This window comes from Rhizobium vallis, from assembly GCF_003985155.1.
GTDB lineage: Bacteria > Pseudomonadota > Alphaproteobacteria > Rhizobiales > Rhizobiaceae > Rhizobium > Rhizobium vallis.
In genome coordinates this window covers 1-49973 of the sequence record NZ_ML133706.1, presented here as the reverse complement: position 1 = coordinate 49973, position 49973 = coordinate 1, and the positions used below count along the sequence as shown (strand labels likewise).

45 protein-coding genes and 2 pseudogenes are annotated in these 49973 nt (G+C 61.0%); 26 read left to right on the top strand and 21 right to left on the bottom strand.

Annotated elements, in window-relative coordinates; all coding sequences use genetic code 11:
• Positions 1-321 precede the first annotated feature (321 nt).
• Both EFQ99_RS32510 and EFQ99_RS32505 read left to right on the top strand, forming a co-directional pair.
• Positions 322-1236: a phosphotriesterase family protein gene (locus EFQ99_RS32510; protein ID WP_126925088.1), complete on the top strand. Its 915-nt coding sequence runs from the start codon at positions 322-324 to the stop codon at positions 1234-1236.
• Between the two features lie 231 nt (positions 1237-1467).
• Positions 1468-1662, top strand: a complete 195-nt coding sequence (locus tag EFQ99_RS32505; protein ID WP_126925087.1) for a hypothetical protein — start codon at positions 1468-1470, stop codon at positions 1660-1662.
• Between the two features lie 23 nt (positions 1663-1685).
• On the opposite strand, the gene EFQ99_RS32500 is transcribed toward EFQ99_RS32505, so the two are convergent.
• A complete protein-coding gene (locus EFQ99_RS32500; protein WP_126925086.1) occupies positions 1686-2504 on the bottom strand; it encodes an alpha/beta fold hydrolase in 819 nt (272 codons plus the stop codon).
• A gap of 259 nt (positions 2505-2763) precedes the next feature.
• Between EFQ99_RS32500 and EFQ99_RS32495 the strand changes: the two genes are divergently transcribed.
• Together EFQ99_RS32495 and EFQ99_RS32490 are read left to right on the top strand one after the other, a co-directional pair.
• A complete protein-coding gene (locus EFQ99_RS32495; RefSeq protein ID WP_126925085.1) occupies positions 2764-3690 on the top strand; it encodes a LysR family transcriptional regulator in 927 nt (308 codons plus the stop codon).
• Positions 3691-3692: 2 nt separating this feature from the next.
• Positions 3693-3991, top strand: a pseudogene (locus EFQ99_RS32490) (response regulator); the annotation flags it as partial.
• A gap of 367 nt (positions 3992-4358) precedes the next feature.
• Here EFQ99_RS32490 and EFQ99_RS32480 read toward each other — a convergent pair.
• The gene (locus EFQ99_RS32480; RefSeq protein ID WP_126925084.1) at positions 4359-5780 is read right to left on the bottom strand and encodes an aminotransferase-like domain-containing protein; all 1422 of its coding nucleotides are present in this window, start codon (positions 5778-5780) and stop codon (positions 4359-4361) included.
• Positions 5781-5948: 168 nt separating this feature from the next.
• On the opposite strand from EFQ99_RS32480, the gene EFQ99_RS32475 reads away from it, so the two are divergent.
• Together EFQ99_RS32475 and EFQ99_RS32470 are read left to right on the top strand one after the other, a co-directional pair.
• Entirely contained in the window at positions 5949-6812 is an 864-nt protein-coding gene (locus tag EFQ99_RS32475; protein WP_126925083.1) for a DMT family transporter, read from the top strand.
• 151 nt (positions 6813-6963) lie between these two features.
• Positions 6964-7404, top strand: coding sequence for a DUF4168 domain-containing protein (locus EFQ99_RS32470; RefSeq protein WP_126925090.1), 441 nt, complete (start codon positions 6964-6966; stop codon positions 7402-7404).
• A gap of 127 nt (positions 7405-7531) precedes the next feature.
• Here EFQ99_RS32470 and EFQ99_RS32465 read toward each other — a convergent pair whose 3' ends face one another.
• Together EFQ99_RS32465 and EFQ99_RS32460 are read right to left on the bottom strand one after the other, a co-directional pair.
• Positions 7532-8146 carry a 3'-5' exonuclease gene (locus EFQ99_RS32465; protein ID WP_126925082.1) on the bottom strand — a complete coding sequence of 205 codons (615 nt, stop codon included), beginning with the start codon at positions 8144-8146 and terminating at the stop codon, positions 7532-7534.
• Positions 8147-8206: 60 nt separating this feature from the next.
• Positions 8207-9739: a hypothetical protein gene (locus tag EFQ99_RS32460; protein WP_126925081.1), complete on the bottom strand. Its 1533-nt coding sequence runs from the start codon at positions 9737-9739 to the stop codon at positions 8207-8209.
• A 154-nt stretch (positions 9740-9893) separates the two neighbouring features.
• Here EFQ99_RS32460 and EFQ99_RS32455 point away from each other — a divergent pair, with 154 nt between their 5' ends.
• Together EFQ99_RS32455 and EFQ99_RS32450 are read left to right on the top strand one after the other, a co-directional pair.
• Positions 9894-10499, top strand: a complete 606-nt coding sequence (locus EFQ99_RS32455; protein WP_126925080.1) for a hypothetical protein — start codon at positions 9894-9896, stop codon at positions 10497-10499.
• A gap of 354 nt (positions 10500-10853) precedes the next feature.
• Positions 10854-12518, top strand: a complete 1665-nt coding sequence (locus EFQ99_RS32450; RefSeq protein ID WP_126925079.1) for a globin-coupled sensor protein — start codon at positions 10854-10856, stop codon at positions 12516-12518.
• Between the two features lie 307 nt (positions 12519-12825).
• Here the strand turns inward: EFQ99_RS32450 and EFQ99_RS32440 are convergent, their stop codons facing one another.
• The 3 genes from EFQ99_RS32440 to EFQ99_RS32430 form a co-directional block, all read right to left on the bottom strand.
• Entirely contained in the window at positions 12826-13212 is a 387-nt protein-coding gene (locus EFQ99_RS32440; RefSeq protein WP_126925077.1) for a cupin domain-containing protein, read from the bottom strand.
• A 145-nt stretch (positions 13213-13357) separates the two neighbouring features.
• A complete protein-coding gene (locus tag EFQ99_RS32435; RefSeq protein WP_126925076.1) occupies positions 13358-13624 on the bottom strand; it encodes a DUF2277 domain-containing protein in 267 nt (88 codons plus the stop codon).
• 380 nt (positions 13625-14004) lie between these two features.
• Positions 14005-15216, bottom strand: coding sequence for an ROK family protein (locus EFQ99_RS32430; RefSeq protein WP_126925075.1), 1212 nt, complete (start codon positions 15214-15216; stop codon positions 14005-14007).
• A 196-nt stretch (positions 15217-15412) separates the two neighbouring features.
• On the opposite strand from EFQ99_RS32430, the gene EFQ99_RS32425 reads away from it, so the two are divergent.
• From EFQ99_RS32425 to EFQ99_RS32405, 5 genes are all read left to right on the top strand, one after another.
• Complete coding sequence (locus tag EFQ99_RS32425) at positions 15413-16699, top strand: ABC transporter substrate-binding protein (RefSeq protein WP_126925074.1); 1287 nt, start codon at positions 15413-15415, stop codon at positions 16697-16699.
• 193 nt (positions 16700-16892) lie between these two features.
• Complete coding sequence (locus EFQ99_RS32420; protein WP_126925073.1) at positions 16893-17777, top strand: carbohydrate ABC transporter permease; 885 nt, start codon at positions 16893-16895, stop codon at positions 17775-17777.
• Complete coding sequence (locus tag EFQ99_RS32415; RefSeq protein ID WP_126925072.1) at positions 17777-18628, top strand: carbohydrate ABC transporter permease; 852 nt, start codon at positions 17777-17779, stop codon at positions 18626-18628. Before EFQ99_RS32420 ends, EFQ99_RS32415 begins: the two co-directional genes overlap by 1 nt.
• A 37-nt stretch (positions 18629-18665) precedes the next feature.
• On the top strand, positions 18666-19811 hold the full coding sequence (locus tag EFQ99_RS32410; protein ID WP_126925071.1) for an ABC transporter ATP-binding protein: 1146 nt from the start codon (positions 18666-18668) through the stop codon (positions 19809-19811).
• Between the two features lie 13 nt (positions 19812-19824).
• Positions 19825-21957, top strand: a complete 2133-nt coding sequence (locus EFQ99_RS32405) for a beta-galactosidase (RefSeq protein ID WP_126925070.1) — start codon at positions 19825-19827, stop codon at positions 21955-21957.
• Positions 21958-22241: 284 nt separating this feature from the next.
• Here EFQ99_RS32405 and EFQ99_RS32400 read toward each other — a convergent pair whose 3' ends face one another.
• Both EFQ99_RS32400 and EFQ99_RS32395 read right to left on the bottom strand, forming a co-directional pair.
• The gene (locus EFQ99_RS32400) at positions 22242-22769 is read right to left on the bottom strand and encodes a hypothetical protein (protein WP_126925069.1); all 528 of its coding nucleotides are present in this window, start codon (positions 22767-22769) and stop codon (positions 22242-22244) included.
• Between the two features lie 9 nt (positions 22770-22778).
• Complete coding sequence (locus tag EFQ99_RS32395) at positions 22779-24755, bottom strand: HSP90 family protein (protein WP_126925068.1); 1977 nt, start codon at positions 24753-24755, stop codon at positions 22779-22781.
• A gap of 513 nt (positions 24756-25268) precedes the next feature.
• Here EFQ99_RS32395 and EFQ99_RS32390 point away from each other — a divergent pair.
• Positions 25269-25883 (top strand): hypothetical protein, encoded by a 615-nt coding sequence (locus EFQ99_RS32390; RefSeq protein WP_126925067.1) that lies wholly within the window; start codon positions 25269-25271, stop codon positions 25881-25883.
• A 330-nt stretch (positions 25884-26213) separates the two neighbouring features.
• Complete coding sequence (locus tag EFQ99_RS32385) at positions 26214-27125, top strand: hypothetical protein (RefSeq protein ID WP_126925066.1); 912 nt, start codon at positions 26214-26216, stop codon at positions 27123-27125.
• 98 nt (positions 27126-27223) lie between these two features.
• On the opposite strand, the gene EFQ99_RS32380 is transcribed toward EFQ99_RS32385, so the two are convergent.
• The gene (locus EFQ99_RS32380; RefSeq protein WP_126925065.1) at positions 27224-27826 is read right to left on the bottom strand and encodes a hypothetical protein; all 603 of its coding nucleotides are present in this window, start codon (positions 27824-27826) and stop codon (positions 27224-27226) included.
• A gap of 268 nt (positions 27827-28094) precedes the next feature.
• Between EFQ99_RS32380 and EFQ99_RS32375 the strand changes: the two genes are divergently transcribed.
• The gene (locus EFQ99_RS32375) at positions 28095-28625 is read left to right on the top strand and encodes a dihydrofolate reductase family protein (protein ID WP_126925064.1); all 531 of its coding nucleotides are present in this window, start codon (positions 28095-28097) and stop codon (positions 28623-28625) included.
• 428 nt (positions 28626-29053) lie between these two features.
• Here EFQ99_RS32375 and EFQ99_RS32370 read toward each other — a convergent pair whose 3' ends face one another.
• The gene (locus EFQ99_RS32370) at positions 29054-30844 is read right to left on the bottom strand and encodes an ABC transporter ATP-binding protein (protein ID WP_126925063.1); all 1791 of its coding nucleotides are present in this window, start codon (positions 30842-30844) and stop codon (positions 29054-29056) included.
• 433 nt (positions 30845-31277) lie between these two features.
• On the opposite strand from EFQ99_RS32370, the gene EFQ99_RS32365 reads away from it, so the two are divergent.
• Complete coding sequence (locus tag EFQ99_RS32365; RefSeq protein WP_126925062.1) at positions 31278-31592, top strand: EthD family reductase; 315 nt, start codon at positions 31278-31280, stop codon at positions 31590-31592.
• Between the two features lie 14 nt (positions 31593-31606).
• Here EFQ99_RS32365 and EFQ99_RS36075 read toward each other — a convergent pair whose 3' ends face one another.
• From EFQ99_RS36075 to EFQ99_RS32355, 3 genes are all read right to left on the bottom strand, one after another.
• Positions 31607-31732 carry a hypothetical protein gene (locus tag EFQ99_RS36075; RefSeq protein ID WP_281024304.1) on the bottom strand — a complete coding sequence of 42 codons (126 nt, stop codon included), beginning with the start codon at positions 31730-31732 and terminating at the stop codon, positions 31607-31609.
• A complete protein-coding gene (locus EFQ99_RS32360; RefSeq protein ID WP_126925061.1) occupies positions 31729-32148 on the bottom strand; it encodes a GNAT family N-acetyltransferase in 420 nt (139 codons plus the stop codon). The genes EFQ99_RS36075 and EFQ99_RS32360 overlap by 4 nt, the downstream gene beginning before the upstream one ends.
• 156 nt (positions 32149-32304) lie before the next feature.
• On the bottom strand, positions 32305-32814 hold the full coding sequence (locus tag EFQ99_RS32355; protein ID WP_245441627.1) for a nuclear transport factor 2 family protein: 510 nt from the start codon (positions 32812-32814) through the stop codon (positions 32305-32307).
• Between EFQ99_RS32355 and EFQ99_RS32350 the strand changes: the two genes are divergently transcribed.
• Positions 32813-33751, top strand: a complete 939-nt coding sequence (locus tag EFQ99_RS32350; RefSeq protein ID WP_126925060.1) for a LysR family transcriptional regulator — start codon at positions 32813-32815, stop codon at positions 33749-33751. The two genes, EFQ99_RS32355 and EFQ99_RS32350, sit on opposite strands and share 2 nt — an antisense overlap.
• Here the strand turns inward: EFQ99_RS32350 and EFQ99_RS32345 are convergent.
• Positions 33748-34380, bottom strand: a complete 633-nt coding sequence (locus EFQ99_RS32345) for a TetR/AcrR family transcriptional regulator (protein WP_126925059.1) — start codon at positions 34378-34380, stop codon at positions 33748-33750. The genes EFQ99_RS32350 and EFQ99_RS32345 overlap by 4 nt on opposite strands.
• 189 nt (positions 34381-34569) lie before the next feature.
• On the opposite strand from EFQ99_RS32345, the gene EFQ99_RS32340 reads away from it, so the two are divergent.
• Together EFQ99_RS32340 and EFQ99_RS32335 are read left to right on the top strand one after the other, a co-directional pair.
• Complete coding sequence (locus EFQ99_RS32340) at positions 34570-35496, top strand: zinc-binding dehydrogenase (protein WP_208722850.1); 927 nt, start codon at positions 34570-34572, stop codon at positions 35494-35496.
• 280 nt (positions 35497-35776) lie between these two features.
• Positions 35777-37168 (top strand): Shedu immune nuclease family protein, encoded by a 1392-nt coding sequence (locus EFQ99_RS32335; RefSeq protein ID WP_245441628.1) that lies wholly within the window; start codon positions 35777-35779, stop codon positions 37166-37168.
• Between the two features lie 313 nt (positions 37169-37481).
• Here EFQ99_RS32335 and EFQ99_RS36205 read toward each other — a convergent pair.
• Positions 37482-37580, bottom strand: a pseudogene (locus tag EFQ99_RS36205) (DUF3237 domain-containing protein); the annotation flags it as partial.
• A 98-nt stretch (positions 37581-37678) separates the two neighbouring features.
• Between EFQ99_RS36205 and EFQ99_RS32325 the strand changes: the two are divergent.
• Positions 37679-38413, top strand: a complete 735-nt coding sequence (locus EFQ99_RS32325) for a phosphotransferase (RefSeq protein WP_126925056.1) — start codon at positions 37679-37681, stop codon at positions 38411-38413.
• Between the two features lie 97 nt (positions 38414-38510).
• On the opposite strand, the gene EFQ99_RS32320 is transcribed toward EFQ99_RS32325, so the two are convergent.
• Positions 38511-39404, bottom strand: coding sequence for a LysR family transcriptional regulator (locus EFQ99_RS32320; RefSeq protein ID WP_126925055.1), 894 nt, complete (start codon positions 39402-39404; stop codon positions 38511-38513).
• A gap of 175 nt (positions 39405-39579) precedes the next feature.
• Between EFQ99_RS32320 and EFQ99_RS32315 the strand changes: the two genes are divergently transcribed.
• On the top strand, positions 39580-40233 hold the full coding sequence (locus EFQ99_RS32315; RefSeq protein WP_126925054.1) for a hydrolase: 654 nt from the start codon (positions 39580-39582) through the stop codon (positions 40231-40233).
• Between the two features lie 142 nt (positions 40234-40375).
• Here EFQ99_RS32315 and EFQ99_RS32310 read toward each other — a convergent pair whose 3' ends face one another.
• The 3 genes from EFQ99_RS32310 to EFQ99_RS32300 form a co-directional block, all read right to left on the bottom strand.
• Positions 40376-41437: a DMT family transporter gene (locus tag EFQ99_RS32310; protein WP_126925053.1), complete on the bottom strand. Its 1062-nt coding sequence runs from the start codon at positions 41435-41437 to the stop codon at positions 40376-40378.
• A gap of 287 nt (positions 41438-41724) precedes the next feature.
• A complete protein-coding gene (locus EFQ99_RS32305; RefSeq protein WP_126925052.1) occupies positions 41725-42519 on the bottom strand; it encodes a transglutaminase-like domain-containing protein in 795 nt (264 codons plus the stop codon).
• A 109-nt stretch (positions 42520-42628) separates the two neighbouring features.
• Positions 42629-43087, bottom strand: coding sequence for a DUF3237 domain-containing protein (locus tag EFQ99_RS32300; RefSeq protein WP_126925051.1), 459 nt, complete (start codon positions 43085-43087; stop codon positions 42629-42631).
• A 209-nt stretch (positions 43088-43296) separates the two neighbouring features.
• Here EFQ99_RS32300 and EFQ99_RS32295 point away from each other — a divergent pair, with 209 nt between their 5' ends.
• Positions 43297-44178: a LysR family transcriptional regulator gene (locus EFQ99_RS32295; protein ID WP_126925050.1), complete on the top strand. Its 882-nt coding sequence runs from the start codon at positions 43297-43299 to the stop codon at positions 44176-44178.
• Here EFQ99_RS32295 and EFQ99_RS32290 read toward each other — a convergent pair.
• On the bottom strand, positions 44150-44548 hold the full coding sequence (locus EFQ99_RS32290) for a RidA family protein (protein ID WP_126925049.1): 399 nt from the start codon (positions 44546-44548) through the stop codon (positions 44150-44152). The two genes, EFQ99_RS32295 and EFQ99_RS32290, sit on opposite strands and share 29 nt — an antisense overlap.
• 147 nt (positions 44549-44695) lie before the next feature.
• Here EFQ99_RS32290 and EFQ99_RS32285 point away from each other — a divergent pair, with 147 nt between their 5' ends.
• The 3 genes from EFQ99_RS32285 to EFQ99_RS32275 all read left to right on the top strand — a co-directional run bounded on the left by EFQ99_RS32285 (position 44696) and on the right by EFQ99_RS32275 (position 49821).
• Positions 44696-45289 carry a TetR/AcrR family transcriptional regulator gene (locus tag EFQ99_RS32285; RefSeq protein WP_126925048.1) on the top strand — a complete coding sequence of 198 codons (594 nt, stop codon included), beginning with the start codon at positions 44696-44698 and terminating at the stop codon, positions 45287-45289.
• Positions 45290-45488: 199 nt separating this feature from the next.
• Positions 45489-48272: a bifunctional diguanylate cyclase/phosphodiesterase gene (locus tag EFQ99_RS32280; RefSeq protein WP_126925047.1), complete on the top strand. Its 2784-nt coding sequence runs from the start codon at positions 45489-45491 to the stop codon at positions 48270-48272.
• A 502-nt stretch (positions 48273-48774) separates the two neighbouring features.
• Positions 48775-49821, top strand: coding sequence for an isopenicillin N synthase family dioxygenase (locus EFQ99_RS32275; RefSeq protein ID WP_126925046.1), 1047 nt, complete (start codon positions 48775-48777; stop codon positions 49819-49821).
• Positions 49822-49973: the final 152 nt, after the last annotated feature.

Sequence of the window (49973 nt, the reverse complement as noted above, 5' to 3'; positions counted from 1 at the left end):
GCTAAGAAGGTGACGATCCGACAACCAGCTGCCGGGCGGGCGGCCACCCGCCCGGCAAGCGTCAGTATCCTACATTTTTCTTATCCAAGAAGGTGCCGGCAGGCGGATGAGGGGGCCACGCGGCACGCCATTCGAGGCGATGCTGCGGATCGCACCTCAGCTGGTCGGAGTGCCTTGCGGCCAAAGATGATGATCGAAGGCCCGCCAAATGGAATCAGAACGCAATTACTCCGCCGCTATCTTCCGGCGAGCGATTGATTTCGCCACCCGACGATCTAGTTTCGCGGCAGTGTCGAGGCTGTGTCGGTGGGGGAGAAGACTTTGAAACATCTGCGCACGACGCTCGGGCTCAAGAGCAAATCCGAGCTTGGGATGATCCTGCCGCACGAGCACGTCTTCGTCGATCTCAGGACACCCGACCAGCCAGGTTATGCCGAAGCCAACACCGAAGACGTCGTTCGGCTGATGGCGCCGGAAATCGAGAAGATCAAGAAGCTTGGAGTGACCGCCCTGGTCGAATGCTCGACCGGCGGCGTCGGACGCCGTGCGGATATCGATCTTGCCGTGTCGCTTGCGACGGATTTTCCGATCGTCGTTCCGACAGGCAATTACCGCGAGCCCTGGATTCCCGAATGGGTCCGCCATGCTTCCGAAAAGCAGCTGGAGGCGTGGATGCTGCGCGAGCTGACGGATGAGATCGGCGAGACCGGGTTCCAGGCAGGCTGGATCAAGCTCAGCGCCGGCGACGATGACATGACGGCGCTCGAGACGAAAATCCTGCGGGCAGCCGCGCGCGCCGCGGCGCAGACGGGCGCGGTCATCGGCAGCCACACGATCAAGGGGCGGGTCGTCATGGATCAGCTCGATGTCATCGAGGCCGAGGGCTATCGGGCCGACAGGTTCATCTCGATCCACACGCAGGAAGAAAAGGACTTCGCCTTAAATGTCGCCGTTGCCGAGCGGGGCGCCTGGATCGAGTATGACCATGTCGGCCGCGCCGGGGATGACGAGGTAGCCGAGCTGGTGATCAAGGCGCTGGAGGCAGGCTGCGGCGACCGCCTATTGCTGAGCCATGATCGGGGCTGGTTCGATCCGGCGCTGCCGATGGGCGGGACACCCAAGCCGTACACGCACCTTTCGACGGTCTTATTGCCCGAGCTGAAACGGCGGGGCGTGGATGATGGGACGCTGATGCGCCTGACCCACGACAACCCGTTTGAGGCTTTCGCCCGGTAAGGGGAGTAGCCGCGCGGCTAAATGCGTGCGTGTGCTCATGCAATTATTGAACGTACAGGCGAATTTACTCCGAGCGCCGGCGGCCGAGAGAGCCTCATCCTGAGGGCGAGGGACGAGGGGGCGCTTCTGCGTTCAATGAATGGAAGGATGACCCTTCGGTAACCGGTGTTCCATCACCACGTTGTCCTTACCGTCCTAAAGGTTCCTGTCGGCCCTAAGGGGACTTTTTCGTTGTCGAAGGAGATGGCGGCTTTGCACCTTCATTTCAGCCGTTCAGACACTATGGTCAGTGTCCCAAAAGCTGCCATCGAGCTGAGCGCAATAAAACTCAAAGACGGCAGCAACGCCAGCCATGCTGGCCTGTCGATGGCGACAGGTGTCACCCGGCACTGCCGGGTGACAGATCGTGCGGCCGACGTTGGGTGAAGGCCGCGGTCCGGTCGATGTCGTCAAGACCTGATGAACGAGAGCAGGTCGGGGTTGAGGACATCTGCATGTGTGGTCAGCATGCCATGGGGGTAGCCCGGATAGGTCTTCAGCGACCCGTTCTTGAGCAGGTCGACCGCACGCGGCACGGAGCTTGCAAAGGGGACGACTTGATCGGCCTCGCCATGCATCACCAGCACCGGCACGGTGATCTTCTTGAGGTCTTCGGTATAATCTTCCAGCCAAGAGTCGACAGTCGCGTAGTGAGCCAGGGCACCACCGGCCATGCCCTGGCGCCACCAGTTCGCAATGATCGCCTCCGAAGGCTTCGCCCCATCGAGGTTGTAACCGTAGAACGGGTTCTCAGGGACGAACCGGAAGAACTGCGACCGGTTGCCCAGCACGCCCGCGCGGATCGCTTCGAACCACTCCGGCGGCTGACCGGACGGGTTTTCCTCGCTCCGGTACATGTTCGGCGTCAGGGAAGCGACCAGTACCGCCTTCGCGACGCGCTCTTGGTGGCGGGCGACATAGCGAGCCACCTCACCGCCACCCGTGGAGTGGCCGATGTGGATCGCGTCGCGCAGGTTTAGGTGCTCGGTCAGGGCCGCGAGGTCGGCAACCCAGTGGTCCATGTCGTTGCCGGTGCCGGGCTGGTCGGATCGGCCGTGGCCGCGCCGGTCGTGGGCGATCACCCGGTAGCCGTGGTGAAGGAAGAAGGTCATCTGGGCGTCCCAGTCGTCCGCCGACAGCGGCCAGCCGTGGCTGAAAACGATCGGCTGGCCTGAGCCCCAGTCCTTGTAGAAGATGTTTACGCCGTCCGTGGTGGTTATTGTAGGCATCGCGTCGCTCCATTTTCGCTGTTAAGCATTCATTTGAAGATCATAATTAATCAATTAGAGCCATTCATCCACGCGCTACTGCGATAGGCTTTTGGACATTTAGCGTCCCCTCTCCGATTGGACAGAGTTGTTTGCGAAATACTCCGGCGAGGCGCGTTCGACTATACCCCGAAATTGCGACGTTAATTAAATCCCTCTTTTATCGCAGACAAATACCTTGTACGTTCGAGCTATGCCTTGAAGGTATAGCGAGGGCCCGATGGAACTGAGGCATTTGCGCTATTTTGTTGCTGTTGCGGAGGAGGGAAGCTTACTGACCGCAGCAGAGCGGCGGCTTCACACGTCCCAGCCCTCACTCAGCAGGCAAATTCGCGATCTGGAAACCGAAGTCGGTGTAAAACTATTGGAACGGCAGTCGCGCGGCGTGACGCTCACCGCCGCCGGCAAAGTGTTTCTTGATCACGCGCGGCTGGCGTTATTGCAAGTCGAGGCGGCTGCGGAAGGGGCCCGGCGGGCAGAACGGCCGGAAAAGCAGTCGTTCACTATCGGTTTTCTCGCAGGGCAAGAGGTCGTGTGGCTACCCCATGCATTGCGCATTATTCGTGAGGAAGCGCCGGAGGTTGAGATCATATTGTCCAGTCAGTCTTCCCCGGACCTTGCTCTGGCACTGATGCGAGGCAAGCTGGACGTCGCTTTCCTTCGCCCCGAGACGCAGAGTGTTGGTGTGTCCTTCAAATTTTTAGCCAAGGAGCCACTGATCGCCGTGCTGCCGGCGGACCATCGCTTGACGTCGCGCAAAAAGATCCAGCCGCAGGACCTTGCCCGCGAAACTTACGTCAGTTCGGCTAGAATTTCTCCCGTACTGCAATCCGTGATCCAAGATTACGCCTCGAACGTTGGGATCACACTCAAGGCAGAGTACGAAGGCGAAGGCCTGCCATCAGCAATGTCGCTCGTCGTGTCTACAGGCGGAATAACGCTTATTCCGCTTTATGCGCAAAATATGCTGACGCCAAATGTCGTTGCCAGAGCACTTGAGGGTGTGCCTCCGACAATTGATCTCACCTTAGGATACAACGATTCAAATTCCTCACCTTTGCTCCGTCGATTTTTGTCTCGCTCTGATGAATTGGTCGCCAACGTCCAAAATCAGAGCATCATCCGCTATGCTGAAGTTCCACAGTAGACAGGACGCTCGAGGCTGCAAACGGCGCAGAGGGCTTAGAAATGATCCTGTCGAAATGGCCCGACATCGTCGTCAGCGACATCAACTGCTGGCGGAAATCCAGATGAACCACCCGCAATTCTCCAACGTCCCTTTCATCCTGCTGACCGCACTGACCGACCGCGAAAACACGCTCGCGGGTCTCCGAGGCGGCGCAGCGGACTATCTGACCAAGCCGCTCGACTTCGACCTGCTGCTCGCCAAGCTGGAAGGCTGCGTCACGCGGCTGGAGAACGACAGAGCGGTCAACCGGTCGTATTGATGGGGGGCGGAGCCCGAAAGATCTCGTCCTTAGATGCACACAGCGTACGAGGATGAGGGACGTTGGAGAATGCCGCGTTCGCAACAGGGGCGTTGGCTGATTCCCGTGCCGGCGTGCCGTGTGACACCCCCCTCTGGCCTGCCGGCCATCTCCCCCACAAGGGGAGAGATCGGCTGGGCGCACGGGTTTCCCCAAGTAATCAACGTTGCAGCACGGCGAAACGGTAGATGGGTAGGAAGCGTAAGCCACTTGTGATCTCCCCACCTGTGGGGGAGATGCCCGGCAGGGCAGAGGGGGGTGCCACTCGGCATGACCTTTCGGTCGTTCTGATGTCTTTGCGTCTTTGTAGAGATCCAGCGCGTAAGCTTTATCGTGCGGTCTTTCTCAACACATCCTCCAACACCTCGAACACTCTCGGATCCAGCGTCTGCGACACGTTGAACCGCATGAAATTCGTCGCCGATTGCGAGAGGCTGAAGGCATTGCCCGGGGCCAGCACGATCCGCTTTTCCAATGCCGCCCGCGCCACGTCAGTCGCATCGATGCCGTCAGGCAGGCGGCACCAGAGGAACATGCCGGCCTGGGGCTCCAGCCAGGGGGTGATGCCGAGGCCCTTCAGCCGGGCCGAGACCTCGCCCATTGTGCGGGCGAGCCGCTGCCGCAGTGTTTCCATGTGTTTGCGGTAGCTGCCGTCGCTTAAGGCATTCAGCACCAGCTCGGCCGTCATCCGGCCGCCGCCGAAGGAGGTGGCGATCTTGAGGTCGGTGAGGCCGTCGATCCATTCGGGTTTGGCGGCGACGAAGCCGCAGCGGGCCGAAGCCGAGAGCGTCTTGGAGAAGCTGCCGATGTGGATGACGCGCTCGAGCCCATCGAAGGCGGCAAGGCGCGGGGCCGGCGTCTGTTCGAAATCGGCGAAGATATCGTCCTCGATGATGGTCAAGTCGAACTGGTCGGCGAGTTTGAGGACGCGGTGGGCCGTGACCGGGGAGAGCGTGGCGCCTGTTGGATTGTGGATGGCCGAGTTGGTGATGTAGAGCCGTGGCCGATGCTCGGCGACGACCTCGGCGAAACGCTCGAGATCGGGGCCCGAAGGCGTATAGGGCACACCGACGATCTTTGCCCGGTGGGCGCGCAGGAGTGCATGGAAATTGAAATAGCAGGGATCGTCGACCAGCACGGTATCGCCGGGTTCGAGCAGGAAGCGGCAGAGTAGGTCGATCGCCTGGGTGCCGGAGTCGGCAAGCAGGATCTGATCCGGCGAGGCCTCGATGCCGCGTTCGCCCATGCGCCGCGAAATCAGCTGGCGCAAGGGCGGCAGGCCGAGCGGCGAGCCGTAATCGGCAAGTGCCGGGCCGTCGGCGCGGGCAAGCGTCCGGAGCGCCCGGCGCATGCTTTCCCCGGGCAGCCAGGAGGGCGGCAGCCAGCCGCAGCCGGGCTTCAGGTCTGATACATCGGCCTCCAGCGATTGCCGCGAGATCCAGAAGGGATCAACGGCGCGGTCGAGTTTCGGCCCAGCTTCGGCGAGCGCGAAGGGTGCCGCTTGATTGGCGACGTAGAAGCCCGAGCCCGGCCTTGAAAGGATCGCGCCCTCGGCGACCAGGCGCTCATAGGCATCGACGACGGTAGAGGTCGAGAGCTTCATGCTGGCTGCGAGGCTCCGCACCGAGGGCAGCCTTGCGCCCGGCGTCAGGCTGCGCCCGGCAATGCGCTGCCGGATCGTCGCCATCACCATCTCGACACGCGTGCGTGCTGCGCTCTCTTCGTTCATCTGTACTGCTTTCTGCATCATAACAGTTTTGCGAAATCGTATCAGACCGTCCCTGTCATGGCTATCGGCATTGGCGGATAAGGATGGATGGCGCGTTCCTCGGAATCTGATTCAGGTAACGCGCCTTAGGTTATTGTTTTTATGCATGCCGCTCACCCGGCATGCAGTTGGAAGGAAGTGCGGCGCATCATGGAACGTATGACGGCAGGATGGATCAATGGTTTGATCGGGGTGGTGATCTTCAGCGGCTCGCTGCCGGCGACCCGCGTGGCGGTGGCGCAGTTCGATCCCGTTTTCCTTACCGTGGCGCGCGCGGCGATCGCCGGGCTGCTGGCGCTCTGCCTGCTGCTCGTCTTCCGGCAGAGACGGCCGACCGGGCGCGAAATCCTCTCCCTTGCCGTCGTGGCACTCGGCGTCGTGGTTGGTTTTCCGCTGCTGACGGCACTGGCGCTGCAGCACGTCACATCGGCCCATTCGATCGTATTCGTCGGCCTGCTGCCGCTTGCCACGGCGAGCTTCGCAGTGATCCGCGGCGGCGAACGGCCGAAGCCGGCTTTCTGGATTTTCTCCATTCTCGGCAGCGCGCTGGTGGCGGGTTTCGCCCTGATGCAAGGGCTGACGGCCTCGCCGGTCGGCGACCTCTTGATGCTGGCGGCGATCCTCGTCTGCGGCCTCGGTTATGCCGAGGGCGGCAGGCTGTCGCGCACGCTCGGCGGCTGGCAGGTGATCTCCTGGGCGCTGGTGCTGTCGCTGCCTGTGATGATCGCGGTCGCGTTCCTTTACCGGCCGGCGAGTTTCGCCGGGATCGAGATGCCGGCGCTCGCGGGCCTTGCCTATGTCTCGCTGTTCTCCATGCTGATCGGCTTCATCTTCTGGTATCGCGGCCTCTCGCAGGGCGGCATCGCTGCCGTCGGCCAGCTGCAGCTGCTCCAGCCCTTCTTCGGCCTGGCGCTCGCCGCCACGCTGCTGCACGAGCCGGTGACGTGGGCGATGCTTGGCGTGACGGTCGCCGTCATTCTCTGCGTGGCCGGGGCAAGGAAATTTGCGCGCTGAATTCGGGGCGGCGGTCACAAAGCCGCCGCTCAATCGTCAGCAAATGGCCCCGCTATCGCCGCATCGCGCCCTTTTCAGGCTTCATCGTCGCGGCCTCGCCAGCCTTTCAAGGGCTGAGCGATCGACCGAAATCACCGGAAAAGGAATGAAAATGATCACTCGTTACACATCCCTCGCAACGATGACCGCCGCGGTGTTCAGCCTGCTTGCCTTCAGCCCGGCATCGGCCCAGCAGCAGCCGGCACAAGCGCAGCCGCCGGCACAGGGCCAGGCGCCGATGCAGGGACAGGGCGGCGGTGCGGCCGCGCCCGTCAGCGATCAGAAGCTCGAAGCCTTTGCCGTCGCCTATCTGCAGGTGGACAAGGTCCGGCAGGAATATTCGGCCAAGATCGACGCGACGAAGGACGATGCGACGAAGCAAAAGCTGCAGGAGGAAGCCAAGAAGCAGATGGTCGACACCGTCCAAGCCTCGAACAACATTTCCGTCGAGGAATATTCGTCGATCCTGACGGCCGCCCAGAGCGACCCGGCTCTCGCCAAGAAGGTCCTGGAAAAGATCGGCACCCCGCCGCCGGCGCAGCAGCAGAAGTAAGGCTGCCGCCCAGAGCATGTCGCGCAAAAGTGTGCGCGCTTTTGCGATAACCACATGCGCAAAACAAAGGCTTAAAGCGCAGTGCCCAGCGTTTGGCCGGGCACTGCTTCGCGCTCGGTGTTCGCCCTCAGAACCGGTCGAAGGCCTTGGGGTGCAGCTTCCCGATCCTCATCAGGTGCTGCAGCGTGTAGGATATCGACAGGGCGTCATCGAGCCCGTCATGGCCTCTCAACGGAGGGTGCTCGATGCCGTAGTAGTCGGCGAGCTTGCTGCTTGGCGTTTTTGCCAGATCCTCGATCGGCATGCCTGCGGCAAGGAGCAGCTTGACCGCATTGTCGAAACGTTGGGCCGGGATGGGCGGCTCTATGCCGGCGACATAGCAGCTGATCGCCACCATGTTCATCTCGTCCTTCCCCCAGGACCAGAAGCGGGCGCCGCCCGAGAAGCTGTCGACAGCGGAAAGCGCATCCTTCAAGGCCACGCCATGAGCCTCGATATCCTCCTCGGTAATGCCGGTGAGATCGGTGAAGTAGCGATCGAGCGGATACCGCCTGCCGAAGCGGTCGACCGCCTTGATATAGGATTTATGCGTATCGAGGATCGGGAATTCGCCTTCGAGACCGAGCCTGACGGCGCCGATCTGAGCAATGACGGGATCGGGATCATGCGCCGCGCACCAGAACCGGCGCTGCGAGCCTTCGAGGCAGAGAAATTCACAGTCGAATATGATGGCGGTTTTCATCGTCTGAGGCTCCTAAACGGACTGTCCAAATCGGCAATGATGCGCTGTCTTTATCGCCTCTTACTCTGTATCGAATTTGAAGATCGATTGACCGTCAAGCGTGCCAGCCTCGGTGGGATAGTAGAGGTAGGAGGCGCAGGCACGGTCAAGGCGGATGGCGAAGTCATTGGCGACGGAGATACGAGCTTCGCCGGTTGGGGCCCGGCGGACGAAGGCCCGCAGAGCCTCCTGGTCCGCTTTGGCGAATAGAAGTTCCGTCACGATGCCGAAGGTCGCGGGGTCGGCGGCAAGGATAGGCGAGGCGCCGCCGTTGCGGACCTTTCCGGCCATCTCCGTCCAGCGCGGCCAGTCGGCCCTCATCTTGTCGGAGACGTCGTCGGGTAGGGGCGGCACGGCATCGATCTTCCCCGTAACGTAAGGCTGCAAAGCCTCGACAGCAAGCATTCGGTCGATGACATCCTGGATGGTGAGGGCATCTGATGATCTGACGTAGCGTCTGCCGTAATAGGTTCGTTTCTGAAGAGCGGGCACGAGCTTTGATTGCCCGAAAACATCGATAGCTTCTCGATAGCCAAACAGCCACCCGGCGTCCATCGTGCCGTTTCTCCTGATCGCACCGCTTCGAATTTGCTGTGTCAGCTTTTGAGCGATGGGATCGATCGGTTCGGCATCAAGGTCGGTAAGGACGTACAAATGGCTCAGAAAACTCTCCTCAGGCTGGAGAGCCCTGGCCATCAGCATGTCATAGTGCGTGTCGCGCTCATTTGGTGCGCGGTCAAGCTTGGGATGGCCGACCACGGCCCGCACGAAGTTGGCGCGCATCCGCATCAGGCCTGGGCTTTCCGTTGACGTGCCTCGCGCCACAAAGGCGTCCCACGCCCGGGGATTGTTTTCGCTGGCGGCGACATAGCCGGCGATAACGGGCAAGCCGTGAGCGTCCGCCGCCTGGACGATTTTCTCCTTGAACTCGTCCGGCTGATCGATGATGGACGCGGTGACGACGCCGTGACCGTTGTTGAATGCGCTGTTCATCTCGATTGCCGTATGGAACGGCACAACGGCGAACCGCTTCATCAGAATGTCTGCGCCGCCTTCCTGCAGCAGCAGCGCGCGGATGCCGGATATGCCAAGGTATGATACCGTGCGATCAAATTCCTCGACGCCAAGTGCATCACGGAGCCTCTTATACCCCATGCTGTGGATGTACCACGCGGCCACGAGATCGTTCACCGCGACGGCTTTGAGATTCCGCTGGAGCAAGGTTGATAGCAAATCGCGGGTTTCCTGGTCCGCGAGCGGCGTATAGCGAATCTTGAGATAGGCAGCCTCGGCGCCATACTTGTCGGTAACCGCCGGCGGCAAACCTGCAGTATCGGCAAGCACGATGTCGCTGAAAGCGAGGATCGTTTCCCTTTGTGGGCAGAATTTATCCGCGGCAAGGGCCGGCGAGTCGAGGCAGGACAACAGAAGAAGGCTGAAAAATCCGGTCAATATGCGAAGCATCGTCATCCCTTGCGGTTCCCCAAAAGCAGCCCCTGACTTGGGGCGCGCGACCGCTATCCGGAGGATAGGTGGCAGCCGGGTGCGCGGCAAGGGGATGACACGGGGAGGTGGTGGTTTTCTCGTGGCTGGGGGAGCACTTCGGAATTAGATCGGGACCGGCAAGTTTCGCCGCAGCAAGAACATAAAGTCTTCTATGACTCCCAATTGTGCAATTAGAGATTTTATTGGGGGAGTAGAAATTATCATGCGCAGATTCATTCGTGGTTTTTTGATCCGGCCAATTGTTTCATTCCTGTTATTTACCGGTCTCGTTCTCTCATTTCCCGTAATCGCCACTGCGAGTGAAGAAAAACCGGCGGCTTGGGAAAACGAGATGGGGAGATTTTTGCGCCAGGATGATTGTGCGCAAGCCTGGAAAGCGGTCTGGAAAGAGGCGCGCAAAGGGAACGCTGCAGCACTCACCGCGCTTTATTATGCTATCAGCTCGACATCGATTATCCCGCCGTCCTACTTCCCGCCCAGTAGAGACCTCATGGTCGAGCAACTGGGCAACCATATTATCGCGCTGGCGATATATTCCCGAAAGGATGAAAAGCAGTTCGGGGAGGAGTTGCGCCAGCACGGGATTCCGGATGGTCTGTTCGGCGAGTACGTGGAGCCTGACGTTTCCGGCAAAATCCAATCCGTTAACGGATGCTTCAAGAGCAAACGCAATCTCGACGATTGCTATGCCACGGCCGTCAAGCTCAGGCTCATCCCATCCTTTGAGCAGTATGTGACCTGGATGGACAATGCTCCCAGGCCAGCGTTCTGTCTGCCACGCGGGAAGTCTCCCGGCCTGATAAAGTAGCTGGATCTTAGCAGGATGGTGGAGGTAGGTCGTCGACTGGCTCGACGCCTGCTGCGGCAATCCGCTCGCGGATGTCTGACAGGCCCATGTGCAGCCTCCTGTAGCATCCGGTCGGACGACCATCCCTTGTAGCGGAAGTCTTGCGCCGAGGCGATGTCCGAAATTCGCACCTCTATCCAGTCTGCGCCGAATAGGTGTGGCCTATCGAGACCATTTACCTTTCGGAAACCATGCGGCCCCCAATTCGATCTCAGCCGACGGGCGGGGACTGCATGACAGGTTGCAGAAACAAGGACTTCAGGGACAGGTTCCCGCCCGCATCGTTTGCCGAATTCTGTTTCCAAGGGGGCATCAATGCAGAACAATTCTCAGGCTCATACCGGTCAGCACTCTCATCAGCGCGCCGCTTCCGGGCAGGCCGATGCTGCCTCGCGAAGCCAGAATATCGACCGTCGCCTCGAATTCATGGGGCTCGACAATGAAGGGCGCGCCGGCATCCGGTCGCTGAAAGCCCTGATCGAGCGGGAATTGCCGCATGGGCTCGACAAGTTCTATGCGCAGCTGCGCGGCAGCCCGGAGGTCAAGCGCTTCTTTTCCTCCGATGAGCACATCGCCCGGGCCAAGGGCGCCCAGATGGGGCATTGGGCCAATATATCGGACGGCAATTTCAGCGAGGATTATGTCGGCAAGGTCCGCACCATCGGCACCGTGCACGCCCGCATCGGCCTGGAGCCGAGATGGTATATCGGCGGCTACGCCATCATCGTCGATCATCTGATCCGGAGTGCGGTCGAGGAGATGTTCCCGCAGGGGATGTTTTCCCGCAAGACCATGAAGCCGGCGGAGTTCGGCAAGGCGCTGGCAAGCCTCGTCAAGGCCGCGATGCTCGATATGGATCTCGCCATCTCGGTCTACATCGACGAGGCCGAAATCGCCAAGCAGAAGGCGCAGGCGGACGCGATCGCCAGCGAACAGAAGCTGGTGAGCGATTGCTTCGGCAAGGCGATGGCCGCCATCGCAGCCAAGGATATCAGCTACCGCATCACCGATGAGCTGCCCGAGGCCTACCATCGACTGCGCGACGATTTCAACCACGCGCTCGAGCAATTGACGGGCACGATCCGCGAGATCGATTCCGCCGCCGGGCAGATCAACGCCGGGGCGCAGGAGATCCGCTCGGCTGCCGACGATCTCGCCAGGCGCACCGAGCAGCAGGCCGCCTCGATCGAGGAGACGGCGGCCGCACTCGAAGAGATCACCACCACGGTCAAGGATTCCAGCCGGCGCGCGGAAGAGGCGGGCCAGCTGGTCGCAAAGGCGCGCACCGGCGCTGAACTGTCCGGCCGGATCGTCGAGCGGGCGGTCACCGCCATGGGCGCGATCGACAGTTCCTCGCGCGAAATATCCAGCATCATCGGCGTCATCGACGAGATCGCCTTCCAGACCAACCTGCTGGCGCTCAACGCCGGCGTCGAGGCCGCGCGCGCCGGCGAAGCCGGCAAGGGATTTGCCGTCGTCGCCCAGGAGGTGCGCGAGCTTGCCCAGCGCTCGGCCAAGGCGGCAAAGGAGATCAAGGCGCTGATCAACGCCTCGGGCGAGCATGTGAAGACCGGCGTTTCGTTGGTCGGCGAAACCGGCGAGGCGCTGACCGTCATCGCCGACGAGGTCAAGGAGATCGACCGCCATATCGGCTCGATCGTCGAAGCCGCACGCGAACAGGCGACCGCGCTCGCCGAGATCAACACGGCCGTCAACGCCATGGATCAGGGCACCCAGAAGAACGCCGCCATGGTGGAGGAATCCACCGCCGCAAGCCACGCGCTGGTGCGCGAGATTGCCCGGATCGCCGACATGCTGCAGGAATTCAACATCGAGAAGACGGCCGCAGTTCGCAGACCGGCGCAGGCGAGGCCTGCGGAGACCGGTTCTCCCGCGCGCGATCTGAGGGCCAAGGTCGGCAGGGCGTATCAGACGCAGGGCAATGCGGCGCTGGCGAGTGGGCAGTGGGATGAGTTTTGAGGGTGTTGTCTGGGCGGTTTAGTGAAGGTGAGGGTGTAATCAGTCTTACTGCCGGAGCATGAGGGAAGGACGTTAGCTAACGGCTTACCGTGCAGCCCCCTCATCCGGCTGCCGCCACCTTCTCCCCGCTGGGGAGAAGAGATTCGTGGCGGCGTCTCGCTTTCTATCTGCCGCCTTTGGTTGTGTTCATATTCGACGCTGCAGCTAGTCTCTTCTCCCCAGCGGGGAGAAGGTGCCGGCAGGCGGATGAGGGGGCGGCACGGCACACCAAACACTTGACGCGCCAGCAACGCCACCCCAAGCAACCCTACTTCGCCAGCACCACCAGGGGCTCACCCTTGCGCACGATATAGGTCGCCAGTTCCGAAGCCTTGCCGCTGCCGACGTTTTTGGCCGAGTGGACGGTGCCGGAGGGAATGAACAGGGACTGGCCGGCATGAAGCGTCACCGGCTCCCTGCCTTCGAGCTGATATTCCAGCGTGCCCTCGATGACGAAGGCGATCTCTTCGCCGGGATGCGAGTGGTTGGGCGCGAGAACGCCCGGCGCGAAATCGACGCGCACTTGAACGGCTTCGTGGCCGGGCACGTCGATATCGTTCTCCACGAGATCGGTGCGCTGCAGCGGCTGCTCTGCATGCGCTGCAGCGGCAGTGCCGAGAGCGAGGGCGAGCGCGATAACCTGGATCGTTTTCATAGTGTCATCTTTCCTGAATTGACCATCTGTCGGCTCATCGGCCGCATCGCCATTTCAGTCGATGATTGAACCAGGGATGTGTCTGGAAACCCGCTTTTTTGTAAGCAAGTGTAGCGAGAGACCTGAGTGAGATCTCTCATGAGACTTACGCGAACCGGATGGCGTTTCTCGCGCGCGCCTTCGCCGCTTCTTCCTCGCGATCGCGAGGCGGCTGAGAGGTCTCGAGTGAATCGAGCAGTTCGCGGGCGCAGGCAGCGATCGAACTGACCGCGCGTTCGAACGCGGCCTCATTGCGCTTCGCCGGCTTGGTCGTTCCGCTGAGTTTCCGCACGAACTGCAGCGCGGCATCATGAATCTCGTCGTCCGTCGCTGGCGGATCGAAATTGAACAGAGGTTTTATGTTTCGGCACATGGCTTGCTCACGGTCGTTTCTGTTTGCCGCTGAGGGGAGAGCGGCTTCGTATGAAAGGTAGTCGCGTGGGCGCGAAATGCAACCGGGCTACGGGGAGCGGTGCGCCGGGCTGAACTCTCCATCTATGCCGATGTTGAAATGCCGATACAGCATTCGACGGTAGCCGCAGCCCCCTCATCCGCCTGCCGGCACCTTCTCCCCGCCGGGGAGAAGAGACTCGCGGCGATGCCTCGCCTTACGTCTACCGTGGTTGGTTGAATGTATATTCGGCGGTGCCACAAGTCTCTTCTCCCCTCGGGGAGAAGGTGCCGGCAGGCGGATGAGGGGGCTGCACGGCAGGACCTGTCCAGGCAAGGGCGATCCCGCCGTTCTCCCACACCTCAAGCCGCCGAGGTCGAGCCTCTCACACCGAGCGTCGCGATATCCGTCACCCCGCCCGATGACTCGAAATCGAATATCTTCTGGGTGACCAGCGCAGCGGCCCCCCTTGCCCAGGAGTTGTCTTCCCAGTCGGGCAGGAGCGGTGGGGCGGTGCGGAAGGTGCGGGCGGAAAGGGCTTCGCGGAGCGGCGTGAGGAAAGCGTCGCCGAGGGAGACGGCTTCGCCGCCGGCGACGATGACTTCGGGGTCGGTGATGTTGACGAGGTTGGCGAGGGCGGTGCCGATGCCGCGGCCGGAATCGGCGACGAGGGCGGTGGCGGTAGTGTCGCCTGATGCGAGCGCTTCGCAGAGTTGGGGCAGGCCGAGTTCCTCACTGCTGCCGGTTGCCTCGCGCCAGCGGCGCAGCATCGAGAGCTCGGAGTGATAGGCCATCAGGCAGCCGCGCTTGCCGCATTCGCAGAGGCGGCCGTTTTCTTCGTAGAGCGTGTGGCCGAATTTGCCGGCGGCACCGTTTGCGCCGCGATAGAGCTTGCCGTCGATGACGAGGGCGCAGCTGATGCCGACACCGACGGCAAGCACGGCCATGTTGCGGTGCTGGCGGCCGAGGCCGAAGAGCTGCTGGGCGATGGCATAGGCGTTGGTATCGTCCTCCAGCCAGACCGGCACGTGGACGCGGCTTGCGACCAGCGCGGCGAGGGGGACGTTATCCCATTTAAAGCGGTGGCTGCGTACGCAGGCGGTCTGCTCGTGGTTGATGACGCCGGGCATGGAGATGCCGATGCCGGCGAGCCTGGCTTTCGGCCGGCCGGCGAGCTTCACCAGTTCGGGCACGGTGGCCGCCAAGAGGTCGGCGACCACATCCGGATCGTGGCCCGAGAGGCCGACGCGCATGGCGGCGACGGGATTGGTGGCGAGATCGGTCGCCACGCATTCCACCGAATCCACCATCAGCTTGAAACCGACGGCGAGCGAATGCTCGTAATTGATCTCGACGGGGATCGGCCGGCGGCCGGCCGGGCCGGGAACGGCCTTGCCCTCGGTGACGATGCCTTCCTCCAGCAGGTCTGAAACGACGAAGGTGACGGCGGCGGGGCTGAGGCCAATCACCGTCGCGATATCGGCGCGGCTCCTCGGCCCTTCGCGGCGGAGAAGGTTGAGAATGAGGCGTCGGTTCATGGCTCTGGCCGTGGTCTGGTCGCCTTTGAGCTTCACGATGCATTCCTTAATTTTGTAAATTAATTATTGCGGGTCGTTTCGATCTATGCATAAGTTCGGCCGTCGATCAACTGAGCCAAGCGGATTATACGCCTGAGATCATGAACGGATCGGCACGTTGAATGCCTGCGAGCACGCTTCAGGAGGAGGCGGCTCGCCAGGCGATGTTGATCGATCAACTGGGAGGAATTCGATGGCATTTTCGAAGCAATTTCCGGCAACCACACGCAGGCGCTTCCTGAAAGGGGCGGGCGTGGTTTCCGCAGCCGCGATCACGACGACAGCGGTGGGCAGCTTTCCGATCCCGGCGATCGCGCAGGCGCAGGACGTGACGATCATTTCGTCCGAAAACAACGCCGCCGCACTCGATGCGCTGAAGACGATCGCCGCCAATTTCGGCAAGGAAGCCGGCGTCAACGTCATCATCAACAATATGGACCACGAGGCGCACAAGACGGCGATCCGCAACTATCTCGTCGCCGGCGCGCCCGATATCTGCTTCTGGTTTTCGGGAAACCGCATGCGCGCTTTCGTCAAGCGCGGCCTGTTCGACGATATTTCCGATCTCTTCGAGAAGGAGAAATACAAGGACGTGCTGGGGGCGACGGCCGGCGCCGTCACCGATGACGGCAAGCAATACGGCCTTCCGACAGGCGGCACGCTCTGGGGCATGTTCTACCGCAAGGATGTGTTCGATCAATATGGGCTGACCGTGCCGAAGACGGCTGACGAGTTCCTCGCCTATGGCGACAAGTGCAAGGCGGCCGGGATCACCCCGGTGGCGATCGGCACCAAGGAATTGTGGCCGGCGGCCGGCTGGTTCGACCAGATGAACCTGCGCATCAACGGGCTCGACAGGCACATGGCGCTGATGAACGGCGAGATGAGCTATCTCGATCCGGCGCTGACCCCCGTCTTCGACCAGTGGGAAGCGATGATTTCAAAGGGCTTCTTCACGCCGAACCATACGTCCTTCGGCTGGCAGGAGGCCGCAGCGCTGCTCGCACAGAAGAAGGCCGGCATGATGAACCTCGGCGCCTTCCTGCGCTCGGCCTTCACCGAAGAGGATATGCCGCAGCTGACCTATGCGACCTTCCCGGTGCTCGACCCGAAGATCGGCCATTTCGAGGAATTCTCGGTCAATTCGGTCCATATTCCGGCCAAGGCGAAGAACAAGCAGGGCGCGCGCGATTTCCTCGCCTATTTCTACAAGCCGGAGAACCTGGCGATCTATATGGAGCCGGGCGGCAACGTGCCGCCGCGCCACGATCTGCCGCCAAGCAAGGACCCGCTCGTCAACGTCGCAGTGGAGACCCTGAAAACGGTGCAGGGCGCCTCGCAATATTACGACCGCGACAGCGATCCCGACATGGCCCAGGCCGGCCTCGTCGGCTTCCAGGAGTTCATGGCCAAGCCCGAGCGGCGCAAGGCCATCCTCACGCGCCTCGAGGGGACGCGGAAGCGGATTTACAAGATCTGATCATCGGCGAACGCGCATCTGAAGATGCCCCTCACCCTAACCCTCTCCCCGTAAAAACGGGGAGAGGGGACGTGCCCTGCTTGACGTGTGCGGGGGACGGAGAGGTTGCGTCATGGTCCCTTCGCCCCGCGAGCGGGGAGAAGGTGGCGGCAGCCGGATGAGGGGCAGTCCAGTCGCAAGTGAGGTTCTCGACATGCAGACATTATGGCGCCGCCAGCGGTGGTGGCTTACCCCGGTTTTGCTCATCGCGCCGGCGATCCTGCTATTCTTCACCGTCATCCTGCTGTCGGCGGTCAGGAGCGTCTGGATCAGCTTTCATGAGTGGGATGGCTTTGGGCCGATGGTGTGGGTCGGGCTTGGCAATTACGTCGAGCTCTACAGCGATCCGCAATTCTACGTGTCACTGAAGAACAATCTGATCTGGCTCGTGATGTTCATGGCGGCACCGCCGATCGGGCTCGCCATCGCGCTCCTGGTCAACCAGAAAATTCAGGGCATGCGCTTCCTGAAATCGCTGTTCTTCATTCCGCTGGTGCTTGCTTCGGTGACGGTCGGCGTCGTCTTCACCTGGGTCTATACGCCGGAGTTCGGGCTGCTGGCGTTGATCTTCCGGGCTTTCGGGGCGGTGGCGCCGGCGGTACTTTCCGACGAGCATTTCGTCACTTTCGCGATCGTCATCGCAGCCCTCTGGCCGCAGATCACCTTCTGCATGGTGCTCTATCTCGCCGGCCTCAACAATCTGAGCGAAGAGCTGATCGGGGCGGGCCGGGTCGATGGGGCGAGGGGCTGGAACATGCTGCGCCATATCGTGCTGCCGCAGCTGACCCAGGTCACCTTCATCGCCATTGCCGTGACGGTTGTCGGCGCACTGCGCTCCTTCGACATGATCTCGGTGATGACGGCGGGCGGGCCGTTCGGCTCCTCCTCGGTGCTTGCCTACCAGATGTACGAGCAGTCGATCTTTTCCTACCGCTTCGGCTACGGCGCGGCGATCGCCTCGGTGCTCTTCGTGATCATGGCCGTCTTCATCGCCTGGTATCTCACCCACATCATCCGCAGCGAAGAGAGGGGAGGCTGATGTATCCACGTCCCATTCCGGAAACCGCGATCTGGCAGCGCCGCCTCTATGTGCTTGCCGTCGTCATCGTGCTCCTCCTCTGGCTCTGCCCACTCTTTGCGATCGTGCTTACCTCCTTCCGCTCGACGGCTGACGTGATGGGCGGCAATCTCTGGGGCTGGCCGACGGAGATCGGCGTCATCGACAATTACCGGGCCGTCTTCACCGACACGCCGATGGCGCGCTATTTCCTCAACAGCCTGACGATCACCATTCCCTCGGTCATCGGCGTGCTTGTCATGTCGACGCTCGCCGGCTTCGTGCTGTCGCGCTACCGCTTTCGCGGCAACATGCTGATCTTCGCGCTCTTCGTCGGCGGCAATTTCCTGCCGCACCAGATCATGATGATCCCGGTGCGCGACCTGATGGTGCGGCTCGACCTGATCGATACGACGGCGGCGCTGATCATCTTCCACGTCGCCTTCCAGACGGGCTTTGCCACGCTCTTCATGCGCAATTTCATCGCGGCACTTCCCGACGAGCTGTTCCAGGCAGCGCGCGCCGAAGGGGCGTCTCCCTTCCAGACGCTCATCCATGTGGTGATCCCGCTGGTGCGGCCGGCGCTGGCCGCCCTTGCCATCCTGATCTTCACCTTCGTCTGGAACGATTATTTCTGGGCCGTGGTGCTGACTGTCAGCGACAGCGTCAAGCCTGTCACGGCGGGCCTAGCCAATCTGCGCGGCGAGTGGGTTTCAGCCTGGAACCTGATTTCCGCAGGCACCATCGTCGTCGCCGTGCCGCCCGTCGTGATGTTCTTCCTGATGCAGCGGCATTTCATCGCCGGCCTCACCATGGGCGCGGTGAAGGGATGAGCAAGCGTCTTCCGTTTCAACAAGAGAGGGCCAGGATATGACCAGTCTCGAACTCCGCGAGATCAACAAAAATTACGGCGCCTATCATGCGCTGCGCGGCATCGATCTTTCCGTGGCGCAGGGCGAGTTCATCGTCATGGTCGGGCCTTCGGGCTGCGGCAAGTCCACGCTGTTGAAATCGATCGCCGGGCTGGAGGCGATCTCTTCAGGCCAGATCCTCATCAACGGCCGCGATGTCAGCCTGAAGGAACCGGGCGAGCGCGGCATCGCCATGGTGTTCCAGTCCTATGCGCTCTATCCGCATATGACGGTGGCGGAGAATATGGGCTTTGGCCTCAGAATGGCGAAGCGCCCGAAGGCGGAGATCGATGCGGCGGTCGCCCGCGCCGCCAAGATCCTTCGCATCACCGACCAGCTGGAAAAGCGGCCGAAGCAGCTTTCCGGCGGGCAGCGGCAGCGCGTGGCGATCGGCCGGGCGATCACCCGCTCGCCCGAGGTCTTCCTGTTCGACGAGCCGCTGTCCAATCTCGATGCGGCGCTGCGCACGCAGATGCGCGTGGAACTCAGCAGCCTGCATGCCGAGCTTGGCGCCACCATGGTCTATGTCACCCACGACCAGGTGGAGGCGATGACCATGGCAAGCCGCATCGTCGTGTTGAACCAGGGGATCATCGAGCAGGTCGGCTCGCCGCTGGAGCTTTACCGCAATCCGGACAATCTCTTCGTCGCCGGCTTTCTCGGCGCGCCGCGCATGAATTTCCTCGGCGTCACCGTCGATGCCGTCTCCGGCCTCAGCATCACCGTTTCCGCGCCCGGCCTTGCTCCGCTGACGGTGGAGCTTGCCCAGCCGGCAACACTTGCGAAAGGCGCTGAGCTGACGCTCGGCGTGCGGCCGGAGGCAATCGCCGTGGTCGCCGAGGGCAGTGGGGAGGGGGCCGTACATGGCGAGGTGCGCCTCGTCGAGCATCTCGGCCGCGAGACCATTCTCTATGTCGATGCCGGCAATCTCCGCACCATCGCCTCGGAAAGCGGCACCGGCAACATCACCGCGCAGCTCTCCTACGTCGCGCCCTTTGCCGCCGGCCAGAAGGTGGCGCTGAAGCTCGATGCGCGCGAGCTCTATCTCTTTTCTCCCAATGGCGGCCGCACGATCAGCGCCCGCAAGACCATTCTCGACAAATAAGGAACGACCGCCCGTGTCCGACAAGACCCTCTCCGTATGGAACACCGTCCAGACCGACCGCTTCCTCGTCGGTGTGCCGCACTATCCCGAGCATGTCGACGAAAGCTATTGGGAGCGCGATGCCGAGCGCATGGCGAAAGCCGGCTTCAACGTTGTGCGCATGGCCGAATTCGCCTGGCATATTCTGGAGCCGAAGCTCGGCACCTACAATTTCGATCTCTTCGACCGCGCCATCGCGATCCTCGGGCGCTACGGCATCGACACGATCATGTGCACGCCGACCGCCACCCCGCCGCGCTGGCTGACCGCTGCGCACCCTGAAATTTTAAGGGTCGACGGCAAGGGCCGGCCGATGAGCCACGGCTCGCGCCAGCACTGCGATACGGCAAGCCCTGTGTTCCGCGAACATAGCAAGCGCATCACCAGGGCGATGGCCGAGCATTACCGCGGCAACCCCCATGTTCTGGGCTGGCAGACCGACAATGAGCTGAACACCAGCATGCCGGAGAGCTTTTCTCAGGCGACGCTCAGCGAATTCCAGGCGTACCTTGCCGGCAAATACCGCGAGATATCAAAGCTCAACGCCGCCTGGGGCGGCGATTTCTGGGCGACGGCCTATGACAGTTTCGACCAGGTGGTGCTGCCGATCGAATTCGGCCCGACCTTCCCGAGCCCCGGCCATGTGCAGGATTACCACCGGTTCCTCGCCTTCTCGACGGCGCGCTTCCAGCACGACCAGGTGGAGATCCTGCGGGATGTGAAGCCCGCCTGGTTCGTCTTCCACAATCTCGGGGGCCTGAGGGATATCGATTTCCGCGGCCAGTTTAGCAAGGATCTCGATTTCGTCGGCTACGACATCTATCCCATGCTCTATGACGAGTTCCAGCGGCTCGGCAACCACGCCAAGGTGCAGGCGCTGCACCTCGATATCTGCCGCGGCTTTTCCGGCAATTACATCGTGCCCGAGCAGCAATCGGGCTTCGGCAGCCAGCCGGGCTTCTGCACGCTGACGCCGGAGCCGGGCGAGCTGCGCCGCATGGCGCTCTCCTCCGTCGCGCATGGCGCCGACGGCCTGATGTTCTTCCGCTGGCGGCCCGCCCATTTCGGCGCCGAGATCTATTGGATGGGCATCATCGACCACGATGATATCGGCCGCCATCGCTATGAGGAGGCCAAGCGCTTTGCGGGCGAGATGACGGCGCTCAAGGACAAGATCCTCGGCACCTATGTGCGCATGGATGTCGGCATCGCCGGCTCCGATTTCGACAATCAGGAAGCCCACAAGACCTATCCGATCGGCCTGCCGAGCCCGCAGGACGATGCGATCCTGCTGCACCAGCACTGCTATGACAGGGGCATTGCCTGCGGCTTCATCCACCCCGAGGACGATCTTTCCAAGCTGAAGCTCTTCTATGTCCCCCATTGGGTGATGTGGAAGGACGAATGGACGGCCAGGCTCGAAGCCTTCGCTGAAGCAGGCGGCACCGTCGTCATCGGCGCGCGCACCGGCACCCGCAATGAGGACAACCACGTCATCCGCGAGACAGCGCCCGGCACCGCGCTTTCGAAGCTGACCGGCGTGCGCGTCGAGGATTTCGGCCGTCTCGCCGCCCCCGGCGCCAACGGCCTCTTCGACGTGATGGAGCGCTCCGGCGGCCTTGTCATCCCGCCGAACAAACCGGCCGAAAGCCACCGCCGCCAGCGCCGCTTCAAGATCGGCAACCGCGAAATGACGGCCGGCCATTTCTACGAAAACCTCGTGATCGACCCCGACGTCGAGGTGATCGCCGCCTGGTCCAACCGCTACGCCGAAGGCCAGCCGATGGCGACCTCCCGCAGGCTCGGCAAGGGCCAGGTCGTCTATCTCGGGACTTATCTCACGCCTGATCTGACGGAGGCGCTGACCGAACGCCTGTTTGCGCCTGCCGGCATCGAACCGCTGGTCGGCGGGCTGCCGGAGGGCGTGGAGGTGACGATGCGGATGAACGACGAGCGGCGGCTGCTGTTTGTGCAGAATTATATGGATCAGGCGGTGACGGTTGGTGGCGTGCCGGCCGGGCGGGATTTGTTGGATGGGGAGAAGATGGTGGCGGGGAGGCTGGAGCTGGAGGGGTATGGGTGTGCGATTGTGGAGTTGGAGGGGTGAGGGGTGGCGGTGTAGCCGACAATGTAGGAGGCCGTGTTCTCGGCCCGGGCGTTTACAATAGCGTTGCTATCCAAACAGCTTCCAAATTCATCGTGGTCTGATGGAGCGTCGCCGACGTGGGTCGGTGGCCACTGTCGACCCGGTTAACTACTGAAGCCGTTTCCGTGTCGGCGAGCCACGCTCATCGTGGGCCTCCCGTCATCCCCGCCAAGCAAGGTCAAAACTAATCCGCGGCCAACAACTTTTTCAAATTGAAGAGTACAGTTCATGGAGCTAACCACTTCTCACGCAGCCCCTTCGGGGGCTTTTTTCAAGTCGGCAATAGCCTTCTCGAATGCCTCGCGGAGCCACCCGGTCAGTTCCTCATTCCGTTCCCCGGCCTTGAACACGTTGCAGATGACCACAGCCTTCCTAGCGAAATGGAGCTGTAGGAGCACGCCGACCCGGTAGACAAAGCCTTGCTCCGTATGGGTAAGGCCCTTCAACTTAAAGATATCGTCTTCGATATCGTTGTTGTCCGAGAGCTTCAGCTCCACCGCGAGCAGATTGGCCAGGGGCTCGCCTTTGATGTGGACAAGGATGTCGGGCTCAATGTTCTTCGTTCCACCGCCAGGCCGCTGAAGGCGCTTCACCTCCTCACCGTGGCGATTGTAGTCCGTATCCACCTCCCAGTCGGGGAAGTAGTGTTCGAGGTTCACGGCAATCCTATGCATGATAGGACGTTCGCGGATCTTTAAGCGGCCATACCGCTCGTCGGCCATGAGCGGCATCGTGGAAGCCACCAGACCGGCCAGGATCTCACGGTCTTCCATGATGGCGGCCTATATCTTGAGCTGCTTGAAAAATGCTTCATTCCTTAGGCGTGCATCCTTCAGAACGTATTTATAGCTGAGCGCCTGCACGAAGCAGCGGTAATCGGGATTATAGCCATAGAAACCGCCTCCTCCCGGAAGCGGCACATTTATCTGCGCGAGCTTGATCCATCTTCGCATGTTCGGGGTAAAATCGGCGATGATGTAGCAGAAGAAGGGCGTATCCGGCGTGACTTCCTGAATCTGGCCGCCGTTCTTGTCGAGGATGCGACCGTTCTGCAGATCCTCGATATAGCCGTATATCTGAACGAAGGGGTTTTCCTCCTCGTCGTAATCACTGCGCACCGGCTTTTTGAATTCGACGATCACCACAGGTTGGTCGGTGCCAGGCCGGTGGTAGGCGGACCGCCCTGCAAAAAGCAATACATCCGGGCGATCTGAGGAGGTATGCTCGGCGACGATCTTCTTCAATGCTTTGTCAGACGCCCAGTATTCGTAATAGGTCAGCTTATCGTCCACGATCCAAAGATTATGCTTATCGACGTGGACTTCCTTGTTGGTTACCCGCATCGGAACGATGAAGCTATGGAGCGCCTCCTCAGAATGATGCCTCATCGTTCCGTCGGGCTTGTACTGGAGACGCTTTTCGAGAAGGTCCAGCACGATCTTACGACGGACAGTGTAGTCCGCAAGGACGGAGAATTCGTGCTCCGTCAGGCGGCCTAGTAACTCCGTAACACCCGTTTCCACGGGATCCTCCTCCCGCGGCTCGGTCTTGGAAAGTACTTCAACCTTGCGCTCGATATCCCGATTGTCGCGGTAATCCAGCACCGCGAGTTGTTGGTAAATCTGCTCGGCAGTGCGGAAATTTCGCGGCACGCTCGATACGACGAAATCCTTGGGATCATCAACAAGGTATGCGTAGCGCGGATACTTCTTGATGACGGATTTGGTGATGTCCGCCTGCTTCTGGATAACCCGGTCAATCTGAGTCGAGAGAACCTCACGGATAGCCTCAAAGGTCTTCCGTTTAATGGTCTCAAGCAGCTCGGCATCTAAGTCAAACGCCGTGCGCTCAGAGTTTACGGAATCGTCGAAGATCTTGCCCGAAAGGACGCCGGCATAGGCGTAGGAACGTCCGTCTCTATCAATGTAGGTCACCAGTCCAAGCGCCAGACCGATATCGAACTCGGTAACGACGCGACCGTGAGCGGCGAGGTAGATTTTGTGGGCAGCTTTGCCCTCGACGACCGATTTTTCAAGCAGGTTATGTTCCAGCTTAACCGCAATTTCGTCGTTTATGGTGAGCGGAATAGAGCTAAGCGCCAGCTCCTTTTCCTTCAGGTATGCACCAAGCTCAATAAGGTCTGCCGCGCCCCCAATAGTGATCGTGGGTCTTACAGGCGATATGAGGTAGGGGAGGAAGTGTGCGACGACCTTACGTACGATGGTGTCGAACTTGGTCGGGAAATGCTTGGCATATCCTGACTTCATACGCCGAAGGACGACGGTCGTACCGGGATCAATGCCACTGACAACTTCCACCGAATAGTCTGCCAAGGGCTTTTCATTATCGAGTACGAGCGTGAAAGTGCGCCTTAGCAGCTCACCGTCCTGCACGTAATGACTGACGACATGGGCTTCGGCGAACACTTTCAACCATGAGAGGCGCCCGAGACCCTTGCCCCCGCGGGATTCCTTGTGGTCGCTGTCGTAGGTCTTGAAAGAGTTGAAATTGTCCCTGTTCAGGCCAATGCCGTTGTCTCGGATCTCAATGGACGGATTGGTCGATTCCAGATCGATGAGCGAAATATCAATCTTGCCGCGGGTTGCCCATTCTTCGTCGAAGCGGTCTTGAATAGCATGGAGCGCGTTGTAAATGGCTTCCCAAAGCGGCACCAACGAATTGGATGGGGTTGATGGTCCGAGTGCGAGATTATGCACGCGCCTGATTAGATTCGGCTGGAATGTAGTGTCATCGAGCATCGGAGTTCCCCCACTGACTACAAATCAGATGTGGCGAACTTTGCCAAGGTATCTCTTGGGTTGAGTAGTGTCAAAATACCGAGTCTCACCAGGAGCTCAGCGCCCAGCCCCCCAAAGAACCCGGCGCCGCAAATAAGCACGGCCGCGGCAATTCCTAGCAAATACCACAAATAGCAACATTACTGCGAATGGGTTGGCGCGTCATACCAGGTCGGCGCGAGCGACTCGGACGAAGGCGCTAGCGAAGAAAGCTCGCCATATTCGGCTTGGCAGCTACTACAATGCCTACGCCTTGCTCGCCCAGGCTGTGGTCGAGGACCAGTTCCCGCCCGCAAGGCTTATTTCGCGCTATGTCCAAAGACTTGGCGCCGATGGAGAGCTGTCCGCCCGCTTCAACCTCCTCGTCATCGTGACCCGCGCGGCGGGCGGTCACAATCATGACACCTGCAGCCCAACCATGCCATCTTCCTCTCTGAGAATCGCCGATCACCAGCGCCGAAAGATGATGAGCCGATGCGTCAGACAAAAAGAAAACGTCGCGTACTAGATCTGCTCGTTCGGAGCCAACCAACTGGGGTCGCTCTGCTGAATGAGCTTTGCTGCCGTTACTTGGAGGCGGAAGCCTCGCCCGGAAATTCAGGAAAAGCAGACCGTCGAAAGTCGTTTAAGAGGACCGTCCTATCTGGTTTCACGGGATTGGAAGTCCACCATCTTGCTGACAATCGGTACATCTATGAGGAACTCACTGCCGGAATTTTTGCGCGCTGGGCGATTTGGGAACTGCTTGATCAAAAATATCTCTCGGGAATCCCGCGCCCAAAAGAAATGATCGTTGCGGTAGGAAAGGACGCATGCGCCGCTTTTTCAGTCCTTAAGGAAAATCAACTGGCCGTCATTGGACCGGCAACGTTCATGAAAGATATCGTCGTTCTCGGAAATCGCGAGCTCGAAATCTCGGATTTCCATAAACTGTCTGAGATACCTTGGGCGTTATGGTGTTTCACTGAGGGCGGTGTAACGAACGATCCATACTTCCCCGCAGGTAAGCTAGCCCGGCTTCCTTATCAAATTGAAATAGCAGGGAAATCTGCGGTAGCTACCGCGAGAAAGCGCTTACCCTATCGCTGAAATTCTCTAGCTTATTGTCCCACGATTCCTGGACATTAACAGCGTTTTTTTGAAAGAAACGATGCCGACAACGGCTACCGCGAGATTCAGAAAAGCGGTTAGAATGTCAACGTATTCCATGTTCGAAATTTACCGGAAGATGTCGACCGGGACAAGGCACCGCAGCGACTTTATGTGTGGTACATTACCGAGGTTAACCAACGCATGACACTGGTGGCAGGTATAAGTATTGGTGGAGTTCCTGCCTTCGTGGGCGACTTACTCCTGTCCTGGGGGTTGCCGTCCGAGGTTGACCTGCCAACCTTGCGAAGCCCCGGAGTATTTCCTGGAATGGATAAGGACTATGCTGAGGGCCTCGCCCAAAAGCTTATCATTGTCAGACCCTATCTACTCATCGCCTGGGCGGGGCTGAGACGAGAGGCGACCAGAATTGTCGAAGCGCTTGATGCAGCGTTGCCTAGGACCAAACAGTTGGAGGAACATCCGGAAGCGCTTTTCGAGATATTAAACTCCTGCAGTGAAGGCACCGAGATCGTTGCGTTAGTCATTGCCGGATCATCGATATTTCCGTTTTGCGTCCGAACGCGCGGTTTCGAGATTGACGACAAGAGAGTGTACCTGCTGGGATCAGGTGCGGGCGATTTTTTTAGTTTTCTTCAGGAATGCCCTGAGCTCGTTCCATCGCAGGAACAAGCAGATGGCCTGTTGGCTCGAACCACCATGCTGCGTTTTGCTGCTAGGGCGATGGCCTTTCAAGTCATTGGCAAAGGGTTGGAGAATTCATGGGGCGGAGGGTTTGAAGTTGCTTTTCCAACGCGCGATGGCTTTCAAAAGATTGATCGCCTTATGTTTCGAGCGTGGAAACTAGAGCGTGATGGTACATATGAATATTCGGGTCATTCCTTTTTCTCGCGGTATGTCGGGCAAGATCTCCTTTTGAGCCGCTTCAATCCCGAGGAAAAGACCTATCTTATCAAGTCGCCTCTGGGCCAACCTTCGGTGCCAGACGCCCACGAGACAATCTGGCCAGAATGGACATTCGAGCTTTTTATCTTACCAACAGGACAACTTGTCGAAGCCGCGAGATATCATCCTCCTCATCGCCCCGTAAGTGATTTCGTCGAATACTCTCACGGCGCACTTGTTGGTTGGCATTGGGATAAGGCCTATGTCGACGAAGTTGCACGACAAGCTGCGGTATTCGTCGCTGAGGGCGTTGGGTTTAAGCGCCATCGTTATTAAAGCGCGTCGTGGCTGGCGCGCTCGCGACGACAGAGTGGTAGGCGGGGAGGGAGCGCCCAGCGGGCTTTCTGGGATGATAGTGGGGACACAATGTCCCCCTAGTTGCCCCAGCCAACTTCGAACCGATCAAATCGAACCTCGCTTATCGGTCGGTCGGAGGGGCCTAGCCTTACCGAACGAAGAACGAGACGAAGCTCGGGGGAATAGTATTGTTCGAAAATAATCGGAGGCAATTCCGCCAGTTTCAGACGGCTGTTGATGGCCCAGACTTTGTAGGAACAAGATGCAATCGTTTCCTCTCCCAAGCCGTCGAACCTAATAGAAGTCGTGCCCGAAACGGATTTTTTGCCATTGAGGAAAAGCGTCGTGTCGGATTGCCAGTTCTTCTTCTGTGGCAGATCGTCCAACGCAATCGCATTCGCGTATTTCAGCTCATGCGTCCCGTTGGCACTCACTCTCTTTTCGACGAGCAAGGGGTGCAAATAGACAGCCGACACCGGCTGCAGTGTACGGTTACGCTCCACCAGCTTTTGTTCGGTGAGACCCGGGCCGTCCGGCTTGTAGAAGACGGAATAGAAAGGCTCTTCTCTGGTCAGCAGCACGCCCTGTTTGGTGTCATTGGCGGTCAAGCAATTGCCAAGGGCTGGCACCGCTAAAGTTATTCCGACCAGTAGCGATAAACCTCTTAGCAAGATCGACATCTCAGATGCCCCTCATCCAAATCCGCTACGACAGTGCTTAGGTGAAATTGCTCCATCTTGGTCAAGCCGTCCCATCCACTCCGCTGTCTTCATTGAGATCATGAACCGGCAGATACGTATTCTTCTCCAATCATCCGCCAGTTGCTACCGTCCGCAGCCGACACAATGTTTGATAATTCTGACAGAAAAGCGGTTGATCTCACCCATAACTGATTGCATAATGCAAGCGGACTCACCCGGATATGCCATCTAATGGAGGAGGGCTGATATGGCTAAGCTCGTGTTCGGAATGAACCAGTCGCTGGACGGCTACGTCGATCATATGGCGTTTGCGCCGGGCCCCAAGCTCTTCCGCCACTTCATCGAGGCGGTTCAGAGCTCGACGGGCAGTGTGTACGGCCGCAAGATGTATGAGATCATGCGCTACTGGGACGACGAGCATTCCGAATGGGATGCGGACCGACGGGCCTTCGCGGCGGCATGGCGGAAGCTGCCGAAATGGGTCGTGTCGCGCACGTTGAAATCCGTCGGCCCCAACGCCAGACTTGTCGAAGGTGATCTCGCGGGCGCGATCCGCGCCTTGAAGGCCGAGCACGACGGGGGCATCGGCGTTGCCGGTCCGAACCTGGCGCGAAGCCTGACCGAACTTGGCCTGATCGATGAGTATCAGATCTATCTGCATCCTGTCGTGCTGGGGCAGGGCACGCCATTCTTCGCCGGCCCCCGAACGCCGCTGCGCCTGACGGCCACCGATCGGATGGATGAGGATGTGATCAGGTTGACTTACGTTCCGGCTTGATCTTGCGCCTTGCTGGCCCGGGACCGGCAAGGGGAAAACGCCAGAGCATCAGCCCTGGCGCCGGTTTGTTGACAAAGCTCGTCATTCACTCCGACGTCATCCTCGGCCTTGTGCCGAGGATCTGCTGCGCATTGATGGGCAGATGCTCGGGACAAGCCCGAGCATGACGAAGGAGAGGGCGGCCGACTTTGTCAAAAGTCTGACGCCACGGCATCAGTCCAATAGATTGCCGATGCCAGCCCCTCATCCGGCTGCCGCCACCTTCTCCCCGCAAGCGGGGCGAAGGGGATATGCCGCCATCTCTCCGTTCCCGCCACCTCTCGCGGGGCACGTCCCCTCGCCCCGTTTACGGGGAGAGGGTTAGGGTGAGGGGCAGCCATGGGCGCGAACGGGTGGCATTGGCTGAGCATGACGAAGGAGAGGGCGGCTTACGCCACCAACCCCTTGGTCAGTTCCAGCGCCTGGCGTTCGAACAGCCGGCGATAGATGCCGTCGTGCAGGCGGATCAGTGCCTGGTGGTCGCCTTCTTCGACGATGTTGCCCTTGTCGAAGACCAGCAGCCGGTCCAGGGCGCGGACCGTGGACAGGCGATGGGCGATGACGAGGGTGGTGCGGCCGACCATCAGGCGTTCCATCGCCTGCTGGATCTGCACTTCGCTTTCGCTGTCGAGGCTCGACGTCGCCTCGTCGAGGATCAGCACCGGCGTATCGGCGAGAAACGCGCGGGCTATGGCGACACGCTGCCTCTCGCCGCCGGACAGCTTGACGCCGCGTTCGCCCACCATGGTCTCATAGCCCTTGGGGAGCTCCATGATGAAGTCGTGGGCGCTTGCCTGTTTCGCCGCCTGCTCGATCTCGCGCCGCGAGGCGTTCGGCCGGCCATAGGCGATGTTTTCCGCCAGCGTGCGGTGGAACAGGATCGGCTCCTGCTGCACGATGGCGATCTGGCTGCGCAGGTTTGCCTGCCTGACGCGCGCGATATCCTGCCCGTCGATGCGGATCGTGCCTGAATTCACGTCATAGAGGCGCTGGATGAGCTTGACGAAGGTCGTCTTGCCCGAGCCCGAATGCCCGACCAGACCCACGCGCTGACCCGGCTTGATGGTGACCGAGAAGTCCTCATAAAGCGGGTTGGGATGCGCGCCATACTGGAAGGTGACGCGATCGAAGACGATCTCGCCGCTTTCGATCTTGATCGGCGTGGCGTTCGGCCTGTCCTCGATGCCGAGCGGCGTCTTGTCGAGCAGCACCAGTTCTTCCATGTCGTTGACGGCCCGCTGCAGGTTGCGAATGTCCTGGCCGACATCGCGCAGATGGCCCTGCAGGACGAAGAACATCGCCAGCACGAAGGTGATATCACCAGGTGTCGCCAGCCCTTGCCGCCACATGATGAGGCCGGTTCCGAGGATACCTGCCTGCATTGATACCATCAGGAAGCCCTGGATCGTGCCGCTCAGGTTGCCGCGTTTCCATGTGCGCCGCGTGCGGCTGTCCCACCTGGCGAGCACATGCCCGAGCCGCCGCTCTTCGCGATTTTCGGCGCCAAAGGCCTTGACCACGGAGTTGCAGCTGATCGCATCGGCAAGCGCGCCGCCGAGCTTGGTGTCCCAGGCATTGGCAAGCCTTGCCGCTGGCGACACGAAGCCCATGGAGAGCGCCACGGTCGCGCCGATATAGATCAGCGAGCCCAGGCTGACGATCAGGCCCATGATCGGCCAATAGCTGCCGAGCACGATGCTGGCGCCGACCAGCATGACGATGGAGGGCAGGAGCGCGATGAGCAGCAGGTCGTTCAGCGCATCGAGCGCCCACATGCCGCGGGTGATCTTGCGCACCGTCGAGCCGGCAAAGCTGTTGGCGTGCCAGTCGGTGGAGAAGCGCTGCACCTTGTGGAAACCGTTATTGACCACATCCGCCATGGTGCGCAGCGTCAGCTTGATGATGCCGTTGAAGATGAACCAGCGCAGCGCAACGCTCACGAGGCCGAGCGCCACGACGATGACGAAGGCACGCAGCGCATCATCGGCCGCATTGCCGCCGGCAATGGCATCGACGATCTGGCCGGAGAAAACCGGCACCATGACTTCGGCCAGCGTGCTGGCCACGACCAGCACGATAATGCCGCCGACCAGGAGAGGCCGATGGGTCCAATGATGGAAAACAAAGCCGAGCACGTGGCGATAGGCATCGGCGCGGAAATCGAGCTTCTTGCGAGTCATTTTAAACGCCCGGCCCCATATCGGCACCGGTCCTCAAAATAGAGAGTTAAAAGGCCACAGCCCGGGCGGGAGACGCAGTGATCCCGTCAGATCAATCGGGCTATGAAGGGAGAAAAAACCGCATGTCGCGCGCGCCTAAGGCGGGCCGCGAATGGAAATGACCTAGTGTCGGGACATTCCACATGGGAAGGTTTCGATGATTTCTGCTGTCATGCAACGCCTCCCTGATGTTCGATCTGATGCGGTGAGTTTTATGTAGCGAACGAATTCGCCATTGCCAAGCGGGAAATTACAACCTGACGGAAAGTGATGCGAAAACGTCACAATTGGGGGATGGGGAAAGGGGATGGCCGCAACAGGTTTGCTCCGGCCACCCCATCAGCCTATAAAGCCCCTCGGACGCCCGGAGAGGCGTTCAGGCAGGAGCCCGACCATGATCAAGATGAGCGTCTACTATCCGGCCGACGGCGGCTCGAAGTTCGATCACGACTACTACCGCACCCGCCACATGCCACTGATCCAGGAACGGCTCGGCGATGCCTGCCTGCGGTACGAGATCGATAAGGGCCTTGCGGGTAGCGAACCTGGAAGCGCGCCGCAGTTCGTCGCGGCGTGCCACGTCTACTCGCCGAGCCTGGGGACATTCCAGGAGGCGTTCGCTCCTCACGGCGCGGAGATCGTCGCTGATGTCGCCAACTATACAGACATCGCGCCCATCGTGCAGTTCAGCGAAGTCATTGGAGGGTAGGGGGCTTCGGCGCGTCAGGCGTAGCCGTTGAACTTTCCGGGGTCGGCGTAGTGCTGGCGCACCTGATCCATGGTGACGTAGCCGGTGCCGAACCGGTTATGAGCCGGCGACCTCGCGCGCAATCGGCGCGTATTCCTCATAACAACTTGCGCAGAAATACCCTCTGGTGCGCATCTGGAGGATATCTCTCCAGCGTACCGAACACAGTATATCCCTGCTTTTCGTAAAAGCGCGGAGCCTGAAAGCTGAATGTGTCAAGCCAAATACCGACGCACCCCTGCTCTTTGGCCCATTGTTCGGCCCGAGCCAATAGCTCCGTGCCCAGTCGCTGGCCCCTCATAAATTCAGGCACGAAGAGCAACTCGACGAATACCCAATCATAATAGCACTTTGCAAATAGGCCGCCTCGAATTTCGCCCTCATCATCGCGCAGCAAAATTGCGAGCGGCTTGTAATCCTCTCGGCTCACTTTTGAAGAATTAAAGGCAAGTAATGGGTCTAGGATCGCTTTGCGGTCGTCCTCACTTGGGTCGGTCTTGATTTCAAAAGCAGCCACTTCGGAGCTCCATGTCGGTTTCAAAATCTATGTAGCTGACATGTCGGGGCGAATGAAGCGGTGGTCATTCACGAATGTCTGCTCTTGGCGCGTTAGCGCTATCGCGGCCGCTGTCCGGCGGTAGCGCGATCCATGGATGGTGAGCTGGCATTGCCATCAGGCCAGGATTTCGGCGGCGAATACCTTCTGGACGATCTGCCAGCGCCCGTTGAGGTAAAAGCACGACAGCAGGTCGGTCACCTCGCGGGGCGGGATCCGCAGGCGGAGCTTGAGCAGCGCCATGTCACGGGTCATGGTGATGGATAGGATCTGGTCGGTGCGCACGATGCCGGCATCCTGCGGTGAGGTGATGCTCCGGACCGCATCGAGCCAGGCGGCAACAGGCGTCACCACCACGCTGTCGCCATCGCCGCGCCTGGTGACCAGGGCCGCGGGGTCGAAGATGGTCGCGAATTTGTCGGCGTCCATCGCGTAGGCGGCATCGAAATAGGTTTTCGCCAAGGCGACCAATTCATCTATGTTTCCGATCGGGGGCGTCTCGTGTTGCGTCATGGTGGTTCCCTTCAACTCCAGTGTCCGGCTGAGTATAAGGATGGGGGCGGCATTGATTAGCCCGCGCGCACTAATCAGCCTTGTAAGCTCAGCTAAGCAATTGAGGACGATCATGAAACCTTCCCTTCCGTCCGCCGGAGACTTCAACCAGCTCCGCGCCTTCGTGGCCGTTGCCGGTTCGCTGAACTTCAGCCGGGCGGCCGAGAATCTTGGCGTGTCATCCTCGGCGCTCAGCCAGATGGTGCGAGGGCTCGAGGAGCAACTCGGGGTCAGCTTGTTCAACCGCACCACCCGCAGCGTCTCCCTGACCGAGGCGGGGGCCAAGCTGTTCGAGCGGGTGCAGCCCGCCGTCGAGGAGCTGGCGGAGGCGCTGGGCGAGACCCGCGAGCGCCGCGCCCATCCCGCCGGGATCGTGCGGGTGCACTGCTTCCGGGCGGCTGCGGACCTCCACCTGACGCCGATCCTCCGTGACTTCAGCGACGCCTATCCGCAGGTCGTGCTCGACGTCACGCTCGACGACGCCGTCGTCAACATCGTGGCCGAAGGCTATGACGTTGCCATCCGCCTAGGGGAGGTGATCGACAAGGACCTCATCGCGGTGAAACTCGGCCCGGACCTGCGCCAGACCGCGGTCGCTTCACCCGATTATCTCGCCCGGCACGGGACGCCGGCCCACCCGCGCGACCTTCTCGCCCATCGCTGCATCGCCTGGCGATGGCCGGGGCAGAAGACGCCATACAAATGGGAGTTCATGGAAAACGGCAAGTGGTTCGAGGTTGCGATCGACGGCCCGCTGATCTCCAACATGAAGGACTTCGGAGTGCAGGCGGCGGTCGACGGAGTGGGTGTTGCATTCGCCAGCCAGCAGTTGATCGCGCCCCACATCGCCGAGGGCCGCCTTGTCGCGCTGCTCGAGACCTGGTCCGCTCCGTTTCCCGGCTACTACCTCTGCTATCCCGCCCAACGGCAGATGGCGCCGCCGCTTCGCGCCGTGATCGACGCCATCCGCGGCGGCCCGCGCAGGAGTAACGGCGCCGAGGCGGCGGCCTAAATCGGTTGCTGACGCTCGGGAACATCCGGTGCCAGCACCTTCCAGGCGGCCATGGCGAGCGTGATGACGGTCTCGAGTTCGGCACGGCTCGCGCCGTCGCGAGCCTGCACCGATAGGCCGTGCATCACTGTGGTGTAGTAGCGGGCGATGGCCGTCAGGCTGTCCGTCGAGGCGGCGAGGTCGCCATCACGAACCCCTCTGACCAACCGCTCCCTGATCTCCTCGAACTGCGCCCTGCGAACGTCTGCCAGAAATTCTCGTACCGGGTGGTTCTCTATCGTGCCGGTCGGCGCTGCAAGGACCAGCATGCATCCGCGTGGCGAGCCGGGAATGGTGATCGTATCGGCCACGGCGCGCAACATGGCGTGTATCGCCTCGCAGGCCGTGGGCTGCTCGGCAAGTGCCACCCGCGGGGGCTGCCCCTGGGTCGCGGCATTGAGGGCGACGGCTTCGCGGAACAAGGCTTCCTTGCTTCCGAAGGATGCATAGATGCTGGCCGAAGCAATTCCCATGGCCTCGCTCAGGTCCTTCATCGAGCTTCCCTCGTAGCCGCGCTCCCAAAACAGATCCATGGCGCTGCGCAAAGCGACGTCCCGGTCAAATGTCAGTGGCCTGCCACGCGCCGCCATCTCGTCTCCGATTTGTTTGTCGATCGACAAACTATAGCTTGACGGATGCCGGAGCGCCATGCACTTTATTGTTTGTCAATCGACAAACAATTCTCGCTATCGCCTTGAGCAAGGACCAGTCCCATGAGCGTCCCCACCTTCATGCGTGCGTTAGAGCAGACGTCCTTAAATGGCCCTCGGGATCTGCGGATGATCACCGATGCGCCGGTGCCGGTTCCCGGTCGGGGCGAAATCCTCATCCGCGTCGCCGCTGGCGGCGTCAACATGGCCGACATCTCCCAGGCCTACGGCAAGTTTCGCGGAGGCCCGCAGCCGCCCTATATTGCCGGCTTCGAGGGGGTGGGTGAAGTCGTGGCTCTGGGCGAGGGGGTCACAGTGGTGGCGCCTGGCGCTCATGTCATCGGGGTCGGATATGGCGCTTTTGCCGAATACATGGTGCTTCCGGCGATGGCCGCAATACCGGTGCCCGAGGGATGGTCGGACGAGCAGGCGCTTGGCCTGGTTGTGAACCTGCCGACGGCAGTGGCGGCGATAAAGCTGCTGGGGCAGATCGAGAAGGGTGAGACGGTGCTGATCCATGCGGCGGCAGGCGCTACCGGCCAAGCCGCAGTCAAGATCGCCAAGCACTATGGCGCAATGGTGATTGCGACGGCCTCATCGGAAAAGCACGAGATCGTGCAGTCCTTGGGTGCCGATCACATCCTCGACTCCCGCACCGCCGATATTGCCGCCGAAGTGCTTGGTCTCACCGGCAATGCCGGCGCTGATCTGGTCATCGAGTCGGTCGGGGGCGAGACCTTCGAGGCCAGCCTCGCGTCCGCGCGACGCGTCACCGGCCGCGTCGTCGTGACAGGCTTGCCCGCCGGCGAAGCATCGCTCACCAATTGGGACCTCGTCTATGAAAATCAGGTCCACATTATCGGCTTCAACATGGGGGTGCTGATCCAGGCCGCGCCGCAGATGTTCGGTGCCGTCATGGGCGAACTCTTCGCGCTTATCGGTGCAGGCGTGTTGTCCCCCGTCCAGCCAACCGTCTACGAACTTGCCGACGGGCCAAAGGCGCTTGCGGCGTTGGAGGGCCGCTCCACCGTCGGCAAGTTGGCGCTGCGGCTCTGAGGCCGCTTCGCCCCAGGAGCAGTCGTAGGGTTCGGCGTGAAGAAATGACCGTTTTGGGGCCGTCAGCGGTCCTTCCGATTTCAGAACACGGCGCGATAAACTGGCGTTCGAGTGCCCATGAAGTGATTACTTTGAAATCTTTGTTGCGGTCGGGCATGTTGCTTCCAAGACTGAGGGTAGAGGTGAGCGCGTGCCAGAGATTTGGGAACTACAAGACAAGCCCGCATATGGCGGAACGATAGTGGATGCCGGTGTTCATCCTGAGGACGGATCGTCCTTGGTGATCGAGCTCACTCCAGACGAGGGAACCCAATACCTGAGCTATTACCTAAGCGAAAAAGCGTTCAAGCGGGGCAAGGCCTCAGGCGTCAACTTCGCCGACAATCACTGGCCTCTTCTGATTGCCGAATACGATTTCCCGACGCGGTTGCTTACCACCTACCCGCTATGGCTCCGGTCCAATCAGAGCAATTTCACCAAGACGAAATACGGGTCTATTAAACGTATATCTTTCGAGGACCAGCTGCCGATGGATATTCAGGCCGGCTTCGGAATATTCTTCGACCTGCCCACCGGTTTCCACCGCGGTCCGTTCGAAGGTTTCGGTGTCGACCCCCGGATACGCTACATCATAAGTACGTTCGACGAAGTGGGAGGCGCCGCCGGGCTTACCATCTGCGCTGACGACGAGATCTCGATCGACGGAGAGGAGATCCGGCTGCCGGAGCATATCTACCACGGCGTGCGGCTGGACATTAATCGTGCTCATGACGCAGCGGTGAGGTTCGCGAATGGGGAAAAGGTGAGCTATCTCCGCAACCGCCTCCTGCCATCCGTCGTGCCGGATTTCGAGCCCGATCATTTCGTGCGATCCGCTGCAGACCTGCAAGACACGGTGCGGTCCGCGCTTGTCAAAAAAGGCACCCCACGCTCCAGCAACTCCAACACTGCTGCAGCCGTCCGAACGGTGATCCGTCAGGTCGACCAGATTGCCAAGGACGACCCCGTGCAGCTGTTCGAGTTGAGCGAGAAGATCGAGCTCGTCTCGCTGCAAGTCCTTATAGAGGACATGTCAAAGGAACTTCTCCACCGACGAAAGGAGGGATTTTGGCAGGATTATTTCGTCCAGAACCCCTTCGTGCTGAAGATGCTCTTCGGCCTGCCTGTGATTATGTACACTGACCAGGCATCGGTCGGAGGCATGGGCCTCAAGCGTTCTGGCGAGAAGTATGCGGACTACCTCCTGGAGGCGGGTATGCTGGGCAATCTGGCTATCGTCGAGATCAAAACGACCGAAACCCCGTTGTTGACGAAAGACCCTTACCGCGCGCCGACACTTTATGGCCCATCCACCGACTTGTCAGGTGGAGTGAACCAACTCCTTGACCAGAAGCTCAGGCTGATCAAGGGTATCGCGGCAAAGAAGGAAGAAGACGACCAGCCCCACATTCAGGCCTGGTCGGTTCCCTGCATCCTGATCATCGGCAGGTTGCCGGAAACGTACGACTTGAAGAGGTCGTTCGAGATCTATCGCGGAAGCCAACGCGATGTGCTGATCATCACGTTCGACGAACTCTTGGCCAAATTAAAAGCGTTGCACGAATTCCTGTCGACTAAGCCGGACGAGCCCGAGGAGGACCTCTCGGACCAATTCGCCGATCTGCTATTATAAAGGCCGGTCCGGATGAGCTTCTGTCGCTCGTAGCAAGCCCTCCTTCCTCGATCCGCTTCATCTCCGCCGCCAGGAGCGCTCATCGGTCGTCGTTTAGGCAGCCACGCGCAGTGGCGTCGGTGAGGATTGGATCCTTGATTGGGTCCAAACGACCAGCGTCTGCTTACAGGGTTCGCTTCAAGCCTGGTCATCGTCCGAGTCGAGGGCGCAAAGCAGCCTTATCCCCGAAAGGTCCGAGGACTTCGAACGTCCGCTTCGGGCCAAGAGCTGTCGTTTCCCCATTCCGGCAGGCGCCGGGATGGGGCGGCTGAATTCAGAGGATTTCGAAGACATCGTATTCGACGCCGCCCGGACGCCGGCCGCCTTGCGCTGCCGTCTCGAAATAAGGGGTCGTCCGCAGATGGTATTCAGAGGGGACCGACCACTTTGCGCCGCCCGAGGGCATTGTGGCGTCGCAAACCTTCCCTATTTCTTCCGTCAATTCAATCATGGCCGCCAAGGATATCGCCAATGGGATGGGAAGCACTCGGGCAGTGGGGTGACGATGCGGTTCGCATCGAACCACTCGCTGGTGGAGTCGCCAACGACGTGTGGAGCGTTCGCGTCCACGGGCAGGTCGCGGTCGGTCGTCTCGGCTCCAGGCCCGATGCCGATCTCGCATGGGAAACCGAGCTGCTCCAACACCTCGACCGGGAAGGCATGACCGTTCCGGTGCCGATCCCGACGGCTAACGGCCGGCTGTTCGTGGACGGTCTGGTGGTGATGAAATACATGGAGGGCGGACCGCCCGAGACGGAGTCCGACTGGCGTCGCGTGGCCGACACGCTCCGCAAGCTGCATCGGTTGACGCAGGGCTGGCCGCAGCGCCCGGGTTGGCGATCGTCGACCGATCTCCTGCATGCCGAAACCGGAACGAGGATCAACCTTTCCGCGATGCCGCCCGAGGGCGTTGTTCGATGTCGGGCAGCATGGGCGCGGCTCATAGGGCGTCGGACATGCGTTGTCCACGGCAACCCGAACAACCCTGGCAATGTCCGCATGACCGCAGATCGGGTCGCGTTGATCGACTGGGATGAGTCACATGTCGACGTCCCCGACCTTGACCTGGTACTGCCCGGCAACGCCGCCGATCTCGACGACGGCGCGCATGACATCGCCGCGCAAGCCTCAGCCGCATGGGAAGCCGCCGTCTGCTGGCAGGACGAGTATGCCGTCAGGCGGCTTGCCGAAGTTCGACCGGTCTGAGCCGTTTCGGCGAAAGCCTCGGCCGCTTTGCGCCAGAAGCGGTCACCCGCACCCTGACATCAAGCGAGACAAGCCCGGACCTCGCGCCATCAGTGCCTTAGCGGCCGACGCCCAAAGGGGCCGGAGCCTCTTCGAAACACGCGATCAGCATGTCTGTGAGGACGCGTATCTTCCTTGCGGGATGCTGCCCCGCCGGGCGGACAAGATAGATGCCGGCCGGAGGTGGCGGATAGCGTGTCATGACCGGCACCAGCGCGCCGGAAGCGACATGCTCATGGGTTACGCCCTCGGGGATCCAGGCTATGCCAAGCCCCGCCAATGCGGCGGCGGCAAGAGCGAGCGCGTTGTCGGCCTTGAAGCGTCCGCGCGGATGAACCGTAATGATCTCGTCTCCGTCCATGAATTGCCAGGCTTCCGTTCCCTGCATGAGGGCCTCATGGCCGGCGAGCTCCTCCGGCGTCTCGGGGGAACCGTGCGTTCTGATATAGTCCGGGCTTGCAACCAGCTTCCCGTAGAGTGGGCCGATGCGTCTTGCGACCAGGTTGGAGTCCTGCAGATAGCCAACCCGGATCGCGCAATCGAAACCCTCTGCGATGAGATCGACGAAGCGATCGCTGTAGGAGGTGTGGATGTGCAGCTGCGGGTGGCGTTGCGCCATCTGCGCCAGCACGTGCGCGAAGTGGCTGGGGCCGAAAGACAGCGGCACGGCAACACGCAGGCGGCCGCGCAGGTCACCGGAAGGCAGGATCGTCTCCCTGGCCACATCGATCTCGGCACAGACCCTGGCTGCATGGTCCCGAAACGTGATCCCCGCTTCCGTGAGAGCCGCGCCGCGTGTCGTCCGTGCAAGAAGCTGGACGCCGAGTTCCGCTTCCAGCCGGATGAGCCGCCGGCTGACCATCGACTTGGAGATGCCGAGCCGCCGCGCGGCCGGCGAAACTCCTCCGGCATCGGCAACTTCCACGAATGTCCTGAGATCCTCGATTTCCAATTTTGTGTTCCCCATTCCGCGACACAGCTTGGCACAAAAGCAGGCTACCGTATCGAAAACGGGAATGACAGTGTCCGTCCCGCAGGCGGCGCCGCTGTCAGCGCATGCCTGCGTTAGTTTCGAGACATAAATCTAAACCGAACTCACACACAAAACGGCAGCAGAGGATCTATTCATGACCTTTCGTAATGGCCTTGCCTCGCTTCTTCGCCCTGATGATTCCGTACTGGTTCTGATCGACCACCAGCCCTACCAGCTCGCGAACCTGAACAGCCACGATCCGCAAGCTGTGGTCAACAACACGACCGCACTGGCGAAGCTAGCAAAAGCCTTCAATGTTCCGACCATTCTCACCAGCGTGATCGCGGCGCGGGGTGGACTTCTCTTTAAGCAGATCACCGACGTATTTCCGGAGCAGGACGTCATCGATCGCACCTGGGTGAACACCTGGCAGGACGAGAATGTGGTTGATGTCGTCAAGGCGACCGGCCGCAAGCAGCTGATCATCGCCGGCCTGTGGACCGAGGTCTGCGTCGCAATGCCTGCGATCCAGGCCGCCGGCGAAGGCTGGGACGTGACCGTGATCACCGACGCGTCGGGCGGGATTTCGAAGGAGTCTCACGAAGTTGCCATCCAGCGAATGATCGCGGCCGGCGCGAACGTGATGACCGTGATGGCGCTCGCTGGCGAATGGCAACGCGATTGGGCGCGCACCGAGCATGTCGAGGAGCTGACCGAGATTCTCATCCAGCACTTCGCCGGCAGCGGCATCGCACATCTCTGGGAACAGCAGCTCCTCAACACGCCAGTACCTGCTAACGCAGGCTGATGTGAGCGGGGATGACGAGAGCCGTGGACGACGCGATACGAGAAAGTTCGTCGCTTATCCAGGCTCGTCATCCCCATTAATTGGACGCGTCAGGGTAAAATCGTTCCACCGTTTTGCCCCAAGAGCAGCCGTGGTTTGTCATCTATTCATGGGAGTGGCGATGGTGCAGATCGGGGTAGTGAGGATGTTTATGCCTTAGGGGCTCATGGCGATGCCAATGCGAGTGCGGTTCGCTGAATGGGCCGTCATGGGAATGTTGGTGATGCTCGTCATGTACATGCGAGTGCTCGTGTTCCAGCGCCCCATGCTCATGCTCGTGATCGTGACGTTCGGCCAGATGAAGCCAAAGACCAATCGCCATGAGAACACCTGCCGTAATGATCTGAAATGTCAGGGCCTCGCCGAAAATTACGACTGCAAGCACCGCCCCGATGAACGGCGCTAGGGAAAAGTAGGCTCCCGTGCGGGCTGTCCCAAGATGACGAAGCCCAAGCATGAACATGACCAGGCTAACGCCGACGCCCAAGAAGCCGACCAATGCGCCCGCTCCAACAAGACCAGCCTGGGGTAGCGAGGCACCGAAGATGAATGCCAATAGAAGGTTGCTGCTTCCTGCCACGAGCCCCTTGATCATCGCGATTTGAACTGGGTCCGCCGACGACAGTTTGCGGGTCAGGTTGTTGTCTATGCCCCATGAAAGGCACGCGGCCGCAATGAACAGGCTGCCCTCATCAAGCCGCAGGGCTTCACCGTTCCACGACAACAGCACTGCGCCCGCGAGGATCGCACCAGCGCCGAGGAGTAGTCGCCTGTCGACATTTTCCCGAAACACGAGCCAGGCAATGCCCATGGTCGCAAGTCCCTCCAGGTTGAGGAGCAGCGATCCCGAAGATGCAGACGTCTGAGAAAGCCCCAGCATCAGGAACAGAGGGCCGAGCATCCCCCCGAACAGCACGACAAAGGCGAGCCAAGGGAGGTCTGCCGCTTGCAGCGCGGCCTCGACATCGGCAAGTCCAATCAGGCGACGGCCCCAATGAACGACGGCGAGACCAAGTCCGGCACCCAGGTACAGGATACCCGCCAGCAACCATGGATCAATCGATCCCACAAGCAGTTTGGATAGCGGCGCAGACGCACCGAACAGAACGGCAGAGCCCAAAGCAAGGGGGACACCGGGCCAAAGATGTGTGTGTTTGCCAATCATCGCTGCGGTGTATCATACCAGATCAAGCAACGGCCACCGCCTTTTCAGCGGCAGCGACGACGGCTTTGGGCCTAAAGCGCGTCGCGATCTTTCAGATTCGCTCGTTGCGCTTTAGATCCTTGTTTTTACGCATGTCGTTGCCGCAAAACCGCGCACACTTTTGCGCGACATGCTCTAGAGCCGCCGTCTACCCATTCCGGAATACGCCAGAAGCGGTCATCGGTTCATTTGCGGCACGCATGACCGGGGAAGCCCCGCAGCCGGTTTGCTCCAGCCACCCGCTCAGCCTAGACCAGCCAGTCCGGTCTGTGCGCCACCAGTGGCTGATCCGGGCGGGCGGCGAGATCATCGAGCCATGCCAGTTCATCCTGTGACACCTGCCGGCTTGCCTGCGGCGCCTCGCGCCAGCGATCCCATTCGGAGGTCACGCGATCGTTCAGGACGTGGTGATCGCGCAGGAGGTTGATCTTCAGAAACCAGAGGCCGGTTGTGCTTTCATGCCCGAAGCTCTCGGGCTCGGCCTCGCCGCGGCGGCACTTCAGCCAGGCCTCTCCCGCCATGAGAAAGACGTTGCGGGGCATGTCGGCGGCGTCGAACGCGATATGGTTGCGGCGTCTCAGCATCGCGTCTATCTGCGCGTCGGCGAGCCGCCACTCACCCGTTCCGGCATTCTGATATTCGCAGATCCAGTGATCCTCCCATGCCGCCGAGAAATAGGATGCGAAGCCGCATCGCACACGGGCAGGGACGCCTTTGCTGCGGAGAAAAGCACAGAGCATCAGCGCGAAGTCCCGGCATGTTCCAACGGAACGTCTGTCGGCCGGGCGCGCTTGCGCAAGAGGACGGTCGTCCAGCTGCATGATGTCGGCGAGCCGTTCGGCAATGGGCAAGGTCTGGCGTGCCGCCGGCCGGAGCTTCGACGTGTCGAGGCCATATTCCGCGAGCCAGCTTGAATGCATGAGCAGGCCCTGGATGATACCGGCGAGATGCCCGGCCTCATCGGGGAAAGCTGCGATGGCCTCAGCCTGTTGGCCGGGGTCAGACATCAGCGTGTGGGCAGTCCATCGGTCGAGACTGGTCATGCTGGCGCTCCCGTTGACGGATATGGTCGCCAGCCAAATCCATCATCGGGCCGCCGGCAAGGTCGGGAAACGGGCAATTCGACCACATCGCCACTGTTGCGAAGCGAATTCATAGAATTTCGAAGACGTCGTATTCGACGCCGTCCGGACGCCGGCCGCCCTGCTGGACCGCGACGATCTCGTTCAGCCATGCGTGCTGTGGCGCCGCCGTTTCGAAATAAGGGGTCGACCGGAGATAGTATTCCGAGGGATCGACCGCTTCGCCCTTCGCGAGGCGCTCGTCGACTGATGGGGAGGAGCGCCTGACGCCGCGATAGGTCATCAGGATCAGACCGCCGTCGTCAGCGACGAGCAGGAGGCGGACATCTTGCTGAAACGTGCCGTCGGCGCGTGCGAGCAGGAGGTCGGAACCGATCAGCGGCGAGACCTCTCCCTTCAGCCGCTCGCCCCGGAAATGGCCGCCGGAAACGGGAAATATGCGCCGTCCGCCCGCCGGCGTCGGGCCGAGCTCGAAGGGCGGATGAAGGTTGATGAAGAGTGTCATCAGGTGCCTGGATTGCAGGGACATGGGAGATCGCCTATTGTTTGCATGAATCCTCAAAGCGCGTCGCGATCTTTCAGATCCGTTCGCCGCTGGAGGTTTTCGGTTTTGCGTCTGTCGTGATTGCAAAGCTGCTCTACAGTTTGCCCGACAAGCTCTAGCTGAAGGCGCGTTTCCCCCAAAACGCGCTTTGCTTGAGATGCTCACAAGCAAAACTCATCAAGAGAGAAGAGATCATGCGGCCGCCGTTGGAGTCTCTGCGAATTCTGGAAGCCTGCGTTTCCGCCTCCAGCTTTGCCCGCGCCGCCGAACGCTTGTGCCTGACGCCTGCGGCCGTCAGTCTGCGTATCCGCACGCTGGAGGCCGAGCTTGGCCAGCCCTTGTTCATGCGGGCGGGGCGACGGGTCGTCCCGACGGCTGCGGCCGCACAGCTCGCGGGCCGAATTCGCGCGGCATTGGATGGCATTGCCGGCGCGCTCGACGAATTCCAGGCTGCGACGCCGCCACTCAGATTGACGGCGCCTCCGACATTCGCCTCGCGCTGGCTGGCGCCCCGGCTGGCGCGCTATTCCTTGGGCGGGGGAATGCCGATCGAGGTCGACGTCTCCCCCGATCTTCGCGATCCCAGCGCCTTCGACGTCGCCATCAGGAGGGGTCTCGGCGGATGGGAAGGGCTTGAGGAATACCGGCTCGCGCCGGTTGACGTGACGCCCATGCTGGCGCCACGTCTGCTTGGAACGCGGGGGCTGGAGTCGCCGGGCGCGCTCGCCGATTTTGAGCTGTTGCCGCATCCGGATTGGCAGGAATGGTTCAGGGGCGCCGGAGGCGAGCCGCCGCGCGATCTGCGCTTCGCAGCGGTCGAATACCCTACGCATGAGCTGGACGCCCATGCAGCGGTGGCGGGCGCAGGCGTGGCGCTGCTGTCGCCTTTGTTGTTTCGCCCGTTTGTGGAGATGGGGCTGCTGATCGCCCCTTTCCCCTATGTGCTGAGCGGGCCGGCCTGGCATTTTGCCTTGATGCGCGCCGACGATGTCCGTCTTGCGCCCCGCCAGTTCTGCGCCTGGCTTTGCGAGCAGGCCCAGCAGCCGATCACGCCGCTTCCGGAATACGGGCAATGACCTTGATCTCAAAGTCGAAGCCGGCCAGCCAGTTTACGCCGAGTGCCGTCCAATTCGGGTAGGGCGGCTTGCTGAAAACCTCTTGCTTGACGGCCATAATGGTTGCGAACTGGTTTTCCGGGTCGGTGTGGAAGCTGGTGATATCGACGATATCATCCGTCGTGCAGCCGGCGGCGGCGAGCGTGGCTTTCAGGTTTGCGAAGGCGAGCCGCACTTGGCGCTCGAAATCGGGTTCGGGCGTGCCATCGGGGCGGCTGCCGACCTGGCCTGATACGAACAGAAGGTCGCCGGAGCGGATGGCGGCGGAATAGCCGTGTTCTTCGTAAAGGGCGTGCCTGTCGGCCGGGAAGATTGCCTGGGGTTTGGTCATTCTGGTCTCTCTTGCTGGTGGCGTCTGTGAATGCGTGAAACGCTTCCCAAAGGGCGCCATATTTCATATACGTGACGTATCGAAATATCTCGCATACATCTCGTATGTCAAGTTAATATACGCGACGTATGTGAAAATGAGGATGGAATGGCGAAGACACGCAGCGAAACGATGCAGGAAAACCGCGTCAAGCTGATCGCGGCGGCGCGCAAGGCCTTCGCAAAAAAGGGCTATTCGGCCGCATCGATGGACGAGCTGACGGCCGATGTCGGCCTGACCAGGGGCGCGCTTTACCACAATTTCGGCGACAAGCGCGGGCTGCTGGCGGCGGTCGTCGATCAGATGGACACGGAAATGGCGGCGCGCGCTCAGGAAATCGGGGCGCGGGCGGATGATGTTTGGCAGGGCCTGCTGGCGGAGGGGGCGGCCTATATCGAGATGGCGCTTGATCCCGAGGTCCAGCGCATCGTCCTGCTCGATGGACCGGCGGTGCTGGGCGATCCCTCGCAGTGGCCGAGCCAGAATAGTTGCCTGCAGGTGACGAAGACCACCGTCGAGCGCCTGATCGCCCAAGGCATCCTCAAGCCTGTTGACGCCGAGGCGGCGGCCCGGCTCTTGAGCGGCGCGGCTCTCAACGCCGCTCTCTGGATCGCCGCGAGCGACAACCCACAGAGCGTGTTGCCCAGGGCGGTCGAGGCCTTTCAGGCCCTGGCGGCCGGTCTGCTTTTGAAGCCGGTGTGAGCCGTCGTCATGGTGACGGCTGGCAAAAATCCGTTCACCATATCGAGATACCCGGCGTAAACGCTAATCAGACAACGGCGTGTACAAGATGGCCCACGGCGCGCCTTTCCCGCACCAATTCAGATAGATGCCCGGCATTTTTCAACCTTCTTTAAGCGGCGTTGCTTAGCGTGACCCCGCAAATCGAGGGTCCTATTCCATGTTCACCGTTCTGACGTGCGTCACCGAGCAGCATAATCTCGCGCTGGTCGGTCTCGCGGGTTTGATCTGCTTTCTCGCGAGCCATTGCGCGCTGGTTCTGCTCGATCGGGCGACATCGTCCGATGGTGCTGCCCGATGGGTCTGGATTGCGACGGCGGGCGCGGCCGGCGGCTTCGGCATCTGGGCCACGCATTTTGTCGCCATGCTGGCTTATGATCCCGGTGTCGTCGTGGGCTATCATGCCGGCTTGACGCTGGTCTCCCTGCTGGTGGCGATCGTGGCGACGACGGCCGCCGTCGCAGCCAAGATGGCGTATACCAGATGGGTGGCGAACATCCTGGCGGGCGTGCTTTTTGGAGCCGGCATCGGCTCGATGCATTTTACCGGCATGCTGGCGATCGAATTCCCCGGAGATATCGCATGGGACAGCACGTTCGTGGCGGCGTCGGTCGTTCTCGGCATTGCCTTTTCGGTCGTAGCCTTTCGATTTCAGGGCAGGGGCGACCGGTCGATTTCGGGCAGGTTCGCACCCACGCTTCTGTTGACGCTGGGTGTCGTAGCCCTTCATTTCACCGCGATGGCGGGTGTCACCGTCACCCCTGGCGTGGTGGCGCTCGATCCCGCGACGCTGCTTTCGCCTGAAGTCATGGTGGCGACGATCGCAGCCGTTACCTTTTCGCTGCTGGCGGCGGGTTTTGCGGCGGCCATTTTCGCCGTGCGCTCGGAGGTCAAGACCGCCAAGGCGGAGCGCAACTTCAAGCTCCTCGTGCAGGGTGTGACCGACTACGCCATCTACATGCTCGATCCGGATGGGAAGGTCAGCAACTGGAATGCCGGCGCCGAGCGCGTCAAGGGCTACACCGCCAATGAGATCGTCGGCAAGGATTTCTCGCTGTTCTATTCGGAGGAAGACCGCCGGAAAGGCATTCCGCGGCGGGCGCTCGAGACCGCCCGCTCCGAAGGCAAGTTCGAAGCCCAGGGCTGGCGCTACCGCAAGGACGGCTCCTCCTTCTGGGCCCATGTCGTCATCGACGCGATCTACGAGGAGACCGGCGAGCTGATCGGCTTTGCGAAGATCACCAAGGACAACAGCAAGCAGAAGGCGGATGCCGATCGGATCGAGGAGGTTAGCCGCAATCTCGACGTTGCGCTGGAGAATATGGGGCAGGGCATCTGCATGTTCGGCCGGGATGAGCGCCTGCTCCTCTGCAACAAGCGCTATCTCGATATCTTCAGATTTCCCGAGGGGTCGGTGCGTCCGGGAATGCCGTATCGGCAGATCGTCGAAATCGGATATTCCGCCCATGCCGAAGATCCCGCCGAGGCCGCAGCCCAGGCCGAGGCCCATTATGCCAGGAACATGGCGCTGATCAGGGCCGGAGCCGGCAGCGCGGTTCACAAATACCCGAGCGGCGTCTCCATCCAGCAAAAGGTCAACATCCTGCAGGATGGCGGCTGGGTCGTCACCTTCGAAGACATCAGCGACCGCCTGAAATCCGAGGAGCAGGTCGCCTTCCTTGCCAAGCACGATGCGCTGACCGGCCTGCCGAACCGATTGCAGTTCGGCGAACGCGTCTCCCAAGAGATCATGGTGGCAGACCGGGTGAGGGGCAACGTCGCGGTCATCGGCATCGACCTCGACAAGTTCAAGGAAGTCAACGACCAGCACGGGCACGGCACCGGAGACATGGTCCTGGTCGAGCTTGCGCGGCGTCTCGGCGAAGTGCGGCTGGAGGGCGAGTTCATCGCCCGGTTCGGCGGCGACGAATTCGCCGCGACCAAGCGCTTCGACGATTTGAGCGCGCTGCACGATTTCATCGCCCGCCTGGAAAGCGCGCTCGCCGGAATGATCTCCGTCGACGGCTTTGAAATCAAGACCGGCGCCAGCCTCGGCGTGGCGGTCTATCCGAACGATGCCGAGAGCGTCGACGGGCTTCTGGCCAATGCCGACCTTGCCATGTACCGCGCCAAGCAATCCTTGCTGCAGAAGGTCTGCTTCTACGAGGCTGCGATGGACGAGACCGCACGCCGCCGCCGTGCGCTCGCCAAAGACCTCTGGGCGTGCATCGATCGCAACGAGCTTCATCTGCACTATCAGGTGCAGAAATCCGTGCGCACGGGTGAGATCACCGGATACGAAGTTCTGCTGCGCTGGCGCCATCACGAACGCGGCAACATCCCGCCGATGGACTTCATCGGCCTTGCCGAGGAATGCGGCGCGATCCTGCCGATCGGCGAATGGGTGCTGCGCGAAGCCTGCCGGGAGGCGGCAAGCTGGAACAACGCCCACAAGATCGCCGTCAACCTTTCGCCCGTCCAGCTCGGCCATGCCGACATGGCGGCCGTGATCTCAGGCATCCTCTCCGAAACCGGGCTCGATCCGCGCCGCCTGGAAATCGAGATCACCGAAAGCTCTATCATCATCGACAAGGACAAGGCGCTGCGCACCATGCGGGAGATGAAGACGCTCGGCGTCTCGATCGCCATCGACGACTTCGGCACCGGCTACTCCTCGCTGGAAACACTGCGCTCCTTCCCCTTCGACAAGATCAAACTCGACAAGAGCTTCATGGCCGAGGTGGAAAGCAACGCCCAATCCAAGGCGATTGTGAGGGCGATCCTCGCGCTCGGCCGCAGCCTGGAGGTGCCGGTGCTGGCGGAGGGCGTGGAGACGCAGGCGCAGTTGGATACGCTGTTCGAAGAGCAGTGCGACGAGGCGCAGGGTTATCTGCTTGGAAGGCCGCAGGCGATGGGCGCACCGGGGGTTGAGAAGGCGGCTTGAGCGCTCTTTGACGGTGGCGCTTGGGTTTGACCACGGCGATCCGTTTCGAATCCGGCAAAAACCCCTCCCCAACCCCTCCCCACAAGGGGGAGGGGCTTAAATGCCGCGACTGTCTTGCCCAATTCATCGTTTCATCCGCAGTGAGGTGGGCTTTGTCGCAGCCGGCGCCGCAGGTCAGCCCCTCCCCCTTGTGGGGAGGGGTTGGGGAGGGGAAACCTTTGGTTCGACCTCGGTCGGCGGGCGCGGCATCCGCCAACATCCCTCATGCTGAGGTGCGCAGCCCGAGAGGGCGGAGCCTCGAAGCGCGCCCGCAACGCTGCTTCTTGCAGACCAGCCCGAGTGGATCACGGCGTGACGAACGTTTGTTTCCCGGCGTCTTTCTCCAGCGCAAAGCTTTTTCATAAAGCACGGGAACGGCGAATGTGGCGTCGTTCAAAGCGTGCACATTGCGCCTATGCTCATCGAAACCTTCATCGATGCGTCGCCAGCTTCAGGACATGCCATGAGCCTTCCATCTACCCCGATCGATGCCGCGGCCTCGCTGCCGACCCTTGATCTCTCGCGCTATTACGGCTCTTCCGAGGAACGCGCCGCCTTCGTCGCCGAGCTTCGCCATGTGCTCCACGCCCACGGCTTCTTCTATCTCACGGGGCACGGCGTTGATCCGAAGCTGATCGAGGATGTGGTTGCGACGGCAAAACGCTTCTTTGCGCTTCCCCTGGAAGAGAAGCTCGCCATCGAGATGGTGAAGTCGCCGCATTTTCGCGGCTACAACAGGGCGGGGCAGGAGCGCACGCGCGGCGAGCAGGATTGGCGCGAGCAGCTCGACATCAATACAGAGGGCGAGGCCGCCGAGATCGGGCCGGAGACGCCGCCGTGGAAGCGTCTGCAGGGGCCGAACCAGTGGCCGGCGGCCTTGCCGGAGCTGAGGCCGCTGCTGCTTGCCTATCAGGCCGAAGTGACGCGCATCGGCATCGATATCCTCAAGGCGATCGCATCAGCCCTCGGCCAGCCGGAAGACGTCTTTGCCGAGATCTACGAGCCGCAGCCCTCGCAGCTCCTGAAAATCATTCGCTATCCCGGGCGTGAGGTTGCCGAAACCGATCAGGGTGTCGGCGCGCACAGGGATGGCGGCTTCGTTACCGTGCTGCTCCAGGACAGGACGCCGGGCTTGCGCGTGCGCACCGAAGAGGGGGAGTGGATCAGCGCGCCGCCGGTGCCGGGCACTTTCGTCATCAATACCGGCGAGCTTCTGGAACTTGCGACCAACGGCTTCGTGCGCGCCGATGTGCATGACGTCGTCGCGCCGCCGGCCGGCGTTGAGCGCTTCTCCGTCGCCTTCTTCCTCGGCTCGCGGCCGGACGCGACGATCCCGGTCATCGGCCTTCCCGATGAGCTGAAACGCGCCGAACGCGGCATCTCCGTCGACCCGCTCAACCCGATCTTTCGCGAGGTCGGCATCAACCAGCTGAAGAGCCGGTTGCGTTCTCACCCGGATGTTGCCGAGGTCCATCACGCGGATCTGGTGCGGACGATTTTGGCGGGGTGAGAGTACGCGTGATTGACGGAGAGGGCGTGCCGTGTGGCCCCCTCATCCGCCTGCCGGCACCTTCTTGGATAAGAAAAATGTAGGATACTGACGCTTGCCGGGCGGGTGGCCGCCCGCCCGGCAGCTGGTTGTCGGATCGTCACCTTCTTAGC

Excerpts from the sequence above, each read along its gene's own strand:
- EFQ99_RS32310 (WP_126925053.1), bottom strand. The coding sequence starts at position 41,437 with ATGATTGGCAAACACACACATCTTTGGCCCGGTGTCCCCCTTGCTTTG.
- EFQ99_RS32455 (WP_126925080.1), top strand. The coding sequence starts at position 9,894 with ATGCGCAGATTCATTCGTGGTTTTTTGATCCGGCCAATTGTTTCATTC.
- EFQ99_RS32470 (WP_126925090.1), top strand. The coding sequence starts at position 6,964 with ATGATCACTCGTTACACATCCCTCGCAACGATGACCGCCGCGGTGTTC.
- EFQ99_RS32435 (WP_126925076.1), bottom strand. The coding sequence starts at position 13,624 with ATGTGCCGAAACATAAAACCTCTGTTCAATTTCGATCCGCCAGCGACG.
- EFQ99_RS32375 (WP_126925064.1), top strand. The coding sequence starts at position 28,095 with ATGGCTAAGCTCGTGTTCGGAATGAACCAGTCGCTGGACGGCTACGTC.
- EFQ99_RS32475 (WP_126925083.1), top strand. The coding sequence starts at position 5,949 with ATGGAACGTATGACGGCAGGATGGATCAATGGTTTGATCGGGGTGGTG.
- EFQ99_RS36075 (WP_281024304.1), bottom strand. The coding sequence starts at position 31,732 with ATGAGGAATACGCGCCGATTGCGCGCGAGGTCGCCGGCTCATAACCGG.
- EFQ99_RS32495 (WP_126925085.1), top strand. The coding sequence starts at position 2,764 with ATGGAACTGAGGCATTTGCGCTATTTTGTTGCTGTTGCGGAGGAGGGA.
- EFQ99_RS32395 (WP_126925068.1), bottom strand. The coding sequence starts at position 24,755 with ATGCTCGATGACACTACATTCCAGCCGAATCTAATCAGGCGCGTGCAT.
- EFQ99_RS32500 (WP_126925086.1), bottom strand. The coding sequence starts at position 2,504 with ATGCCTACAATAACCACCACGGACGGCGTAAACATCTTCTACAAGGAC.
- EFQ99_RS32315 (WP_126925054.1), top strand. The coding sequence starts at position 39,580 with ATGACCTTTCGTAATGGCCTTGCCTCGCTTCTTCGCCCTGATGATTCC.
- EFQ99_RS32325 (WP_126925056.1), top strand. The coding sequence starts at position 37,679 with ATGGGATGGGAAGCACTCGGGCAGTGGGGTGACGATGCGGTTCGCATC.
- EFQ99_RS32420 (WP_126925073.1), top strand. The coding sequence starts at position 16,893 with ATGCAGACATTATGGCGCCGCCAGCGGTGGTGGCTTACCCCGGTTTTG.
- EFQ99_RS32480 (WP_126925084.1), bottom strand. The coding sequence starts at position 5,780 with ATGATGCAGAAAGCAGTACAGATGAACGAAGAGAGCGCAGCACGCACG.
- EFQ99_RS32350 (WP_126925060.1), top strand. The coding sequence starts at position 32,813 with ATGAAACCTTCCCTTCCGTCCGCCGGAGACTTCAACCAGCTCCGCGCC.
- EFQ99_RS32450 (WP_126925079.1), top strand. The coding sequence starts at position 10,854 with ATGCAGAACAATTCTCAGGCTCATACCGGTCAGCACTCTCATCAGCGC.
- EFQ99_RS32300 (WP_126925051.1), bottom strand. The coding sequence starts at position 43,087 with ATGTCCCTGCAATCCAGGCACCTGATGACACTCTTCATCAACCTTCAT.
- EFQ99_RS32355 (WP_245441627.1), bottom strand. The coding sequence starts at position 32,814 with ATGATCGTCCTCAATTGCTTAGCTGAGCTTACAAGGCTGATTAGTGCG.
- EFQ99_RS32295 (WP_126925050.1), top strand. The coding sequence starts at position 43,297 with ATGCGGCCGCCGTTGGAGTCTCTGCGAATTCTGGAAGCCTGCGTTTCC.
- EFQ99_RS32400 (WP_126925069.1), bottom strand. The coding sequence starts at position 22,769 with ATGGAAGACCGTGAGATCCTGGCCGGTCTGGTGGCTTCCACGATGCCG.
- EFQ99_RS32275 (WP_126925046.1), top strand. The coding sequence starts at position 48,775 with ATGAGCCTTCCATCTACCCCGATCGATGCCGCGGCCTCGCTGCCGACC.
- EFQ99_RS32380 (WP_126925065.1), bottom strand. The coding sequence starts at position 27,826 with ATGTCGATCTTGCTAAGAGGTTTATCGCTACTGGTCGGAATAACTTTA.
- EFQ99_RS32425 (WP_126925074.1), top strand. The coding sequence starts at position 15,413 with ATGGCATTTTCGAAGCAATTTCCGGCAACCACACGCAGGCGCTTCCTG.
- EFQ99_RS32390 (WP_126925067.1), top strand. The coding sequence starts at position 25,269 with ATGCGTCAGACAAAAAGAAAACGTCGCGTACTAGATCTGCTCGTTCGG.
- EFQ99_RS32415 (WP_126925072.1), top strand. The coding sequence starts at position 17,777 with ATGTATCCACGTCCCATTCCGGAAACCGCGATCTGGCAGCGCCGCCTC.
- EFQ99_RS32345 (WP_126925059.1), bottom strand. The coding sequence starts at position 34,380 with ATGGCGGCGCGTGGCAGGCCACTGACATTTGACCGGGACGTCGCTTTG.
- EFQ99_RS32340 (WP_208722850.1), top strand. The coding sequence starts at position 34,570 with ATGATCACCGATGCGCCGGTGCCGGTTCCCGGTCGGGGCGAAATCCTC.
- EFQ99_RS32370 (WP_126925063.1), bottom strand. The coding sequence starts at position 30,844 with ATGACTCGCAAGAAGCTCGATTTCCGCGCCGATGCCTATCGCCACGTG.
- EFQ99_RS32440 (WP_126925077.1), bottom strand. The coding sequence starts at position 13,212 with ATGAAAACGATCCAGGTTATCGCGCTCGCCCTCGCTCTCGGCACTGCC.
- EFQ99_RS32365 (WP_126925062.1), top strand. The coding sequence starts at position 31,278 with ATGATCAAGATGAGCGTCTACTATCCGGCCGACGGCGGCTCGAAGTTC.
- EFQ99_RS32280 (WP_126925047.1), top strand. The coding sequence starts at position 45,489 with ATGTTCACCGTTCTGACGTGCGTCACCGAGCAGCATAATCTCGCGCTG.
- EFQ99_RS32385 (WP_126925066.1), top strand. The coding sequence starts at position 26,214 with ATGGATAAGGACTATGCTGAGGGCCTCGCCCAAAAGCTTATCATTGTC.
- EFQ99_RS32410 (WP_126925071.1), top strand. The coding sequence starts at position 18,666 with ATGACCAGTCTCGAACTCCGCGAGATCAACAAAAATTACGGCGCCTAT.
- EFQ99_RS32290 (WP_126925049.1), bottom strand. The coding sequence starts at position 44,548 with ATGACCAAACCCCAGGCAATCTTCCCGGCCGACAGGCACGCCCTTTAC.
- EFQ99_RS32465 (WP_126925082.1), bottom strand. The coding sequence starts at position 8,146 with ATGAAAACCGCCATCATATTCGACTGTGAATTTCTCTGCCTCGAAGGC.
- EFQ99_RS32305 (WP_126925052.1), bottom strand. The coding sequence starts at position 42,519 with ATGACCAGTCTCGACCGATGGACTGCCCACACGCTGATGTCTGACCCC.
- EFQ99_RS32285 (WP_126925048.1), top strand. The coding sequence starts at position 44,696 with ATGGCGAAGACACGCAGCGAAACGATGCAGGAAAACCGCGTCAAGCTG.